Origin of the sequence: Bifidobacterium tibiigranuli (assembly GCF_009371885.1) — a bacterium.
Classification (GTDB): domain Bacteria; phylum Actinomycetota; class Actinomycetes; order Actinomycetales; family Bifidobacteriaceae; genus Bifidobacterium; species Bifidobacterium tibiigranuli.
Genome location: NZ_QLZA01000005.1, coordinates 173015 through 223813 on the forward strand (window position 1 = coordinate 173015; position 50799 = coordinate 223813).

41 protein-coding genes (1 of these 41 running past the window's edge) are annotated in these 50799 nt (G+C 62.6%); 30 read left to right on the forward strand and 11 right to left on the reverse strand.

The features are described 5' to 3' along the window. The 3 genes in view from DDF78_RS05815 to DDF78_RS05825 are tightly spaced (at most 25 nt apart) and all read left to right on the forward strand, a layout consistent with a single transcriptional unit that may run on beyond the window. Positions 1–1057, forward strand: partial view of a DivIVA domain-containing protein gene (locus tag DDF78_RS05815; RefSeq protein WP_152580707.1) — the 3' portion only. It extends 461 nt beyond the left edge of the window; only the last 1057 of its 1518 coding nucleotides appear in the window; its start codon lies beyond the left edge, outside the window; the stop codon is at positions 1055–1057. A 25-nt stretch (positions 1058–1082) separates the two neighbouring features. Continuing rightward, on the forward strand, positions 1083–1736 hold the full coding sequence (locus tag DDF78_RS05820; protein ID WP_415481583.1) for a signal peptidase II: 654 nt from the start codon (positions 1083–1085) through the stop codon (positions 1734–1736). Further along, the gene (locus tag DDF78_RS05825) at positions 1733–2731 is read left to right on the forward strand and encodes an RluA family pseudouridine synthase (RefSeq protein ID WP_152580705.1); all 999 of its coding nucleotides are present in this window, start codon (positions 1733–1735) and stop codon (positions 2729–2731) included. The genes DDF78_RS05820 and DDF78_RS05825 overlap by 4 nt, the downstream gene beginning before the upstream one ends. 57 nt (positions 2732–2788) lie before the next feature. Here the strand turns inward: DDF78_RS05825 and DDF78_RS05830 are convergent, their stop codons facing one another. Further along, positions 2789–3283 (reverse strand): hypothetical protein, encoded by a 495-nt coding sequence (locus DDF78_RS05830; RefSeq protein ID WP_152580704.1) that lies wholly within the window; start codon positions 3281–3283, stop codon positions 2789–2791. 527 nt (positions 3284–3810) lie between these two features. Between DDF78_RS05830 and dnaE the strand changes: the two genes are divergently transcribed. The 8 genes from dnaE (at position 3811) to glnA (ending at position 14620) form a co-directional block, all read left to right on the forward strand. Then, entirely contained in the window at positions 3811–7368 is a 3558-nt protein-coding gene (gene dnaE / locus DDF78_RS05835; protein ID WP_152580703.1) for a DNA polymerase III subunit alpha, read from the forward strand. Positions 7369–7474: 106 nt separating this feature from the next. Then, entirely contained in the window at positions 7475–8872 is a 1398-nt protein-coding gene (gene hisD / locus DDF78_RS05840) for a histidinol dehydrogenase (protein ID WP_162000708.1), read from the forward strand. Beyond that, positions 8869–10053 carry a histidinol-phosphate transaminase gene (locus DDF78_RS05845; protein WP_152580702.1) on the forward strand — a complete coding sequence of 395 codons (1185 nt, stop codon included), beginning with the start codon at positions 8869–8871 and terminating at the stop codon, positions 10051–10053. Before hisD ends, DDF78_RS05845 begins: the two co-directional genes overlap by 4 nt. Before the next feature lie 198 nt (positions 10054–10251). Continuing rightward, positions 10252–10851, forward strand: coding sequence for an imidazoleglycerol-phosphate dehydratase HisB (gene hisB / locus DDF78_RS05850; protein WP_152580701.1), 600 nt, complete (start codon positions 10252–10254; stop codon positions 10849–10851). Continuing rightward, positions 10851–11657: a hypothetical protein gene (locus DDF78_RS05855; RefSeq protein ID WP_152580700.1), complete on the forward strand. Its 807-nt coding sequence runs from the start codon at positions 10851–10853 to the stop codon at positions 11655–11657. Before hisB ends, DDF78_RS05855 begins: the two co-directional genes overlap by 1 nt. 130 nt (positions 11658–11787) lie before the next feature. Beyond that, positions 11788–12435 (forward strand): imidazole glycerol phosphate synthase subunit HisH, encoded by a 648-nt coding sequence (hisH, locus tag DDF78_RS05860; protein ID WP_152580699.1) that lies wholly within the window; start codon positions 11788–11790, stop codon positions 12433–12435. A 23-nt stretch (positions 12436–12458) separates the two neighbouring features. Further along, positions 12459–13184 carry a bifunctional 1-(5-phosphoribosyl)-5-((5-phosphoribosylamino)methylideneamino)imidazole-4-carboxamide isomerase/phosphoribosylanthranilate isomerase PriA gene (gene priA / locus DDF78_RS05865; protein WP_152580835.1) on the forward strand — a complete coding sequence of 242 codons (726 nt, stop codon included), beginning with the start codon at positions 12459–12461 and terminating at the stop codon, positions 13182–13184. A 98-nt stretch (positions 13185–13282) separates the two neighbouring features. Further along, positions 13283–14620, forward strand: a complete 1338-nt coding sequence (glnA, locus tag DDF78_RS05870) for a type I glutamate--ammonia ligase (RefSeq protein WP_152580698.1) — start codon at positions 13283–13285, stop codon at positions 14618–14620. A 54-nt stretch (positions 14621–14674) separates the two neighbouring features. On the opposite strand, the gene DDF78_RS05875 is transcribed toward glnA, so the two are convergent. The 3 genes from DDF78_RS05875 to DDF78_RS05885 form a co-directional block, all read right to left on the reverse strand. Continuing rightward, on the reverse strand, positions 14675–15433 hold the full coding sequence (locus DDF78_RS05875; protein ID WP_152580834.1) for a LasA N-terminal domain-containing protein: 759 nt from the start codon (positions 15431–15433) through the stop codon (positions 14675–14677). A 140-nt stretch (positions 15434–15573) separates the two neighbouring features. Further along, positions 15574–19668, reverse strand: a complete 4095-nt coding sequence (gene hrpA / locus DDF78_RS05880; RefSeq protein ID WP_152580697.1) for an ATP-dependent RNA helicase HrpA — start codon at positions 19666–19668, stop codon at positions 15574–15576. Continuing rightward, positions 19665–20297: a class I SAM-dependent methyltransferase gene (locus DDF78_RS05885; protein ID WP_152580696.1), complete on the reverse strand. Its 633-nt coding sequence runs from the start codon at positions 20295–20297 to the stop codon at positions 19665–19667. The genes hrpA and DDF78_RS05885 overlap by 4 nt, the downstream gene beginning before the upstream one ends. Before the next feature lie 126 nt (positions 20298–20423). Here DDF78_RS05885 and hflX point away from each other — a divergent pair, with 126 nt between their 5' ends. The 3 genes from hflX (at position 20424) to DDF78_RS05900 (ending at position 24341) form a co-directional block, all read left to right on the forward strand. Then, positions 20424–21923 carry a GTPase HflX gene (gene hflX / locus DDF78_RS05890; protein ID WP_152580695.1) on the forward strand — a complete coding sequence of 500 codons (1500 nt, stop codon included), beginning with the start codon at positions 20424–20426 and terminating at the stop codon, positions 21921–21923. 368 nt (positions 21924–22291) lie between these two features. Further along, positions 22292–23254: an L-lactate dehydrogenase gene (locus tag DDF78_RS05895; protein ID WP_152580694.1), complete on the forward strand. Its 963-nt coding sequence runs from the start codon at positions 22292–22294 to the stop codon at positions 23252–23254. 214 nt (positions 23255–23468) lie between these two features. Then, entirely contained in the window at positions 23469–24341 is an 873-nt protein-coding gene (locus tag DDF78_RS05900) for a cation diffusion facilitator family transporter (protein ID WP_237564574.1), read from the forward strand. A 136-nt stretch (positions 24342–24477) separates the two neighbouring features. Here the strand turns inward: DDF78_RS05900 and lexA are convergent, their stop codons facing one another. Beyond that, a complete protein-coding gene (lexA, locus tag DDF78_RS05905; protein ID WP_152580692.1) occupies positions 24478–25191 on the reverse strand; it encodes a transcriptional repressor LexA in 714 nt (237 codons plus the stop codon). Positions 25192–25549: 358 nt separating this feature from the next. Between lexA and DDF78_RS05910 the strand changes: the two genes are divergently transcribed. Both DDF78_RS05910 and nrdR read left to right on the forward strand, forming a co-directional pair. After that, on the forward strand, positions 25550–25849 hold the full coding sequence (locus DDF78_RS05910) for a LysM peptidoglycan-binding domain-containing protein (protein WP_237564564.1): 300 nt from the start codon (positions 25550–25552) through the stop codon (positions 25847–25849). Positions 25850–26110: 261 nt separating this feature from the next. After that, positions 26111–26566 carry a transcriptional regulator NrdR gene (nrdR, locus tag DDF78_RS05915; RefSeq protein ID WP_152580691.1) on the forward strand — a complete coding sequence of 152 codons (456 nt, stop codon included), beginning with the start codon at positions 26111–26113 and terminating at the stop codon, positions 26564–26566. Positions 26567–26701: 135 nt separating this feature from the next. On the opposite strand, the gene serA is transcribed toward nrdR, so the two are convergent. Then, a complete protein-coding gene (gene serA / locus DDF78_RS05920) occupies positions 26702–27901 on the reverse strand; it encodes a phosphoglycerate dehydrogenase (protein ID WP_152580690.1) in 1200 nt (399 codons plus the stop codon). 10 nt (positions 27902–27911) lie between these two features. Further along, entirely contained in the window at positions 27912–30191 is a 2280-nt protein-coding gene (locus DDF78_RS05925; protein ID WP_152580689.1) for a HelD family protein, read from the reverse strand. 334 nt (positions 30192–30525) lie between these two features. Here DDF78_RS05925 and mraZ point away from each other — a divergent pair, with 334 nt between their 5' ends. From mraZ to DDF78_RS05985, 12 genes are all read left to right on the forward strand, one after another. After that, complete coding sequence (mraZ, locus tag DDF78_RS05930) at positions 30526–31047, forward strand: division/cell wall cluster transcriptional repressor MraZ (protein ID WP_162000725.1); 522 nt, start codon at positions 30526–30528, stop codon at positions 31045–31047. Next, positions 31047–32120, forward strand: a complete 1074-nt coding sequence (gene rsmH, locus DDF78_RS05935; protein ID WP_152580687.1) for a 16S rRNA (cytosine(1402)-N(4))-methyltransferase RsmH — start codon at positions 31047–31049, stop codon at positions 32118–32120. The genes mraZ and rsmH overlap by 1 nt, the downstream gene beginning before the upstream one ends. Beyond that, entirely contained in the window at positions 32120–32596 is a 477-nt protein-coding gene (gene ftsL, locus DDF78_RS05940; protein ID WP_152580686.1) for a cell division protein FtsL, read from the forward strand. Before rsmH ends, ftsL begins: the two co-directional genes overlap by 1 nt. After that, entirely contained in the window at positions 32593–34380 is a 1788-nt protein-coding gene (locus DDF78_RS05945) for a peptidoglycan D,D-transpeptidase FtsI family protein (RefSeq protein ID WP_152580685.1), read from the forward strand. Before ftsL ends, DDF78_RS05945 begins: the two co-directional genes overlap by 4 nt. 34 nt (positions 34381–34414) lie before the next feature. Beyond that, the gene (locus DDF78_RS05950) at positions 34415–35296 is read left to right on the forward strand and encodes a UDP-N-acetylmuramyl peptide synthase (RefSeq protein ID WP_152580684.1); all 882 of its coding nucleotides are present in this window, start codon (positions 34415–34417) and stop codon (positions 35294–35296) included. A 34-nt stretch (positions 35297–35330) separates the two neighbouring features. Beyond that, complete coding sequence (locus DDF78_RS05955; protein ID WP_152580683.1) at positions 35331–36917, forward strand: UDP-N-acetylmuramoyl-tripeptide--D-alanyl-D-alanine ligase; 1587 nt, start codon at positions 35331–35333, stop codon at positions 36915–36917. A 70-nt stretch (positions 36918–36987) separates the two neighbouring features. Next, the gene (gene mraY, locus DDF78_RS05960; RefSeq protein ID WP_152580682.1) at positions 36988–38091 is read left to right on the forward strand and encodes a phospho-N-acetylmuramoyl-pentapeptide-transferase; all 1104 of its coding nucleotides are present in this window, start codon (positions 36988–36990) and stop codon (positions 38089–38091) included. Between the two features lie 103 nt (positions 38092–38194). Next, positions 38195–39679 (forward strand): UDP-N-acetylmuramoyl-L-alanine--D-glutamate ligase, encoded by a 1485-nt coding sequence (murD, locus tag DDF78_RS05965; protein WP_202613225.1) that lies wholly within the window; start codon positions 38195–38197, stop codon positions 39677–39679. Between the two features lie 178 nt (positions 39680–39857). Continuing rightward, on the forward strand, positions 39858–41051 hold the full coding sequence (gene ftsW, locus DDF78_RS05970) for a putative lipid II flippase FtsW (RefSeq protein WP_152580832.1): 1194 nt from the start codon (positions 39858–39860) through the stop codon (positions 41049–41051). A gap of 31 nt (positions 41052–41082) precedes the next feature. Further along, the gene (locus DDF78_RS05975; protein WP_152580680.1) at positions 41083–42264 is read left to right on the forward strand and encodes a UDP-N-acetylglucosamine--N-acetylmuramyl-(pentapeptide) pyrophosphoryl-undecaprenol N-acetylglucosamine transferase; all 1182 of its coding nucleotides are present in this window, start codon (positions 41083–41085) and stop codon (positions 42262–42264) included. A 190-nt stretch (positions 42265–42454) separates the two neighbouring features. Beyond that, entirely contained in the window at positions 42455–44011 is a 1557-nt protein-coding gene (murC, locus tag DDF78_RS05980) for a UDP-N-acetylmuramate--L-alanine ligase (protein ID WP_202613226.1), read from the forward strand. After that, on the forward strand, positions 44011–45126 hold the full coding sequence (locus tag DDF78_RS05985; RefSeq protein WP_152580679.1) for a cell division protein FtsQ/DivIB: 1116 nt from the start codon (positions 44011–44013) through the stop codon (positions 45124–45126). Before murC ends, DDF78_RS05985 begins: the two co-directional genes overlap by 1 nt. 47 nt (positions 45127–45173) lie before the next feature. Here the strand turns inward: DDF78_RS05985 and DDF78_RS05990 are convergent, their stop codons facing one another. The 3 genes from DDF78_RS05990 to DDF78_RS06000 form a co-directional block, all read right to left on the reverse strand. Further along, positions 45174–45446 (reverse strand): type II toxin-antitoxin system RelB/DinJ family antitoxin, encoded by a 273-nt coding sequence (locus tag DDF78_RS05990; protein ID WP_152580678.1) that lies wholly within the window; start codon positions 45444–45446, stop codon positions 45174–45176. Positions 45447–45469: 23 nt separating this feature from the next. Further along, positions 45470–46117: a LysE family translocator gene (locus DDF78_RS05995; protein ID WP_152580677.1), complete on the reverse strand. Its 648-nt coding sequence runs from the start codon at positions 46115–46117 to the stop codon at positions 45470–45472. Positions 46118–46474: 357 nt separating this feature from the next. Next, positions 46475–46864, reverse strand: coding sequence for a hypothetical protein (locus DDF78_RS06000; RefSeq protein WP_152580676.1), 390 nt, complete (start codon positions 46862–46864; stop codon positions 46475–46477). 334 nt (positions 46865–47198) lie between these two features. On the opposite strand from DDF78_RS06000, the gene mutM reads away from it, so the two are divergent. Further along, on the forward strand, positions 47199–48260 hold the full coding sequence (mutM, locus tag DDF78_RS06005) for a bifunctional DNA-formamidopyrimidine glycosylase/DNA-(apurinic or apyrimidinic site) lyase (protein ID WP_152580675.1): 1062 nt from the start codon (positions 47199–47201) through the stop codon (positions 48258–48260). Positions 48261–48286: 26 nt separating this feature from the next. Here the strand turns inward: mutM and DDF78_RS06010 are convergent, their stop codons facing one another. Beyond that, positions 48287–49573 (reverse strand): MFS transporter, encoded by a 1287-nt coding sequence (locus DDF78_RS06010; protein ID WP_152580674.1) that lies wholly within the window; start codon positions 49571–49573, stop codon positions 48287–48289. 70 nt (positions 49574–49643) lie between these two features. On the opposite strand from DDF78_RS06010, the gene DDF78_RS06015 reads away from it, so the two are divergent. Next, on the forward strand, positions 49644–50564 hold the full coding sequence (locus DDF78_RS06015; RefSeq protein ID WP_152580673.1) for a LysR family transcriptional regulator: 921 nt from the start codon (positions 49644–49646) through the stop codon (positions 50562–50564). Positions 50565–50799 lie beyond the last annotated feature (235 nt).

Here is a 50799-nt window from a genome sequence, read left to right on the forward strand (position 1 = left end):
GATACAGCATGAACGCGATGAGATCCGGGCGAACAATGATTCGCTCAGCCATGAAGTCGCGACCTATCAGGAGCAGCTCGCCGCCTGCAAGCAGGATCTCGCCGCCACGCAGAACAAGGTTTCCGCGTATGAGCAGCAGATTCCCCAGCTGCAGCAGCAGGCTTCTCAGCTGCAGGACATCTCCCGTCAGCTCGAAGAGTCCAAGCAGCGCGAAGAGCAGCTGCGCACCCAGGTCTCGAAGATCGAGCCGAATACTGAAACCGGAAGCCTGCAGAAGATCGCCGGAGCCGCTTCAGGCGCTACGAGCGAACCCGAGCGGGCCACCGCTATGCTGACGCTCGCCATGCAGCTGCATGACCAGTACGTGGACAAGGGCAAGGCTCAGGCTCGTGAAATCACCGAAGCCAGCCAGGCCAAGTACGAGGAGCTCGTCTCCCAGGCCAACAGCTATTCCAGCAGGACTCGCGACGAGGCGGATGAGTACGGACGACAGACTCGCGCAGACGCTGAGGCTTACTCCGATCAGACTCATGCGCAGGCTGATGACTACTCGAACAAGACTCGTGCCCAGGCCGATGAATATTCGAATCAGACTCGCGCCCAGGCCGACGAGTACTCCGACAAGACGCATGCCGATGCGGACGCATATGCGCAGGAGACGCATCGCGTCGCCGACGAATATTCGGACAAGACCCGTGCGGACGCGGACAACTATTCGGCGCAGACGCATCAGGCCGCCGATGAGTATGCCGACAAGGCCCGTGCCGATGCTGAGGGCTATGTCAAGGACAAGCACGTTGAGGCGGACAACTACGAGGCCGAAGTGCAGCGCCGTTCCGCGGAATACGATTCGAAGACCCGTGCTGCCGCCGAGGACTATGCAAAGCAGGTGCGTGGGAACCTCGAAGCCCAGTCGAAGGTCATCGAAGGCAATATCCAGGGACTCAAGCAGTTCGAAACCGAATACCGCACCCGGCTCACCGACTTCCTCGGCCAGCTGGTTTCGCAGGTCTCGGATACGGACAACTACGGTCATCTGGATCAGTCCAAGGACTGACCGGTAGTTTTGCAAGATGACTGATATGCATCACGGACGGCTGCGCATTCGCGTAGCCGTCTTTGCATGTGTCGCACTCGTGGCACTTGCTCTTGACCAAGGCACCAAGGCCTGGGCGCAAAGCAATCTTGGCGATGGACGCAGCATCGAGGTGATTCCCCATGTGCTGTCGCTGACGTTGATTCATAATCCCGGTGCCTCCCTAGGGCTTGGCTCCTCGCGGACCTGGCTGATTTCGTTGCTCGCTGCGGCCGCCTGCATCATGCTGGTGGTGCTGGCGATCAGAACCGATTCCATGCGCTGGACCGTCGCATTCGCGCTGGCCTTCGCCGGCGCGGCGGGCAATCTCTATGACCGCATCGCCTATGCTGACGGATTCCTGAACGGCAAAGTCGTGGACTTCCTCAATTACGGATGGTCCATAGGCAATGTCGCCGACATTGTGCTGATGGTGGCTGGCGTGTTTATAGTCGTGCTCATTCTGCGCGGCGTGCCGTTTGGCAAGCATGCGCTGAACGGGCGGGTTCCCGTCGGCGCAGACCCTGCTGCTGCCCAAGGCATTCAGGGGTCTGGGAAAGTGCAGGACCTCCGGGAGTCTCAGAGTTCTCAGGTGTCTCAGGGGAGCGAGCACAGTCAGCAGGTCGACGCGGAGCATGATGGGGGAGCCCTCGAAGCATGAGTTCGTTGGTTCCTGCTCCCGATGGACTCGTCGGCGGGCGTTTCGATGTTGCCGCGGCGAAAATGCTGGGAGTTTCGCGTGCGAAGGCCGCAGAGCTTATCGAGGCTCAGCAGGTGCGCCTTCTCGGGCGCACGGTGCATAAGTCCAGTGCGCTGCTGGCCGGTGATGTCGTCGAATTCGACATTGCCGAGGAACAGCATGAGACTGAGCCAATCGCCGACGATATGGCCATCGCTTACGAGGATGAGGATGTCGTCGTTGTGGACAAGCCGGTCGGCGTGGCTGCGCATGCTTCGGTGGGCTGGGCTGGGCCTACCGTGCTCGGCAGTCTTATCGGGCGTGGTGTGCATATCACCTCCTATGGTGCGCCGGGGCGGCAGGGCATCGTGAGTCGGCTGGATGTGGGGACGAGCGGGCTGATGCTCGTGTGCAAGTCTGAACTGGCCTATAAGGAGATGCGTCGGCAGTTCGCGCAGCATGAAGTGGTGAAGATCTATCATGCGCTGGTCCAAGGCAACCTCACCGAGGACCGGGCCACCGTCGACGCCCCCATAGGGCGGGCGAAAGTCAGCGATTTCCGCTTCACCATCACGCCTGCGGGCAAGCCGGCTATAACCCACTGGGATGTGCTCGAGCGCTTCGGCAAAGCCACTCTCGCCTCGGTAAATCTGGAAACAGGGCGAACCCATCAGATTCGCGTGCATTTCTCCTCGATCGGGCATCCGCTGGTAGGGGACGCGATGTACGGGGCCAATCCGGTCCTCGGAAGCAAGCTGGGACTGGACCGCCAGTGGCTGCATGCGATGCGGCTCGAATTCCGCCATCCGCGCACGCATGTCTGGACGACGGTCGACTCCCATTACCCGCCCGACCTGCAGCATGCGCTTGATGTTCTGGGTGCCGAGCGTGCCGATCATGACAGTGCTGATCGTGACCATGCAGATCGTAATCGCGCAGATTCGGACACAGCGGAGTCTCACGCGCAAACCGTGTGACAGGCCTGTGCGCTCGATGCAATGGATGCGTGGGCATAACGCGTGCGATATGTACGCCTACCAGGGTCCGAGCATGATAATTCCAAAGGCAACCAGCGGCAGCAACGCCAGCACTATAGCGATGGCCGTCATATTCCGATCGTGCCCTGCCTGCGCTATGGCTTCCGTTTGGTCTCGGATGGAGGGCCGCTGTTTCCTTGCTATTACAACAAAGATCAGCGCTGTGACTGCGCAGGTTATGCACGCAGGAATAGCCAGAGCAAAGCCCAGCAGTACGATCACATCGGCCGGATCATAGCTTCCCCGATGCAAATAGGCGAGTCCGCCCCATACCGCGAAGGCAAGCAGCGATGCCGCTGCGCCCAGCGCCAAGGAGACGATGGCAGTCGGCGAGTAGCGCGAGGGGCGCTTTGGTTTTGGCTGCCCGTAGGGGTGGTTCAAGCCATCCACGTGCGATTGCTTATACACAGTGTTTCCTGCTTGCCTGTTGTTGCCAGCAGGTGTTGTCTGCGCAGGATCAGGGCGGATTCGCTGGGTGTCGTCGGGTCTCATAGCCACTCCTTCATACGGGTTCGTCATGCACGTTGTCTCAGGTCTGCCTAAGAACCGTCGCTGCTGTGCTGCAAATCCTGTGCTGCAACAGACCTGATACCAGTGTCACAGAGCAGCAGCGTCATGCGCCACCCCAATCGACCAATGTGGTCGAACGCTTCGAGTTATCCACATTTCGGCGTGTCGAGCCGTTAAACAGGCAGCCCTGTGGGCTGCCTGTAGGCGAGACTGAGCGGCCACTAAGGCCGCGAGGCTGAACCGTTAAGCAAATAGTCCAGTGCTGAGCCGTTAAGCGCATAGTCCAGTGGACTATGCGTAGGCGAAGTGAGGTTCCGCCAAGGAACCGAAGGACGGGGCCGAAGGCTCCGTCAGGCCGCTGAAGGCCGAGCTACGGTCAGAGTGCTAAACGACCAGTCCTACGGACTTGGCCTATGAAGTCGCCGTCGGCCCGTTAAACAAATAGCGCAGTGCCAAGCCCTGAGCCAACCACCCACCGCGAAGTCACATTCCATAGCTATCGTGGAGGCATGGCAAATTCCGGAAACTTCGTGCAGCTGCACAATCACACGCATTATTCGTTGCTTGACGGCGCTTCGAAGATTCCCGACCTTGTGGCGCGCGCCAAGGAGCTGGATATGCCGGCGGTGGCGATTACCGATCACGGCAATATGCACGGTGCCTACGAGATGTGGAGCACCTGCGTCAAAGCCGGTATCAAGCCGATTATCGGTATTGAAGCCTATGTGACTCCGGAGACCGCGCGTCAGGACAAGACGCGCGTGCACTGGGGCAACGAGTCGCAGCGTTCGGATGACGTCTCCGGCGGCGGCCTGATCACCCATATGACGATGTGGGCGCAGGATGACGAGGGGCTGGTCAATCTGCTGCGCGCGTCCTCGGTGGCGAATCTGGAAGGTCGTGTCGCACGCTATCCGCGTATGGACTACGAGGTGCTGGCGCAATATTCCAAAGGCGTCATCGCATCCTCGGGCTGCCCGTCGGGCATCATTCAGACGAGGCTGCGCCTGGGGCAGTTCGATGAGGCGCTACGCGCCGCCGGGCAGCTGCAGGATATCTACGGTCGCGAGAACTTCTACATCGAGCTCATGGATCACGGGCTGGGCATCGAGAAGCGGGTCACCAATGATCTGCTGAAAATAGCCAAGCTGATCAACGCGCCGTTATTGGCCACCAACGACTCGCATTACGTGCATGAGGAGGATCGCAGCTCGCAGGACGCCATGCTGTGCATCAACTCCGGCTCGCGGCTCGACGACCCGAACCGCTTCAAATTCGACGGTTCCGGCTATTACCTCAAATCCGCCGAGGAGATGCGCGAGCTGTTCAAGGACCACCCTGAGGCATGCGACAACACGCTCGAAATCGCCGAACGCTGCAACGTGATGTTCGACGACAGCGAGGACGGCGCGTTCATGCCGGAATTCGACTGCCCCGACGGCTGGGACGAGACTTCGCTCTTCCTCAAGGATGTGCAGGAGGGCTTGGAGCGTCGCTACGAGGGCAATGTGCCCGAGCATGTGCTCAAGCAGGCCGACTACGAATGCGGCGTCATCTGCCAGATGCAGTTCTGCGGCTACTTCCTCGTCGTCGCCGACTATATCAACTGGGCCAAAACGCACGGCGTGATGGTGGGGCCGGGCCGAGGCTCCGCGGCAGGCTCGATGGTCTCCTACGCCATGGGCATCACCGAACTCGACCCACTCAAGCACGGCCTGATCTTCGAACGCTTCCTCAACCCCGAACGCGTCTCGCTGCCGGATATCGATGTGGACTTCGACCCCGACGGCCGCGCGAAGGTGCTGGATTACGTCGGCGAGAAGTACGGGCGCGACAAAGTAGCCCAATGCGTGATCTACGGCACCATCAAAACCAAGCAGGCGCTCAAGGATTCCGCCCGCATCATGGGCTACGAGTTCTCCGTGGGCGAGCACATCACCAAGGCGCTGCCGCCGAGCAAGAACGGCAAGGACGCGAGCCTCAAAGACATCTTCGACCCGACCTCGAAGCGTTTCGCTGAGGCGCGCGAATTCCGCGAGCTCTACGAATCCGACCCGGACACGAAGCGCATCACCGAACAGGCCAAGGGCATCGAGGGCCTGATCCGGCAGACCGGAGTGCATGCCTGTGCCACGATCATGGGTTCGGAGCCCATCACCGACACCTCGCCGCTGCTGGAACGCACCGATGGCACGGTCACCACGACCTTCGAATACCACACCTGCGAAACGCTCGGCCTGGTCAAGATGGACTTTCTCGGGCTTTCCAACCTCACGGTCATCCGCGACACGCTGCTCAACATCGAGCGCAACGGCAAGGACAAGATCGACTACACGAAGATTCCGCTGGATGACAAGGAGACCTACCAGCTGCTCTCGCGCGGCGACACGCTGGGCGTCTTCCAGCTCGATTCCGACGGCATGCGCTCGCTGCTGCGCCAGCTCAAGCCCGATAACTTCAACGACATCTCGGCACTGATCGCCCTGTATCGCCCCGGTCCGATGGATATGGACTCGCATACCAACTACGCCAAGCGCAAGAACGGTTTGCAGCGCATCACCCCGATTCACCCCGAGGTGGCCGAGCCGCTGGCCGCCGTGCTTGACGAGACCTACGGCCTGATCGTCTACCAGGAGCAGGTGCAGTCGGCGGCGCGTATTCTGGCCGGCTATTCGCTGGGCCGAGCCGACGTGCTGCGCCGCGCGATGGGCAAGAAGAAGCCCGAGGTGCTGGCCAAGGAGCAGGTGCCGTTCTTCGAGGGCATGAAGGAGCATGGCTACTCGGAGGAGGCCGCGCAGGCGGTGTGGGACATCCTCGTGCCGTTCTCCGGCTATGCGTTCAACAAGGCGCATTCCGCCGCCTACGGTCTGATCTCGTACTGGACCGCCTACTTGAAGACGCACTACCCGGTCGAGTTCATGGCCGCGCTGCTGCAGAACGAGCGCACGAACAAGGACAAGACCGCGCTGTATCTCGGCGAGGCGCGGCGCATGGGCATCCAGGTGCTGCCGCCGGACGTCAACGAGTCGATTCTCGAATACTCCGCAGTCGGCGACGTCGTGCGTTTCGGCCTAGGCGCTATCCGCAACGTCGGTGACAAGGCAGTAGCCGACATCATCGCCGAACGCGAGACCGGGCGCGGCCGCTACGTCAACTTCATGGACTTCGTCCGGCGCGTGTCGCTGACGGCCCTGAACCGGCGTTTGGTGGAATCGCTTATCAAGGCAGGTGCCTTCGACTCCATCGACCCGAACCGCAGAGCGCTTTTCCAGATTCACGAGGCGGCGCTCGATTCGGTGATCAGCCTCAAACGTAAGCAGGCCGAGGGCCAGTTCGACCTGTTCGCCGACATGGATGGCGACGGCGACGCGGAGGCGATGGGCGATGCTTCGGTCATCGTGCCTGACATCGAGGAATGGGACAAGAAGACCAAGCTGAACTTCGAGCGCGAGATGCTGGGTCTGTACGTCTCCGACCATCCGCTGAGCGGCATGACGGCGGTGCTGGGGGGGCTGCGCGAAATGTCGATCGCGCATCTCATCGACCGCGCGAAAACCATGGACGATCGCCAGCAGGTCACGCTCGCCGGGCTGATCACGAGCGTCGACCGGCGCGTCTCGCGCAAGGGCAACCCGTGGGCCATCGTCACCATCGAAGACATGGAGAGTTCGATTCAATGCATGTTCTTCGGCAAGGTCTACGAGGCAGCCTCGCAGGATCTGGCCGTTGACGAGATCGTGCAGATACGCGGCCAGGTCGAGGTGCGCGACGAGTCCACGCCAAGCCTGCGCGCCACCGAGCTGCAGGTGCCGACGCTGGAGGCAGCCGACGAGCGCCCGGTGATGATAACCTTGCCGACCGTGGCATTGGACCGCAGCCGCATCGGCCAGCTCGGACAAGTGCTCCACGAGCATCCGGGCTACTGCGAGGTCAAGCTGGCGGTGCTCGATGAGCGAGGCAACGCCCGCGTGCTGACCTTCGGCGACCGCTTCCGCGTCAAGCGCGACACTTCGCTCTTCGCCGAGATCAAGATCCTCTTCGGCCCCAGCTGCCTGCCTGCTGCGTGAGGGTGGCGGGCGCAGTTTTCACAGCAGGCATAGCGAATAGCCATAATCAGCGTCGAAAAGACACAGCGCGTGTGCTGTGTACGGGGTGTGGCTACCATAGGTGGGTATGAGCGATAACACCATGCGAATCATCGACCTGCGCGGCAAGCGCCTGACCCGTGCCGAGATGCTTGAGGCGATGCCTCGGGCCGAAATGGGGACCAACGAGGCGAGTGAACTCGTCCGCCCGATCCTCGACGACGTCAAAGCCAGAGGCGCTGCAGCCCTGCGCGATTTCGGCGAGAAATTCGACCATATTCGTACCAAGAATCTCCGCGTGCCGGACGAAGCCATGCAACAGGCTCTTGACGAGCTGGACCCCGAGGTGCGTGCGGCAATCGAGGAATCGGTGCGCCGTTCTCGCGCGGTCGCTGCCTCGCAGGTGCCCAAGGACTTCCACACCGATCTGGCCGAGGGCGCGCGCGTGAGCGAACGCTGGATTCCTATCGATCGCGTCGGCCTGTACGTGCCGGGAGGCAAGGCCGTCTACCCGAGTTCGGTGATCATGAACGTGGTGCCGGCACAGACCGCCGGCGTGCGCTCCCTGGCGATTGCGACGCCGCCGAGCAGGGATGGCGATGATGGGCTGCCGAGCAAGACGATTCTCGCCACCTGCGCGATTCTCGGCGTCACGGAAGTCTATGCGGTCGGCGGGGCACAGGCCATCGCCATGTTCGCCTATGGCGCGCGCGGATCAGAACCTCAGGACGGCGAGATCCTGTGCGATCCGGTTGACAAGATTACCGGCCCGGGCAACATCTTCGTCGCCACGGCCAAAAGCATGGTCTCCGGCATGGTCGGCATCGACGCCGTAGCCGGGCCCACTGAAATCGCGATTCTCGCGGATAAGGACGCCGACCCCAGCTGGGTGGCCGCCGACCTGATCGGCCAGGCCGAGCATGACGAGCTCGCCGGTTCCGTGCTCATCACCGACAGCGAAGAGCTTGCCGCCGCAGTGCAGAAAGACCTCGACTACCGCGTGCCGCGCACCGAACACGCCGAGCGCGTGGCGACCTCGCTGACCGGTCGCCAGTCCGGCATCATCCTCACCGACGATCTTGACCAGTCCGTGGCGGCGGCAAACTCCTACGCCGCTGAGCACTTGGAAATCCAGACCGCCGACCCGGACGCCGTGGTGCCGCGCATCATGAACGCCGGAGCCATCTTCCGCGGACCGTATTCGCCGGTGCCGCTGGGCGACTACATGTCCGGTTCGAACCACGTGCTGCCCACCGGCGGCACGGCGCGCTTCAACTCCGGGCTCGGCGTGCATACCTTCCTCAAGCCCGTGGAAGTCATCGAATACGACGAGCAGGGTCTCAAAGCCCTCGCCTCCCGCATCAACGCATTCGCGGTCTCCGAGGATCTGCCGGGGCACGGCGAATGCGTGCTCAGCCGCTTCGTCGATGACCCGTACGACAAGGCGACGCTGCAGGAGCAGGAACGAAAGGCAGGACTGCGATGAGCGCACCCGACCAACCAGGCAGCACCATACCGGCCACGCTGCCGCTGCGCAACGATCTGATCGGGGAGGAGCCGTACGGCGCCCCGCAGCTCGACGTGCCGGTGTGCCTGAACGTCAACGAGAACCCGTACCCACCAGATCCCAAGGTGGTCGCGGCCATCGCCGAGCGTGTCGCGGCCATCGCGCCGACGCTCAACCGCTATCCTGACCGCGAGCATATCGAGCTGCGCCAGGCATTCAGCGACTATCTGGCCCGCGAATCGGGCGTGCGGCTGAAGGTCGAGCAGCTGTGGGGCGCGAACGGCTCCAACGAGATCATGCTGCAGCTCTTCCAAGCCTTCGGCGGCCCCGGTCGGATTGCCCTGGGCGCGGATCCCACGTACTCCATGTACCCCGAGTACGCGCGCGACACCTTCACCACATGGCAGCTCGTGCACCGCAACGAGGACTTCACGCTTGACGCCGACGCGACGATCGAGGCGATTCAAGACGTCAAGCCCGCGATGGTGGTGGTCACCAGCCCGAACAATCCTACTGGAACCAGCCTGCCGATAGGTGACTTGGAGCGGATTCTCGCGGTCTGCGAGCAGGTTCCGGTCACCGGCGCGAACGAGGGCGTGCATCCTGTCGTCGTCGTGGACGAGGCCTACATCGAATTCCGCGATCCGGACGTGCCCACGGCGCTCCCGTTGATTGACGGCCATGCGAACCTCGCGGTCAGCCGCACCATGAGCAAGGCCTTTGCCTTCGCGGGCGCGCGCGTCGGGTATGTGGCGGCTTCGCAAGGCATCATCGACTGCCTGCGCATCGTGCGCATGCCATATCATCTTTCGGCCATTACGCAGGCGGCGGCGCTCGCCGCATTCGACCATACCGACGAGCAACTGGCGCGCGTGGCGCATCTGCGCGAAACCCGCCAGCAGACTGTGCAGTGGCTTGAGACCCTGAGCTATAAGGGCGAGAGCATCAAGGTCGCGCCCTCGGCATCGAACTTCCTGCTTTTCGGCGGCTGCTTCGACAACCGCCAGCGCATCTTCGACGAGCTGCTGAACCGAGGCGTGCTCATCCGCGTGGTCGGTCCGGACGGCTGGCTGCGCGTATGCATGGGCACCGACGATGAGATGGCGCGCTTCCGCGAGGCGTTGACCGAAGTCCTGCCTATAGTGGAACAAGCAGAGTAGTACAACAAGCACAGTGTTGAAACAAGCACAGTAGCTACAACAAGTTACAACAGACAGAGCGGTTGCAATACGTACCAGCAAGTACAGCAACAGCAGCGAAACAGGCACGATAGCAGGCATGTTTCCCTCATCTGGATGCGCCACAGATGGCATGTGGGTGAGGGGAAGCATACGACTGCGAACGGGGGAGAGGTATCCATGGCACGTACGGCCACGATCACACGAGCAACCAGCGAATCCAATATCGAGCTCAGTCTCGATCTCGACGGCACCGGCGCGACCGACATCGATACCTCCGTGCCATTCTTCAACCATATGATGACGGCCTTGGGCAAGCATTCGCTTATCGATCTGCATATCAAAGCCTCGGGAGACACCGACATCGACGTGCACCACACCGTCGAAGACACCGCCATCGTATTCGGCGAGGCGCTCAAGCAGGCGTTAGGAGACAAGCGCGGCATTCGCCGCTTCGCCGATGCCACCGTGCCGCTGGATGAGGCGCTGGCCAAGGCCGTCATTGATATTTCGGGCCGCCCGTATGCCGTGTGCACGGGGGAGCCGGAAGGATTCGAGTTCGCCATGATCGGCGGGCACTTCACTGGGTCGCTGGTGCGCCATGTCATGGAATCGATTGCTTTCCACTCCGGCATATGCCTGCATATGCAGCTGCTTGCCGGGCGTGATCCGCACCATATCGCCGAAGCGGAATTCAAGGCCCTCGCCAGGGCGCTGCGCTTCGCTGTTGAGCCAGATCCGCGCGTCACTGGCATTCCCAGCACCAAGGGCGCGCTGTGATGGCTGACGGCAGCGAGAACGGCGAGGACTTCGATTCCCGAGATGAGCGGCCCGACGACCTCCATTTCAGCGATGCGGAGCTTGAGGCGGCGCTCGAAGGCTTCGAACAGGAATTTGAGGGTGATGACAGCGCACATCCAGCGTCATCCGAACCGGGGAACGACGGCGTAGCGTCTGCGACGCCCGATGCGTCTGCTGCGTTCGGCGCAACGGCTGAGAGTGACGCAGCTAACGCAGCCGAAGGGTCGAATGCGCCTGCATCAGAGTCTCCGTCAGTGCCGCAATCGCCGTCGGATGCGGCTGCTTCCGCACTCGACTTCGATGAGGAACTGCGCGGACTGGTCGGCGACAAGGCGAAAAGCGCCGCGCTCATCACCCGGCTCGCTTCGGCCCGTCTGCTCGCCGCGTTCTGCCAGATCTCCGACATCTCCGCCGACTGCATAGGCTCCGACCAAGGAGCGGTGGCCGTGCTGCGCAATCTGGACGGCGACGCTCCCGAGGCCGCAGCCAAGGATCTCACCACCGTAGTTTCCGGCATGGCCGCCGTGCTGGCGGTGAATCGCGCCGACAAGCTTGATTCGACGCTGTATTTGCACGGCGAGGCCGGGCAGACCTTCGCGCCGCCAATTCTCTTCGCCTCGGCTCCGGATTTCGTAGAGGACCTGATGCTGGGCATTGCGACGCTGGCTGATCTGCGTAAGCAGGGGCTGCATATCATCGATTCGGCGAGTCTCGACCACGATGCGGCCATGGCCATCATCGCCGAGCATACGCGCTTCGGCCGCGGCGCCTCGCATATCCGATGACGGTGCCGTGCCCGCCAGCCATCGTGCCGCAGCATCGCATATGCTGCCCGACGTCAGCAATACATACGGCATATATACTTTCGCATAGATTCACCATCCAGACAGGCAGTGCACACCAAGGAGCTTCCCTATGACCTCAGCCGTGGTATTCGATTACGGATTCGGCAACGTGCGTTCGATGCTGCGCGCGCTCGCCAACATCGGGCTTGACGCGACCCTGACCTCCGACTATCGGCAGGCGCTTGAAGCCGACGGCCTGGTGGTGCCTGGCGTCGGCGCATTCGCCGCCTGCATGCAGGGGCTCAAACGAGTCGGCGGTGACCGCGTCGTCTATGACCGGCTGCGCGCGGGCCGGCCGGTGCTCGGCGTGTGCGTAGGACAGCAGATTCTCTTTCAAAGCGGTGACGAGAACGGCGTGGAGGCGCAAGGGCTGGGATTGATCGGCGGCTCCATCGACAAGATCGACGCCGACGTGACGCCGCATATGGGATGGAACACAATCGAGGCTTCGCAGGGCACGGTGCTGCTCAAGGGCGTCGAGGAGGAGCGCTTCTACTTCGTGCATTCCTACGCAGCCACCCGCGCCGAACCGGCCGATTGCTCGGCGCTGCATATCGACTTCGGGCCGACACAGCAGCAGGTCACCTGGTGCCAGTACGATCGCACGCGCTTCGTGGCGGCCTACGAGCGCGGGGCCTTGTCTGCTACCCAATTCCATCCGGAAAAGTCCGCCAAGGCCGGCGAACAACTGCTGCGCAACTGGGTTGCGACATTTTAACGAACCTGCAAGAAAGGACATCCATCATGCTGATACTTCTTCCCGCTGTCGATGTGCGCGACGGCAAGGCCGTACGACTGCGACAGGGCGAATCAGGCTCCGAAACCGATTATGGCAGCCCACTTGAGGCCGCGCGTACCTGGGTCGAGTCCGGTGCCTCGTGGATTCACTTGGTCGATCTGGACGCGGCCTTCGGCACCGGCGACAATCGCGCCCAGCTGCGTGAAATCGTTGCCGAGCTCGGTGATATGGTCAGCATCGAGATGAGCGGCGGTGTGCGTGACGACGAAAGTCTCAAAGCTGCGCTCGATGCCGGCGCGGCGCGCGTCAATATCGGCACCGCAGCGCTCGAAAACCCCGAGTGGACCAAGCGCGTCATCGGCGAGTACGGCGAGCAGGTGGCCGTCGGATTGGACGTGCGCGGGCATACCTTGGCAGCTCGTGGCTGGGTCAAGGAGGGCGGCGATCTCTTCGAAACCATGGATATGCTCAATGCGGCCGGCTGCTCGCGCTACGTGGTCACCGACGTGACGCGCGACGGCATGATGAGCGGGCCGAATCTCGAACTGCTGCGCGAGGTCGCGCAGCGCACCGATGCCAAGGTCACCGCCTCGGGCGGCATATCGTCGCTGGACGACCTGCGCGCGATAGCCGAACTCGCATCCTTCGGCGTCGACAGCGCGATTCTGGGCAAGTCGCTCTACGCCCGCGCGTTTACGCTTGAACAGGCCCTTCGCGTGGCTGACTGAGCCGTTTCTCGTCGGGACCTTAACGGACAATCGTGGGCGGACGACACGCCTGTAGCGTGGTTAAGCAGACGTAATAATCGCATGGGAGCATGTGGCATATGGATAAGCAGCAAGAGTTTGCGTTGCGCACGGTCGAGGAACGCGACGTGCGCTTTATTCGGTTATGGTTCACCGATGTGCTGGGGACATTGAAGTCCGTCGCCATCGCACCTGCCGAGTTGGAGGCGGCATTCGAGGAGGGGCTGGGCTTCGACGGCTCGGCCATCGAAGGCATGACGCGCGTATCCGAGGACGATATGATCGTGAGCCCGGATCCCTCGACCTTCCAGATTCTGCCGTGGCGCGACGGTCCGCAAGGCACCGCCCGCATGTTCTGCGACATTCTCACGCCCGAAGGTGAGCCTTCGCTCGGCGACCCGCGTCATGTGCTGAAAACCACACTGGCCAAGGCCAAGGAGAAGGGCTTCACCTTCTACGTGCACCCTGAGATCGAATTCTACCTCTTCGAGCACCAGGAGGACTGGTCCAAGGACCCCACCCCGATCGACGAGGGCGGATACTTCGACCATGTGCCGCGCAGCCCGGGGATGGACTTCCGCCGCGCCGCCGTCAACATGCTCGAGCAGATGGGCATTTCGGTCGAGTATTCGCACCATGAGGGCGGGCCCGGCCAGAACGAGATCGACCTGCGGTACGCCGACGCGCTGACCACGGCCGACAACATCATGACCTTCCGCACGGTGATCAAGGAGATCGGCCTTGAGCGCGGCATCCACGCCAGCTTCATGCCCAAGCCGCTCACCGACCAGCCCGGATCGGGCATGCATACCCACCTGAGCCTGTTCGAAGGCGACGCCAACGCCTTCTACGAGGCTGGTCAGGAGTTCAATATGTCGCTGATCGCCCGGCAGTTCGCAGCGGGCATTCTGTATCATGCCTCCGAGATCAGCGCGGTGACCGATCAGTACGTCAACTCCTACAAGCGGCTGTGGGGCGGTGCCGAGGCGCCGAGCTACATCTGCTGGGGGCACAACAACCGCTCCGCGCTGCTGCGCGTGCCGCAGTACAAGCCCGGCAAGGGCAATTCCTCGCGCATGGAATTCCGCGCCCTCGACGCGGTCGCCAACCCGTATCTCGCTTATTCCGTGCTGCTCGCAGCCGGACTTGACGGTATCGAGCAGCAGATGCAGCTCGGCGACCCGACCAGCGACGACGTCTGGGAGCTCACCGATGCCGAGCGCAAGGCCATGGGCATCCAGCCGTTGCCGCAATCCTTGGACGAGGCGCTGAAGGTCATGGAGAAGTCCGATTTCGTGGCCGGAGTGCTGGGGGAACATGCCTTCGAATACTTCCTGCGCAACAAGCGCCGCGAATGGGAGGATTACCGCCGCCAGGTCACGACCTACGAGCTCAAGAAGTTCCTGCCGAGACTGTAAGGGTTTTACCTACTTAGGGTCCAAGCTCTAAAGTTTTCAGGCGCTAATCAGACCCTAAGACTTATTGCCGAACCAGCCACGGTAGATAATGGAGAAATTGCGGTTGCCGTAGCTTGAGCAGGCGTCGCCTTCGCCATCCCCTGCCTGCAGCGCGGCCGCGTTCGGCTGATAGGGCGTGTAGATGTACAGCAGCGCCGTGGCTTCGTTCTCGATGTAGACCGGGCTGCCGCCGCAGGATGCATTCGGATGATAGGCCACGTAGTTCAACGCCTTGGCGTGGTAATGGTAGTCGGCTTCATGGGCGCGGTAGTACTGGTAGCGTTTCGCCGCGCCGTACACCTGATTGAAGAATCCTGCATACGCTGGGTCGCAGCTGGCATCGTCGGGGCAGTTCAGCCCCATCGCCGCCTTGTACTGAAAAGCGGTGGGATTGCTTGCCGACACGAGCTGCTGCTCCTTCTGCAGCATCGTCAGCAGCACTTTCTGACTCAGGCCGCAAGCGCGCGCAGATTTGTCGATTATCGCGGCCGCAGACTCGCCTTTGACTCCCGCATACGCCGAGCACAGGCCGTCGGCGGGCCGGTTCGCAGTATCGAAGGTCATGGATTTAAGGCAACGAGTGCCCGAGCAGGATGCGCCCTGCTCATCGATGAAGGACTGGACCTCCGCCTGGCTCATCGCATTGCTGTTGAAGAACTGGCCGTCGGAGATGATATCGCCGGGGTTGAAGCCGTATTGGCGGGCTGCTGCGGCCTGCTCGTTCTGAACCGTGCTGATCTCATGCTGCCACTGCACGAACCGCACCAGCCCCATGATGAGCACCAATGCGCAGAACGCCGCGACGATGCTGACAATAATCTGCGCTACGCTGAGCTTTCTGCGTTTGCCGCCATGTGGTCGATTGCCATGCGGTCGTCGTGTTGTCTGCGGTCGCTTTGAAGAAATGCGTGCCATCAGGCCTCAAGCGCCTTCCTGATGCGCTGCAGGCTGACGGGCTTCGCGGTGCCGAGTTCCTGCGCCCACAGGGAGACGTAGAACTCCTCGAGCATCCAGCGGGCGACGGTGTAGCGCTTGCCTAGCGACTCATGCCGTGGTCCGGCCGGCTCGGCCTTCGCCTTGACGTGGAAGCGCTCGACGAGCTGACGGGCCTCGTCGGCCTCCCACGCCCAGCGCACATCGCGGTTCTTGTCGGTTTTCGCCTTATTCAGGCGCACAATGTCACTGTGCAGATAGCGTTCGATGGAAGCCAGCGCGTCCGGGGGAGCGGCGCCGATGAAGCCCTTGCATACCAGCGATGCGATATGCTCGCGCACCGATTGCAGCACGGAGAGCATCGGCAGATCGGCCGGGCCAGATACCGCCTTGTCGACTTCGGCGTAGCGTTTCAATATTGCGATTACGTCACGCGCCACCGCATAGACTGTGTCCTCGTACACCTGCTCAACGTCTGCCACAGCCTGCGCCAAAGCGGCGTCGTCATCCAACTGGTCGATGTCGGGCAGCAGCCGCTTGACGGCGGCCAACTGCAGGTCCTCGCTCAGCGCCTTGGTCGAGGCGTACGGTGCCGAGGCAAGCATGAGCGCCTCGGTTCCCAGCCAGCGCGAGGAGATGCGCTCGCTGGGAAGGCGCAGCTTGTCCAGCGCCCCCTGCCAGAGCATCGTCGCGCGCGATTGCGTGGTGGCCCCGGCCTTGTGCAGCAGATTCGCCTGCTCGACCAGCTTGCCCTGCGCCCCGGCCGACTGGGCCTTGCCGCGCACGACCTGCCGCGCCGAGGCTTCGGCCTGCGCCGCGAAATGGCGCTGCAGCTCGACCAGCGAGCGCCCGGTGCCCAGCACGGTTGCCGCGTTGTGGCTGGCATGGCCAGACCTGCTGCCGTGGCGGCCCCGTGACTTGGCAGGATTCGGCTTCTCGATGATGAAGTTCATGCGCAGATATGGCGGCAGCTTCGACCACTGGTCGCCTTCGAACACCTGCGGGTGAATCTGCGCGCCGACCACGTGGATCGCCGCCTGCGTAAACACATGCGTGAAATCAGGCCAACCGGCAACGCCGGTCTGCTCGTTCTCCGGCGGCAGATTCGGGCGCCCGCTTTCGCCCGATCCGGGCAGATCAGGATAGTGCTCGGCGATGTACGCGCGTATTGCCCGCGCCGTGTCGGGGGCGGGCACGAACTGCACGCGCAGGGCCTTGGGCAGCGATTTGATCATCGCCACGATCAGCTCGCTCAGCAAGCCAGGCACATTCCACGTGAACTGCTCGGGGCGCAGTCGGGAGAGCACGGTTATGGGGATATGCGCGCTCACCCCGTCGGCCGGGTCATGCGGATCGTAGATATAGCTCAGCTTGAGGTCCAGCGCGGTGCCATCCGTGCCCAGCGCATGCCAATGGTCGGGATAGTCGTCCAAGCTCACGCTGTCTTCGTTTTGCAGCCGTTCGACGGCCTCGGGGTCGAAATCGAGCAGCTGCGGGTGCTCACCGTGCTCGACCTTCCACCATTTCGCCAGATCGGCGAGCGAGGTGACGTCGGCGGGAAGCACCGTGTTGTAGAAGTCGTACAGGTCCTCGTCGCTTACGCTGGCCGCCGCCTGGCGGGTGCGGCTCGTGTCTTCGGCGGCGTCATGCAGCACATCGAGATTGCGCGTCACGAAGTCGTCATAGGAGAACTGCTGCTGGATATCGCCCTCGACCAGTCCTTGGCGAATTAGGAAGTCACGCGCCTCAAGCGGATTGATGCGCCCCCACTGCACGGTGCGGTCCTGCACGATGGGCAGCCCGTAGAGCAGCACCTTGGCCTTGGCGACGGCTGAGCCGCGCGAGGCCGACCAGTGCGGCTCAGCATAAGTGGTCCGCGTCAGGCTTCCGGCCAGCGGCTCGGCCCACGCGGGGTCGATGGCGGCGGAATACCGGGCCCACAGGCGCGAGGTTTCGACCAGTTCGGTGCTCATGACCCACGGCGGCGTCGTTTTGGCGACAGCCGAGGCGGGGAACAGTGCGAAGCGCGTGCCACGGGCACCCTGATAGTCGTTATGCGATTGCTTGGCGGCGCGCTTCATCGCCCGCGCCTTCGCCGCGCCCTTCAAACCTGCAAAATCCGAGGCTTTGGGCTCGCGTACCACCTGCATGCCCATCATCGAGAGCAGCCCGGCAAGCATGTCGGTGTGAATGCCCTGCGCATCCCATGAGCAGCACATGCTGTGCGCGGCCTGCTGGTTGAGCGGCAGCTGACGAATGTCCAAGGACGGCCGCGACGCAGGCTGCGGCTCGCCGACCTTGAATTTCAGCTCGTGGCACATATCACCTAGCTGCGAGACGAGATCGCGCCACTGCTTGAGACGCAGGAAGCTCAGATACTCGGTTTTGCACAAGCGCCGCAGCACGCCATTGCTGGGGCTGCCGTCCGCTTGGAACACCCGGTCCCATAAGTTCAATGCGGTCAGGAAATCGCTGGATGCGTCGGCGTAGCGGTTATGAATCCTATCGGCTTCCTCGCGCGCCTCGTCGGGACGTTCGCGCGGATCCTGCAGGCTCAGGAACGCCACGACGACCAGCACGGCGGCCAGCGTATTCGGCGTCGTGGTATGCGCAGCTTCGACGACCATACGACCCAAACGGATGTCGATGGGGATGCGTGCCAGCTGGCGACCCGTGCGCGTCAGCGCCATCTCGCCGTGCTTGCGGGCGACCGCCTGAAGCTCGGTGAGTTCGTTGAAGCCGTCGGAAACCGCCTTGACGTCCGGCGGGTCGATGAAGCCGAAATGCGTCACGTCATGGGCGTTCTTCGCCACGCCGACCGAAAGCATATGCAGCACGACGGCTCCGAGCGAAGTGCGCAGGATCTCCGGCTCGGTGAAACGCGGGCGGGTCTCGTAATCGTCGCTGTCATACAGTCGTATCGCGATGCCGTCCGCCACGCGCCCGCAGCGGCCTGAACGCTGGTCGGCGCTGGCCTGCGAAATCGGTTCGATAGGCAGCCGCTGCACCTTCGCGGATTTGGAATAGCGCGAGATCCTGGCGGTTCCGGGGTCGACCACGTATCGGATGCCGGGCACGGTGAGCGAAGTCTCGGCCACATTCGTGGCGATGACGATGCGCTGGTGCGCATGCGATTCGAAGACCTTGTGCTGCTCCTTGGACGACAGCCGCGCGAACAGCGGCATGATCTCGATGGCGTCGCCCCGGCGCATATCGTCGGCCCGAGGGCCGAAATGGCGACGCAATGCGGTTTCGAACTCGCGGATATCATGCTCGCCGGAGGCGAAGACCAGAATGTCGCGGGGCCCGCGCTCATGGCTGGCGCGGATGACCAGCTCGGCGCAGGCCCGGGCCACAGCCGTGGCCATATCCGCATCGGCGGCCCGGCCGGAGCGAGGCATGTCACCGTCCGTATTCCGCGCTGCGCTGCTTTCGAACCCGGGGACATAGCGCATCAGCGCGGGTTCGGAACCCAGCGGCTCATAGACGATCTGCACGGGATAGGTGCGCCCTGACACTTCGATGACTGGAACAGGCCGGTGCAGCGCCTGCTCGAAATGATGCTGGAACTTGACCGAATCGATGGTCGCGGAAGTGATGACGAGCTTCAGATCGCGGCGCTGCGGCAGCAGAGAGGTCAGATAGCCGAGCAGAAAATCGATATTCAGGCTGCGCTCGTGCGCTTCATCGATGATGATCGTATCGTACTGGCTCAGGCGCGGATCGCGCTGGATCTGCGCGAGCAGAATGCCGTCGGTGACCACGCGCAGACGGGTTTTGGGTGAGCTGGCGTCCGTGAAGCGTACCTGATAGCCGATTTCATCGCCCAGCCGCACGCCCATTTCCGAGGCGATGCGCTCCGCGACCGTGCGTGCGGCGATGCGGCGCGGCTGCGTATGCACAATCTGATGGCCATGCGTGCCCCGGCCCATTTCCAGCAGGATCTTCGGGATCTGCGTGGTCTTGCCCGAACCGGTCTGGCCGGAGACGATGACGACCTGCGAGGAGGCGACGGCTGCGGCGATGTCGTCATGCGCCGCGCTGACCGGCAGCTCTTGGGGATACTCGTATTTCATGCCTGACGCAGCACCTCGATCACGCGATAGCCCTTCGCGCTGGCGTATTTCGACACCGCGTAGCCTTCGCCCAGCGTCGCCGCGAGCCACGGAATCAGCGAGTCGGCGCCGAGATTGCGCTGCACCACCAAGTAGGCAGCACCATGATCCGAGAGTCGCGGCAGCCAGCGCATAAGTATGTCGTGCAGCGCCTCCTTGCCGACGCGAATCGGAGGATTGGACCAGATCGCGTCGAAGCGCACGTCGGCGGGGACATCGTCAGGTTCGGCGACGCGGATATTGTCCAGCTGCTGGCTGTGCGCGTTATCTCGCGTCAGGTCCAGCGCACGTTGGTTGACGTCCACAGCCCAGACGGTTGCCTCGGGGGCAAGCAGGCCCAAGCTCAGCGCAATCGGCCCCCAGCCGCATCCCAGATCGAGCAGATTGGCGCGTTGCGGCGGCTCAGGCGCGCGGCGCAGCAGCACGGAGGTGCCCAGATCGAGGCGATTGCCGGAGAACACGCCATGCGAGACCGCTACAGGCACCTCGCGCCCGGCCAGCTGGACGGTGATGGTGCGCCGAACGTCGGGAGAGGTCGGCGCAGACGAGAAATACTGCTCTTGGCGCGGTTGCTGGTCCTTGTCGTTCATTGCTCTGCTATCTCCCTGGCCTGCCTTGTTGCGGCCTACATATTCGCCCACGGCTCAGTTGCGTCGTCTGCCGCAGCGTTGTCTTCCAGAATGATGATAATGGAAAACCTTAGTCCAACGTGAGAGGTGTCATTGACCCAACAGTTTGAAAGCGGCAGCAACAACGACATAAGCAAGGCGGCCGACGTGCTGGCCGACCGCTCCGAGGTTCTGCTTGACAAGTCCTATGATATTCCAGATGCCGACCAGGGCGGCGAGGAGTGGGCCGAGCGCGAATCGCGCAATGCGCTGAAGCATGTGGCAGGCCTGGGCGAGCTCGAAGACATCACCGAGGTCGAATACCGCAAGGTCCGGCTTGAGCGTGTCGTGCTCGTCGGCGTATGGTCGAGCGCCATCGGCACCCAGTCGCAGGCCGAGGAATCGCTCAGAGAGCTTGCTGCATTGGCGCAGACGGCTGGAGCCGAGGTGTGCGAAGGCATGCTGCAGCACCGGCTCAAGCCGGATCCGGCGACCTATATCGGCTCCGGCAAGGCCAAGGAGCTTGCAGGCATCGTGGCCTTGCACGAGGCCGATACGATTATCGTCGACGATGATCTGGCGCCTAGCCAGCGTCGTGCGCTCGAAGACGTGGCCAAGGTCAAGGTGGTCGACAGGACGGCCGTGATTCTCGACATCTTCGCGCAGCATGCCACCAGCCGCGAAGGCAAGGCGCAGGTGGAGCTGGCGCAGCTGCAATACATGCTGCCCAGGCTGCGTGGCTGGGGCGCGGCCCTGTCCCGGCAGGCGGGCGGCCGTGCGGCAGGCGCTGACGGCGGCATCGGCTCGCGTGGCCCGGGCGAGACGCAGCTCGAAATGGACCGGCGCGTGATTCGCACCAGGATCGCGAGATTGCGCCGCCAGATCGCGCATATGGCTCCGGCGCGCGAGGTCAAGCGCGGCGCACGGCAGCGTTATGGACTGCCCACGGTCGCCGTGGTCGGCTACACGAATGCAGGCAAGTCCTCGCTGACCAATCGCCTGACCGGTTCGAGCGAACTGGTGGAGAACGCGCTGTTCGCCACGCTCGATACCGCCGTGCGCTCGACGAGAACCAAGGACGGGCGCGTGTACGCCTATGTCGACACCGTCGGATTCGTGCGGCGGCTGCCGACCCAGCTGGTCGAGGCCTTCAAATCGACGTTGGAGGAGGTCGCGCAGTCCGATCTCATCGTCCATGTGGTCGATGCCTCATACGGCGACCCGCTGGCGCAGATCGACGCGGTGAACACGGTGCTGGCGGATATCAACGGCGCGCAGGACATCCCGCGCATTCTGGTGTTCAACAAGGCCGACCACGTGGACTCAGCGACTCGTGCGCGGCTTTCGGCGCTGTATCCGCAGGCGCACATCGTGTCGTCCCTAAGCGGCGAAGGCATTGACGCGCTGCGCGGGGAGGTCGAGGCGCTGCTGCCGGTGCCCGATGTGCATGTCGAGGCGCTGCTGCCCTATGCACAAGGCTCGCTGCTGTCTCGGATTCGGGAGTACGGCAGACTTGAGACGGCGGAATACCGCAATGACGGGGTTCGCATCGAAGCGCAGGTGGACAGCCGACTGGCTTCGCAGATCGTTGACGCGTCCGTTGATTGAGATGTGAGTTTGATTGAGATGTGAGTGTGACAGGGCGATGAGTTTGGCTGAGCAGTGGGTTTGACTGAGATGTGAGTGTGCTGAGCAGTGAGTTTGCCAGGGCAGTGGGTTTGGCTGTAATGGAGGGCATTGTGGCGAAGTTCACTGTGCAAAGGTCGTCGCCCGACGCAGCTGCGTGAATCGACCATGGTGCGCTTGCTGCGGCGAATCCGTTGGGATTGCGCCATTTGCAAGGGTTCTCGCCGTATTATCGCGACGGGTTGTCGCTCGGTAAGCAAGCCGAAAACGTCAAAGTCTATGGATAAAGTAGTTACTGAAGATTGTGGCGTGATGAACAGAATCGCGCCGAATATAGAGAGGTTCAACACATGGTTGATTTCACAAATAAGCCCACGAAGCTTGCCATCATCGGTGCTGGCGCCGTCGGCTCCACATTGGCCTTCGCCGCAGCACAGCGCGGCGTCGCCCGCGAGGTCGTGCTTCAGGATATCTCCAAGGAGCGCGTCGAGGCTGAGGTGCTGGATATGCAGCACGGTTCCAGCTTCTACCCCTCCGTCACCATCGACGGGTCGGATGACGTCGAGATCTGCCGCGATGCCGATATGGTTGTGATTACAGCCGGTGCTCGCCAGAAGCCAGGGCAGAGCAGGCTCGACCTGGCCGAGGCCACGGTGAACATCATGAAGTCGATTATCCCGAATGTGGTCAAGGTGGCGCCGAACGCCGTCTACATGCTCATCAGCAACCCGGTGGACATCGTCACCCGCGTGTCGATGCAGATTTCGGGCATGCCGGCCAACCAGATGTTCGGCTCGGGCACCAACCTCGATTCCGCCCGTCTTCGTTATCTCGTCGCTCAGCAGACCGGTGTGAACGTCAAAAACGTGCACGCCTACATCGCTGGCGAACATGGCGATTCCGAAGTCCCGCTGTGGGCCTCCGCGACCATCGGCGGCGTGCCGATGTGCGATTGGAAGGCGCTGCCGGGCCATGAGCAGCTTGATGCCGTGAAGCGCGAGGAGATTCATCAGGAGGTCAAGAACGCGGCCTACCGGATCATCAACGGCAAGGGCTCCACGAATTACGCGATCGCCATGTCCGGCGTCGACATCGTCGAGGCCATTCTGAACGACACCAACCGCGTGCTGCCGGTGTCGTCGTATCTTGACGACTTCCACGGCATTTCGGGCGTGTGCATGTCGGTGCCGACGCTGCTCAACCGCTTCGGCGTTAATTCCCGCCTCAACACCCCGGTTTCGGACAAGGAGCTGGCGGCGCTGAAGCGCTCCGCCGACACGCTGCGCGAAACCGCCTCGAAATTCGGTTTCTGAGGTTTCTGATTTTCTTTTTTGCCTATGCGTCATGCGCTGTGGCGGCTCCTTGTGCGGGGCCGCCACAGCGCATGATTGTTTGCCTGACGTCTATGCTTCTTGATTTGGGTGATTGGTTATGAGTCCTGACGACTCTCATAGTGTTGCGAATGCTGTGGATCCCACGGATTACAACGATGCGGCTGAGACAGGCAGAAGCCATCAGCGCCGGCTGATGATGACCTTGGCGCTGACGGGGACGGTGCTCATAGCCGAAATCATCGGTGCCATCGTCACCTCCTCGCTGGTGCTGCTTGTCGATGCGGGCCATATGCTGACCGACGTCTTGGTGCTGATCGCCTCAAGCGTCACAGCCGCGCTGATGCGGCGCAAGCCCAATGCCCGCAGGACCTGGGGATGGGCCAGGCTTGAAGTACTCACGGCTGCGGTGGGGGCGTTCGCCCTGCTCGGCGTGGGGCTGTATGCGCTGCTGGAAGCCGGCGTGCGGCTGTTCGGCGCATCGCAGGCGCAGGTGCATGACACTGGTCTGCTCCTTGGATTCGGGCTGCTCGGCCTTGCCGCCAATGCAGGTTCTATTCTCATCCTTGCTGCGCAGTCCCATGACAATATGAATATGCGGGCGGCGTTCCTCGAGGTCATGAACGATGCGCTCGGTTCGGTGGTCGTCGTGATTTCCGCAATCGTCATGATGACCGTCGGCTGGCAGTGGTTCGACGCCGTGGCGGGTGCAATCGTCGCCGTGCTGATGATTCCCCGGGCTGCCAAGCTGCTGCACAAGGCGGCGGTCGTATTGCTTGAGGAGACTCCGCGAGGCTTGGATCTGGAACTGGTTCGCGAGCATATGCAGCGTGTGCAGCATGTGGTCGCGGTGCATGATGTGCATGCGAGCACAGTTGCTACGGGCATGCCTATTCTTACCGCGCATGTGGTCGTGGAACGAGGCTTAAGCATGGAGCAGGCTGCAGCGGTGCTCGATCAGCTGCGCCATTGCCTCATCGAGCATTTCGAGGTTTCGATACCTCATACGACCTTCCAGTTGGAGCCGGAAGGCTACGCATCCCAAGAAGAGACCGCTTTGCACGAGTAGGCGGTGCGTGGTGACCGCCGTTCCCTGACATATCCGATCTGTGTTATATCTGATTTATGTCATATCGGGTATACGCTATGCCGGGTATACCGCTAGCCGATTTCCGACTCTGTGCTAGGGCTTGTTCGCGGCTGAGTCAGAGCTTGCGCAGCACGGTGACGACTTTGCCCATGATGCTGGCGTGCGTGCCGTCGATGGGGGAGTACGCGGGATTATGCGGAATGAGCCACAGGTGCCCGTGGTCGTTTCGGTAGGTTTTGACAGTGGCCTCATCGTCAAGTAGCGCTGCGACGATGTCGCCGTTCACTGCGGTGCGCTGCTCGCGGACTACGACGAAATCACCATCGCAGATCGCGGCGTCGATCATCGAATCGCCGTGGACTTCAAGCATGAACAGATTGCCGGTGCCGGTGAGCCGCTCGGGCAGCCGCATTACATCGTCGACATGCTGCTCGGCGGTGATTGGGGCTCCGGCGGCGATGCGGCCGACCAACGGCACGTCGCGCGACTCGATGACCGCTGCGCTTTCTTCCGGATTCGGCCCGGTGAACGGCAGAATCGTCGCAGTGTTGCCCTCCTCCTCATTCGAGTCTTCGACCAGCTCTATGGCGCGGCCCTTGTTGGCATTCATGCGGATAAGACCCTTCTCTTCAAGCACCTGCAACTGATGCTTGACGGAGGAAGGGCTTTTCAGACCGGCGGATTGCCCGATCTCCCGGAATGACGGGGCAAATCCGCGCTGCGAGACATGAGTGCGTATGGCATCAAGAACCTTGCGCTGGCGGTCCGTCAGCATGGCTGAGGCATCAGCGCCCTGCGCTCGCCTGGGGGCAAAGGGAATCGTGCTCATATCCGCTCCTTCATAGGTCATTTTCTCCATCATAACGTGTATATCGTGTGAAATCAAACAGATGTTCGAAAATGAGCTTGCATTAGTCGAACGTCTGTGCGAAAATCAAACATACGTTCGATAGAACAGATGTTCGTATTTTTGTATCGGAAGACCTCAGATGTGTGAGGAGCCGAAGGTGAATGCGAGCAGCAAGAGATTTGAGAAGCAGAGCTGTTAGCAACAGAGTTGAAGGAGAGTGGTGGAGATGACTGCAGCAACGTCGTATGGGCAGACGATTCGTATTCGTGGTCGCGTTCGCGGTGATATTCGCGGTGATATGCGGAAAGCGCCCCGGAAGGCTTCAAGCGCTTCTGTGGTGGCAGCACATGGAACCAAGCCGGTGTTCACGCGCATTGCTGCGGCGATGCTCATAGCTGCCATATCGTGGCTGGGGTGGAGCATCGTTATGCCGGCCACGCAGGCGCAATCGGCAACGGGCCCGGTGGCGGTCGTGAATTACACGGTGCGCCCGGGGGACACGCTCTGGTCGTTTGCCGATCGGGTCACGCCGAAGAACGGCAATGTCGCTGAAACTGTGCAGGAGCTCAAGGAGCTGAACAATCTCGACTCCGTGTCGCTTACTCCCGGGCAGAATCTGCTTGTTCCTGAGCGCTGATTGGCTGTGTCGGGGTCGGGCGGCAATGGTGTCCGGCAACGGTGGCCGGGCCAACGGCGGGCGGGGACAATACGATGGCATGGCGCTGCGATGGCGATGACATGGCGTAATGATGGTGGAACAATGCAGCCGAGGGCGGTGTCGACGAGGACTATGCAAGGTAGTGATCTGATGCCCGGGCGTGTCGAATATGGGCAGATTGCGTTTCGGGAACCACCCGGGCCTTCCCATTATTCGCGTTGTATGGCTATCCTTGTGTGCATGCACTGTCCGTTTTGCCAGAACCCCGATACCAAGGTCGTCGACACTCGACTCAACGAGGACGGCCATTCCATACGCCGCCGCAGGGAATGCCCCAAATGCGGCAAACGCTTCACGACTGTGGAGACTTCCATGCTTTTGGTGATGAAGCGCTCCGGCAACGTCGAGCCTTTCGACCGGAGCAAAGTCATCTCCGGCGTACGAAAAGCATGCCAAGGCAGGCCCATCAACGAGGATGATCTCAAGCTGCTGGGTCAGAAGGTCGAAGAGGATCTTCGCTCACGCGGATTCGCCCAAGTCAAGTCCGATGAAGTGGGCAGGGCGATACTGCGACCCTTGCGCGACTTGGACGAGGTGGCGTACCTGCGCTTCGCCAGCGTCTACCAGAACTTCGAAGGGCTTGCAGACTTCGAAAGCGCCATCAGCGAGCTCAAACAGGGTAACCACACCGCCTGATGAGGAACCCTATCAGGCCTAGCCTTGTCGGCGGTGCCTTTGCATGTTTATGTAGCGCTGTCGTTCAGCGCTACAAAGAACAGTAGCAAGGGCACCGCTAATGGTGTGCGGCTGAGCAAGCCCGGAATGCTGAAGTCAGCTGATGACGCGCATGCGTATCGTGCCGTTGATGGTGCGCAGAGACTCAAGCGATGCGGCGTCGGGCTTGGTCGACACGTCGGTGACCACATAGCCCAGCTGGCCTTCCGTGCCGAGCGACTGCGCGGTGACATTGATGTCTGCCTTGCGCAGCACCTGATTGACATCCGCCAACACGCCGGGCAGATTGGCATGCAGATGCGTGATCCTCGCGCCGGATGCGCAGGCTTTCAGCGTTATCTGCGGCAGATTCACCGAAAGCATCGTCGAGCCGTGGAACCAGTAGTCCTGGAGCCTCTGGGTGACGAAATGCCCGATATCCTCCTGGGCTTCGAGGGTCGAACCGCCGATATGCGGGGTGAGAATCATATTGTCCTCGTCGGCAAGCGCGGTGACGAAAGGATCGCCGCTTTTCTTCGGCTCGATCGGGAAGACGTCGACGGCAGCCCCGGAGAGATGCCCGGAATCCAGATGCTGCTTCAATGCGCCGAGGTCGGCCACGAAGCCGCGCGAGATGTTGATGAAGATGGCATCCTGCTTCATCTGCGAGAACTGGTCTTCGCCGAAGAAGCCAGTGTTGGACTTGCGTCCATCGACGTGCAGCGTCACCGCATCGGATACTTCGAGCAGCGATTTGAGGTTGGGCATGCGTTGCGCGTTGCCCATCGCAAGCTTTTCCTCGATGTCGTAGAACACCACGCGCATGCCGAGCGCCTCGGCCAGCACGGAAAGCTGCGAGCCGATATGCCCGTAGCCGACGATGCCGAGCGTCTTGCCGCGCACCTCATGCGAGCCGGTGGCGGACTTGTCCCACAGGCCGTGCCGCATATGATGCGTATGCGCGGGGATGCGGCGCAGCAGACAGATGATGTCGCAGATCACCAGTTCGACCACGGATCGCGTGTTGGAGTACGGGGCGTTGAACACGCCGATGCCGCGCGAGCCGGCATGCTCCAGATCGACCTGATTCGTGCCGATGCAGAAGCAGCCGACGGCGGTCAGCTGCGGCCGCGCGTCAATCACCTTGGCGCTGACCGTCGTCTTCGAGCGGATGCCAAGCAGATCCACGCCGTCAAGCGCCTCGATCAGCTCGTCCTCGCCAAGCGCCCCCGGTTTGGTCTCGACTTCGAAGCCGTGCTCGCGAAGGGATTGCGCGGCGAAGGGATGAATGTTTTCCAGTAGCAATGCTTTAGGCATACGCCCCATCTTAGAGCGGGAGCTGGTCAGCGTCATCATGCGTCCGCACGATGACCAGCCGCTGCGTCGGGCGTGTCATCGCGACGTAGAGATCAGAGGCCGCCACGATGCGTGCGGGAGCCTCCTCCTCGATCTGCGCGGGCTGGACGACGACCACCGCATCGTACTCGAGCCCTTTCACCGTTTCCGTGTCGCATACGCTCACCTGCTCATCCCACGATTGCTGCGCCTGAAGCCGCGCGAACTCATCGAGTTCGAGTCCTTCGCACAGCCGTTCGCGTATCGACTCGCGCAGCGCGGGGATGCGGCCTTGCGGGGCGATGACGGCGACACGGCCGGTTCCGTCTGCGGACACGAATTGCGAGACGAGATCGAAGACGTGGTGCGCCACCGCCGTGGACAGCAGCTCGGCATCGTCGATTTCGATGCGGGCAAGCGAATCGGGCAGCGTGCGCACCGCATTGATCGTCGAGATGTACAGTCCTTCCCTGGCGGCGAATTCGCTGGCGGTGTTCGAGACCTCCTGGGGGTTGCGGTAGTTGATGGTCAGCTCGTCCAAGTCCCACCGGCCGGCGCCGAAAAGCGGATCCATGGTGTCGCGCCAGCGGCGCGTGCCGCCCATCGCAGCGGTCTGCGCCACGTCTCCCACGATGGTGAAGGAGCGTGAGGGGCAGCGGCGTATCAGCATGCGCCAATCCATAGCGGTGAGTTCCTGCGCCTCATCGACGACGATATGCCCATAGGTCCATTCCCGGTCGCTTCCGGCGCGCTGCGCGACGGCCTCGCCATCCATGCCGTTCATCTCATCGAGCAGCATGCGTGACGAAACGATGCCGCCGCCCACGCCGGACTGGGCGAGGGCATCCTTGGCGAACTGCTCCTCCTGCCCGCGACGGGCAGCCGCAGCCGCCTGACGGGCCATGGCCTTCGGGTCGGGGCCAAGCAGCTCCATCGCCTCATCGAGCAGGGGGATGTCGGAGCGAGTCAGCACAGAGCCTTTCGGGCGCATCAGCGCGTCGATATCCTCGTCGCTCAGCCACGGCGCGAAGCGGCGAAGCTGGGCTGGCTTACTGAAGAGCTGGTCGATCAGCCATGGCCCGGTCATCGGCAGCCAAGCGATGTTCAGGGCATGACGCACGTCATCGTTCATCCGCAGCTGCAGCATCACATCAGAGAGCTCCGGCTGCTCGGGGGTGTAATCGAGCTGCTCGACGTAGCGGTTGCGCATGGCTATGAGCGCATTGTGCACGAAGGTCTCGCGCGCCTTGTTATGCGGCTGGCGCGTGCGACGCGCATCAGTCTGCGCCTGCTCGATGTCGCCGCGCAGCATCCGCACATTGATGCCATTGATGCGCGCAGTGGGCAGCTTCGCCGGCACGCGCTCGCGGAAGGCCACGGCATTCTCGATGACCGTGCGCATGCGCCGGTCGCCCTTGAGCGTCGCGCCGCGTGGAGTGTCCAGCGCCTCGCCGCGCACGCCGGGGATGAGATCGGCTATCGTGCGGCTGACCACGCCGGTTTCGCCCAGCGAGGGCAGCACCTGATCAATGTAGTGCAGAAACGCCATGCTTGGCCCCACGACCAGCACTCCGGAGTTCCCGAGCCTGCGCCGGTGCGTGTACAGCAAGTAGGCGGCGCGATGCAGCGCGACGGCGGTCTTGCCGGTTCCCGGCCCGCCCTGGACCACGACCGGGCGCTCGAGCGGCGCCCTGATGATGCGGTCCTGCTCGGCCTGAATCGTGGCGACGATATCGGTCATCTTGCCGGTGCGCCGCGAGCTGAGCGAGGCCAGCAGCGCACCCTCGCCGGTGAGCGTACCAGCGGAGGAGGCGCGGTCCACTTGCTCGGCATGCACATCGAGCACTTCGTCCTCGATGCCTACCACGTCGCGGAAGTTGAGCGTGATATGCCGACGCATCACGATGTCGCCATGATTCGAGGGCGTGGCCTCATAGAAGGGCCGTGCCGCTTCGGCGCGCCAGTCCGTCAGAATCGGCTCATGGCGCTCGCTGGACAGCCCGATGCGCCCGATGTAGCGCCGTTCGCCCTGCACATCGTCGAGGCGCCCGAAGACCAGCCGATCCTCGACGGCGCGCAGCTGCGTGAGCCGATCCTCGTACATCGTGGCGAAGGAATCGCGCTCGGTGCGCTGGGTGGGGGAGCCGTGCGACCCGGCGGCACGCACCGTATCAAGCCTGTCGCGAGCCTGGCTGCGCAGGGCGTCCAGACGATGATATGCGCGGCTTACCGCCTCTTGTTCCTCGTGCAGCTGTGAGGAGTAACTCGACATGCTTGGCATCCTTTTCCTTCAAAACTTAGGCAATCAAATGTAGCGCACGCTCCCTACGAATCTGCATGTTCGCGAGGAATCGCGCAGCGGATGCTGCCGGGACGCGGCGAAGCAGGACGGAGCGGGGGGCGGCGCGCGAAACGAGGTGCCGGGGTCGTTTCGATGCAACGCGGAAATCGGGTTGTGGGAATTATGAGGTTATATGGCGATTGTTTTGTCATGTTGTGGAGGAAAGTGGGGGAAAGTGGGGTAGAGTGGTGAATCAACTGAGTGAATCAGCCGAAATTGTCGCACCCGCAATAGCGAAGGAGGTGGAGGAATGCCTGAAGACCCAATGCTGCAGGGCCAGACCCTTCCCTCCGCCGACTCGGCCGGTTCCGCTGCGCAGAGCGGCGAGATTGGCGGTATGCCGATGCTGCCTTTGTTGCTGGGCACCTACACGCCGAAGATCGACGTCAAAGGGCGCATGGCGCTGCCGGCGAAGCTGCGCGCTCAGCTCGGACCGGGCATGGTCATGGCGCGCGGTCAGGAACGATGCGTGTATCTGCTGCCGCAGAGCGAATTCCGTCGCATCGCGATGCGCATCCAGCGCACCTCGATGGGCAACAAGGCCGCGCGAGACTATTTGCGCGTGTTCCTCTCCGGCGCGATCGACCAGGATCCGGATAAGCAGGGGCGCGTGCTGGTGCCGCCGATGCTGCGCGACTATGCGAAGCTCGGCTCCGACATCGTGGTGATCGGCGTGGGCACGCGCGCCGAGATATGGAACCGCGAGGCCTGGGAACGCTACCTGAGCGAGCAGGAGCAGGGATATTCCGACATCTCCGATGATGTGCTGCCGGCGGTGGATTTCTGATGACTGATTACTCGATGCTTCATAAGCCCGTGCTTCTTGAGGAGTGCGTGGAGCTGGTGACCCCGGCCATACGCAGAGCCGGCGGCATCGTCGTCGACTGCACGCTGGGCTTGGCGGGCCACGCGACCGCGTTCCTTGCCGCAGCTCCCGCGGCGCATCTCATCGGCATCGACCGCGATGCCGAGGCGCTGGCGATGGCCACGCAGCGCATACGCGATGCCGGCTTCGCCGACCGTTTCACGCCGGTGCACGCCGCCTTCGATGAGCTTTCCGACGTGCTGGACGGGCTGCATATTCGTCACGTGCACGCCGTGTTCATGGATCTGGGCCTGTCGAGCCTGCAGATCGATGAAAGCGAGCGCGGCTTCTCCTACGCGCATGACGCCCCGCTGGACATGCGCATGGACGCCTCGCAGGAGCTGACCGCCGAGCGCGTGCTGGCTGAGTACGGCGAACACGATCTTGAACGCATATTCCGCGCGTATGGCGAAGAACGGTTCTCGCGGCAGATATCCCGCGAGATCGTCCGGCGGCGCGAGCGCGAACCACTTGTGACCTCACGCCAGCTCAATGCGCTGGTGGATGAAGTTGTGCCGCAGGCGCACCGGCCTGCGGGCAATCCGGCGAAGCGCGTGTTCCAGGCGCTGCGCATCGAGGTGAACGGCGAGCTGGACAAGCTTGCGCGCACGCTGCCGCAGGCCGCGCTGCATCTGGCTCCCCACGGGCGCATCGTGGTCGAGTCCTACCACTCGCTGGAGGACCGGACGGTGAAAACCTTCATGAACCAAGGGCTGCATGCTGATGTGCCAGCGGGCCTGCCGGTCATCCCCGACGATGCTCAGCCCTTCTTCTGGGCGCTTACCCGAGGGGCGCGCAAAGCGAGCGCCGAGCAGATAGCCTCCAATCCGCGCTCCGCCTCCGTGCGGCTGCGCGGCGTGGAGCTCGTCCGCCCGATTCCTACGCGGTTCAGACGGCGCTTCGACGATATGGCAGACGGCATGGCAAACGATACGGCACAAGGCAATGCGCATGGGGCGCAGCAAGGCACGAGCGCGAACGGAAGGAATCGATGATGGCGACATCGGCACGAATGGTGCGATCGAACGCGGCGCCAGCAGGGCGTGAGAACGATTCGAGGGAGGCTCCAAGGCGCCCCGAACTCACCGTGATCAAAGGACGCCGCGCGACCGGCAGCGCAGTAAGTGAAGGCTTTGAGCGGCTGCTGACATGGACAAGGGCCCGCAGCATGCCGCTGCTGCAGGTCATCGTCGCCGTGGCATTCCTCGCCGTATGCCTGCTCGGCTCGCTCGCGCTGCGCACGCAGATGGCGCAGAACTCTTTCGAACAGACGCGGGTGCAGGACAATATCTCCACGCTGACCCAGGACGTGCAGGACGATCAGGCGAAGCTTGACGCGCTCCAGGCGTCGCTGCCCCAGAAGGCGCAGGATATGGGCATGGTGCCGCAGCAGGGCTCCATATCGATCGATCTGAGCGGATACCAACCCAGCCAGCAAGCCAACCAACCCAGTAAGGGGGCCGGGCAATGAGCAACAGGCGCACATCGACGAAGGGATTCGTCTCGCGCTCGACGACGATATGCCTCATCATGACGCTGGTGGCACTGCTGTGCATCGGCCAGCTGGCTTCCATCCAGCTGCTGCATGGCAGGTCCACGGCGCAGGCGGCGACCGCGAGCCGCACCCTGCCGGTCACGATAAGCGCGCAGCGCGGCAAGATTCTCGACACCAATGGCTCGGTGCTGGCACAGAGCGTGGAGCGCTATACGATCGTAGCCGATCCGCAGGCCGCGCAAAGCTTCAAGCCGACTGCCTGCACGCCTGATACCAAGGACTACTGCCAGCAGATCGATGGCAAGCCGATCGACACGACCGGAGCGGCTGCCGTGGCGCGGATCCTGGCGCCCACGCTTGGCATGGACCCTATGGAGCTGGGAGCCAAACTCAGCGTGCCCGGGCGCTACGCCGTGCTGAAGAAGGACGTCGACCCGGAAGTCAAGCGCGCCATTGACAAGCTCGGGCTTGGCGGCATCATCTACGGCGAGCTGAGCAATGAGCGGCTGTACTCCAACGGGACGATGATCGGCGCGCTGCTCGGCGGCGTGGACGTGCAAGGCAAGGGCGTCGCGGGCATTGAGCAGATGGAGAACGCGGCGCTAACCGGCAAGAACGGCTACAAGGTGTATCAGCAGGGCAACGGCGGCGAAGAGATTCCCGGCACGTTGGCCGAATCGAAGGATGCGGTCAACGGCAGCGATGTGGCGTTGACCGTTGATTCCGACGTGGACTGGTATGTCAAGAAGGTACTCGCCGAAGGCAAGCAGAAATACCAGGCCGACTGGGCACTCGCCGTCGTCCAGGATGTGCCCACCGGGCAGATCGTCGCGCTCGACGACACCGATCAGATCGAGGCCGGAGGCGACGATGCCAAGCTCAATGTCGCCAAAGTGGTCAACCAGACCTTCGAGCCCGGGTCCATCGGCAAGGTCGTCTCGATGGCGGGCATGCTGCAAAGCGGCGGCAGCCAGCTCACCGACAAGTTCACGGTTCCCGACCAGATCAACAAGAACGGACAGGTGTTCCACGACGCCGAAAACCACGCGGCTGATCATTGGACGCTGGCGGGCATCCTGCAGCAGTCCTCCAACGTCGGCATGGTGATGGCGTCGGGCAATTACAGCAGCGAGCAGCGCTACGACTTCATGACCAAATTCGGCTTCGGACAGAACAGCGGCATGGGGCTTCCCGGCGAATCCTCGGGCACGCTGGCAAGCCCGCAGCTGTGGGACGGGCGCACCAAGGACACGGTGCTGTTCGGGCAGGGCTATACGGTGAACGCGCTGCAGCTGACCAATGCCGTCGCCACCATTGCGAACAAGGGCGTGCGGCAGCAGCAGTCGATCATCAAATCGGTGACCGACGCGAACGGCCATGTCTCGACGCCGAGAGAACCGCAGCCCACGCGCGTGGTGGACGAGCAGGTGGCCTCCCAGATGAGCGATGCGATGGAGTCGGCGGCCGCGCAATATCAGGCTTTCTCCGGAGTGGATGGATATCGGATCGCGGCCAAGAGCGGCACCGCCGAGGTGGTGGGCGCCGACGGCAGGCTCTCCTCGATCGTCAGCGACTGGTCAGGCATCATCCCGGCCGACAACCCGCGCTTCGTCATCACGGTCGTGATGAAGAACCCGCATGGCAGCTTCGGCGGCCTGACCTCCGGCCCGGTGTTCAAGCAGATCGGTGAATTCCTTATGCAGAAGTACGAAGTGCCGACCTCGGCGCCACGCAAGAATGCTATTCCGGTGACGTGGTGAAGTCGCAGCAGAACATCCAGGAAAGGTGCGTCCTATGAGCGCAGTGAGCGAATCCGTGGGCAGACGGATGACTCTGGGCTACCTTGTGGACCATTACGGTTTCGATCTCGAACCTTCATTCGCCATGGACGTGACGATCACCTCCCTGGCCGATGATGTGGATTCGGTAGGCCCGGGAAGCCTGTACATCCCCTCGCACAGCGTCGATGCGGAGCATCTCGAACGGGTCAGGGCGCGTGGCGCCTATGCCGCGCTGGTGCCGCATGCGATGCGGGAGATGGCGAGTGATGCGCAGTTTCCGCTGCTGTTCGCCGAGCCTGACGCCAGGCAGATCGGCAAGCTCGCGAGCGACATCGCAGGCAAGCCCTCGGGAATGCTCGCCATGTTCGCCATCTGCGGCGAAGACGGCGACGAGGTGGAGGCCAATGTGGTGCGGCTGGCCGATTTCCTGCATATGCTCGGCAATCCGGTCGGCGTGATCAGCGCGTCCGGATCCAGCTCGCTCGAACGCAGACTCGACCTGCGCCACCCTGTCGGCATTCTCGACGTGCAGCACACGCTGGCGGTGTGCGGTGAGGACGGAGCGGCGGCGGCCGTCATCGCGCTTAACGAGCGCACGCTGCGCCCCGACGCCTTGCAGTCGGTCGGCATCGATGTGCTGGGCAGCGTGGATGACGTCAGGCAGCAGTCGATCTCGTCGCTTCGAGCGGCCCAGGGCTATGGCTTCATTGCGGACAAGCAGCTCACCATGACCATGCGCACGGAGGAATCCGATGTGCTCGCCAGCCAGAGCGCGCTGGGTCAGGGGGATGAGTCGGAGCGGCGGTTGTCGCTTGCGATTGCCATGACGCTGGCCGCAGGCGTGCGCCGGGGCAACATCAAAAGCGCCCTGCGTGTCTCGCGAGAATTGCGCTAGACATGCAGACGAACGGTTTTTCGAGAGGACGATCATGATACCAATGTCTGTAGCTGAGGTCGCGCACGCCGTGTCCGGCCGGATTGCAGCTGCACCGGACGCTACGGCTGGCACGATTATTGCAGCTGGCACAATTATTACAGCTGCCACGGCTGGGCAAGATACAACGGTTGCCTCGCAGCCTAGCGACAGCATCGTTGCCGTCGTCACCGATTCGCGTCAGGCCACGCCAGGCTCGCTGTTCGTGGCCATCCCCGGCGAGCGCGTTGACGGGCATGATTTCCTTGATGCGGCCGCGCGCAACGGCGCCCTCGCCGCAATCGTCGATCACGAAGTGCCCGGCGCGCCGCTTGCCCAGATCATCGTAGCCGACTGCGTCACGGCGCTGGGCGAACTGGCCCGATACAACCTCGAACGGCGGCGCGCGCTGCCCGGCGATTTCTCCATCGTGGCGATCACCGGCTCGGTGGGCAAAACCACGACCAAGGATCTGCTGCATGCCCTGCTGGGCCCGCTGGCACCTACTATCGCCCCGATCGGCTCGTTCAACAACAATATCGGACTGCCGATCACCGCGCTCCAAGTGGGTGCGGACACGCGCTTTCTGATAGCGGAGATGGGTGCCAACCACGTCGGCGAAATCGCCAGGCTGACAACCATCGCTCCGCCGGACATTTCGGTGGTGCTCAAGGTCGGCACGGCCCATCTGGGCGAGTTCGGCTCGGTCGAGCGCATCGCCCAGGCGAAAAGCGAAATCGTGCGCGGTCTGCTGCCCGGCGGCGTCACCGTGCTCAATGCCGATGATTCGCGTGTGTCGGCCATGTCCCGGCTCGCCCCGGCTGATGTGCTGTGGTTCGGGCTCGGCGAAGAGCCGCACAATGTGCATCCCGGCATGCTCAGCGCCGTGGATATTGACGTCGACGAGCTCGACCACCCGCAGTTCACGCTGGTTCGCGTCGGCGGCGATGCCGAGCAGCCGCAATCGCAACAGCGGGCAGCAGTGCAGCTGGGGCTTGCCGGCAGCCATAACGTGATGAACGCCTTGGCCGCAGCCAGCGTCGCATCGTATTTCGGCATGTCGCTTGCGGACATCGCGCGCGGGCTGCAGGACGTCAGTCACATCAGCCCGCATCGCATGGCGCTGTCGCAGGTTGATGATGACGATGCTGCATTCACGCTGATCGACGATTCCTTCAACGCCAATCCCGACTCGATGAAGGCCGGCATCGAGGGCCTGCGCTCATGGAAGCGCGATGAGCTGGGAATCTATCGCGTCGCGGTGCTTGGCGCAATGCTGGAACTGGGCGACAATGAAACGGCGCTGCACGAATCGATCGGTGCCTATGCTGCAACGCACGGCGTCGATGCGGTCGTGGCAGTGGGCGGCGAGGCGCACCTCGACGCGCTGGCGGCAGCACTTGCGCGCGGCGCTTCGCAGCCAGCCTCGCAGCCGGCTGGTGTGCACATTTCGGTAGACTTGGTGCATGACGCCGAACACGCCAGATCCGTGGTCAAGGACCTGGCTCGTGCCCATCCCGGCATGGTCGTGCTGCTCAAAGGCTCTCACGTCTCTGGGCTGAGCGCCCTGGCGGAGCAGTGGGCCCCGCGCGCCGACGCCTGACAGAACTCAAGAAGCCTGACAGGACCCAAAAGAGAAGTAGGAACGCAGAAGAAGAAGTGGGGTTGCAACATTGATTTCGCTCATCCTGGGAATCGTGGTGTCGCTGATCGTCGTGATCGTCGGCACGCCGCTCCTGATACGCCTGGTGCACCGGCTGCACTATGGGCAGTACATCCGCCAGGACGGCCCGCAGTCCCATCTCGTCAAGCGCGGAACCCCCACTATGGGCGGCGTGGCGATTATCGCCGCCATCGTGCTGGGCTGGGGCAGCTCGGCGCTCTACCGCTACCTCAATAGCGGGCAGACGCCTTCGGGCTCGGCCCTGATTGTCATCTACGCCATGATCTCGATGGGTGCGCTGGGCTTCATCGATGATTTCGCCAAGGTGCGCAAAAAGCAGAACCTTGGGTTGTCCGTGGGCGCGAAATTCGTCGGGCAGTTCATCCTCGCCACGATCTACGCCGTGCTGGCGCTGGTCGTGCCTACCAAATCGGGCTTCCCCAGTGCGCAGGCGGGCATGAGCTTCATTGAGCGGCCGTTCTTCAGCTTCGCCTTCGCCGGGAATTTCCTCGCCATCGTGTTGTTCGTCATCTGGGCGAACTTCCTCATGACCGCATGGACCAACGCGGTCAATCTCACCGACGGCTTGGACGGCCTGGCTTCAGGATCTTCGATGATCGCCTTTGCCGGCTACTCGTTCATCGCCTTCTGGGAGAGCTACCATCTCAAAGGCGCCGGGCATGAGGGCTACGCCTACGCGGTCTCCGACCCGCTGGACCTGTCGATCATCGCGGCCTGCGCTGCGGTGGCCTGCTTCGGATTCCTGTGGTTCAATTCCAACCCGGCCACGATCTTCATGGGCGACACCGGCTCCCTGGCACTCGGCGGACTGTTCGCGGCGATGTCCATCGCCACGCACACCGAGTTCCTCGCGGTGATCATCGGCGGTCTGTTCGTCATCGAGACCTGCTCCGACATCATCCAGGTCGGCTGCTTCAAGCTCACCCACAGGCGCGTGTTCAAGATGGCGCCGATTCACCATCACTTCGAAATGCTCGGATGGAGTGAGACGAAGGTCGTCGTGCGCTTCTGGATGATCGAATTCATGTTCGTGCTCGTCGCGCTGATGTCGTTCTACGCGGACTGGGCCGGGCGCTCCGGCTTGCTGCTGTAGAGGCTGTACATCATTACAGGGTCGCAGACGCTGCTGTACATGCGCCGATTGTAAGGTGTTGGCTAGGCCAAGAGCAATCGTATGGAGAGGATGAATGATACGTATGGAAGATCTCAGCGAGAAAACCGTTCTGATAGCAGGCCTGGGCGTGTCCGGGCGCAGTGCCTTGGAGGTGTTGCAAGGCCGGGCCGGGCGCATCGTGACGGTGGATGAGCGCAAGCCGGAGGCCGAGCTGCATTCCTTCGACGATGTGGACTGGACGCAGGTCGATATCGTGGTCACCTCGCCCGGCTTCAACCCGCGCACGCCGTTCATTCTGGAAGCCCAGCGGCACGGCGTGGCCATCTACAGCGAAGTGGAGCTGTCCTGGCGGCTGCGGGCCGCGAACCAATGCTCCGGCGTGGAAGCGCCGTGGATCGGCATTACCGGCACCAACGGCAAGACGACCACCACGCAGATGGTTTCGGCGATGCTCGAAGCGTGCGGGCAGGAAGCCCCGGCAGTGGGCAACATCGGCAAGGCACTTTCGCATGCCGCCGTTGACCCGGGCAACGACATCCTGTGCGTCGAGCTGAGCTCCTTCCAGCTGCATTTCACCGAGTCCTTGGCGCTGGACTGCGCCGTCATCACGAATATCGCCGACGATCATCTCGACTGGCACGGCGGCATCGAGAACTATGCGGCCGACAAGGCGAAGGTGTTCCGAGGCGTCAAGCGCACGCTGGTCTTCAACGCGGACGACGAGCGGGTTTCCAAGCTCGCCGATGAGGCCGTCACTGCTCCCGGCTGTCGTAAGGTGGGCTTCACCCTGCATGAGCCGGCAGCGGGCCAGCTGGGCATCCGCAAGGGCTGGATTGTCGATAGGAGCGGGCTGAGCAGTGTTGGTGGGAACGGCGCTGATGCGGCCAGCGCCAGCGAGACCAACGCTGATGAGACAAACTCTGACGAGATCAAGATCGCGCCGGTTGCGCAGTTCACTCATCTGTGTGAGCCGGATGGCTCCCCGTACCCGCATCTGCTTGCCGACGCGCTCGCCGCGCTGGCGCTGGCGCTCGGCATCGACGCCGACTTGGCGACTGCCGTGGAGGCGCTGCAGGCCTTCTCGCCGGGGGGGCATCGAATCGAGACGGTCGCTGTGGCGAAATCCCCGGCCGGCACGATTCGCTTCGTCGACGATTCGAAGGCGACCAACGCCCATGCCGCCGAAGCTTCGCTCGCCGCATTCGCCCCGGGAAGCGTCGTATGGATCGCAGGCGGTCTGGCCAAGGGCTCGCGCTTCGAAGGGCTGATACGCGACCGGCGCGAGAAGATCAAGGCGGCGGTCGTCATCGGCGTCGATCAGCAGCCCATGCTCGACGCGCTGCGCTCGCAGGCGCCGGATATCCCGGTGAGCGTGATTGACCCGCAGGACAAGGCCACGGTTATGGACCGGGCGGTGGACGCGGCCGGTGCCTTCGCGCAGCCGGGCGACGTGGTGCTTATGGCTCCGGCCTGCGCCTCGATGGACCAGTTCGTATCGTATGCCGATCGTGGCGAGCGTTTTGCGGCTCAGGCGCGTCGTTGGGCGGGGGCTCATGGCGAACAGTAAACGCCCCGCCCAACGAACCGCATCCTCGCGCAAGTCCAATCAGGCCGGCAGCAAGGCGAATGCGCACGGCAACGCCGCAGCGCAGCGGAACAGCGCGGCGTCGCGGCGGCCTGAGAACGGCAAACGCCCGGCTGCTGGCCCACGCGCTGGCCGTGGTTCAGGCCATGACGGCTACGACATGCATGGCGGCCATGATTCCAACCACGACGATCGTGGCAGCCGCGGCATTCGCGCGCTGAGCAACCCGCTGTGGTGCTATCACGGCTTCCGCATCGCCGTCGTCGCCCTGACCTGCTTCGGCGTGATCATGGTCTTCTCAAGCTCCTCGGTCACGATGATCTCGCTTGGCGTTTCCCCGTGGAAACAGGCGATATCGCAGGGCATCTACTGCGTGATGGGCTTTGTGCTCGGCATCATCGCCGCGCATGTACCGCTTAAGACGTATCGCCGATTCAGTTTCCCGCTTATCTGCTGCGCGATTGTCCTGCAGCTGGTCACCCTGACGCCGCTGGGCGTATCGGTCAATGGCAACGCAGGGTGGATTGGGATTCCCGGCGTGTTCACCATGCAGCCGGCCGAAGTGGTGAAGCTGTCGCTGTGCGTCTGGATGCCTGCCGCCGTGGAGCGCTCGACGAGCCGGTACGAGGCGGACGGCATCAAGGCCTACGCGAAGCCTGCCGGCGTGTTCGCGCTGTGCCTGCTCTCCGTCATGGCCGGTCAGGATCTCGGCACGGCCATGATTCTCGTGTTCATCGGAGCGGTCGCGATGCTTATCGGCGGGTTCCCGCTGCGTTGGTTCTTCGGCATCGTCGTGCTCCTCGTGGTGTTCATCGTCGCCTTCGTCGTCACCAGCCCCAACCGCATGAAGCGTATCCTGGCGGCCTACAAGCCGTGCACGAGCGACGATGTGGCAGGCGTGTGCTACCAGGCCATCCACGCGAAATACGCGATGGGCTCCGGCGGGCTGCTCGGCGTGGGCATCGGCAATTCGCGCGAGAAATGGAACTACCTGCCTGAGGCCCACAACGACTTCATCTTCGCGATCATCGGCGAGGAGACCGGATTCATCGGCGCGGTCATGGTGATTGTGCTGTTCGCCATCCTGGGATGGTGCCTGGTCTGCGTGGCGCTGCAGATGAAGAACCGCTACGTTGCGATGGTGCTCGTATGCATCGCGATGTGGCTGGTGGGGCAGGCGCTCGTCAACATCATGGTGGTGATCGGCTTCCTACCGGTGATGGGCGTCCCTTTGCCCTTCGTCTCAGCCGGCGGCTCGTCGCTTATCATGTGCCTCATCGCCGCAGGAGTAGGCGTGAGCATGATGCGCGTCCATCCCCAGATCAACGCGGGCACCTCCACGCTGAACTCGTGACCAGACTCGTGAATGACTAGACTCGGAAACTATGAATAGCGCACAACGACATATCGTTCTGGCTGGCGGCGGCACCGCAGGCCATGTCAACCCTTTGCTGGCCGTGGCCGACGCCATCAGGGCCATCGACCCGCAGGCCGCAATCAGCGTGGTCGGCACCGCCGTCGGCTTGGAGCACGATCTCGTGCCGCAGGCCGGCTACGAGCTTGACACCATCGAAAAAGTGCCGTTCCCGCGCCGACCGAACCGCACCGCTGTGCAATTCCCCGGCCGCTGGCGCAATGAACGTCGCCGGGTGCGTGAGATTCTCGAACATCGCCAGGCTCAAGTGGTCGCTGGATTTGGCGGCTACGCTTCGGCACCGGTCTATGCTGCGGCACATCGCATGAACATCCCGATTGCTATCCACGAGCAGAACGCCCGGGCTGGCATGGCCAACAAGCTCGGCGCGCGCTGGGCCGATTTCATCGGCACGGCGTATGACGGCACCGGTCTTAAGGCGCGGCGCGGCGCGGCACTGCAGCGCGTCGGACTGCCGCTGCGCCCTGCCATCGCAGAGCTATGCCAGCGCATTGAAGCCGACCCGCAAGCCGCCCGAATCGAGGCGGCGCAGCAGCTCGGCGTCGACCCAAGCCGTCCGCTGATCGTCGTGACTGGTGGTTCGCTGGGCGCGGCCAGCCTCAACCGTGCCGTGGCTGCCTCAGCCGATGTGCTGCTCGCCCATGCGCAGATCATCCACCTGACGGGCAGAGACAAAATGGATTCGACGCGCCAGCTGGCCGTCTCCTGCGTGGGCGAAGGCCCGATTAATGACCTCGACCCGGCTCATGCCGGGCAGGGCGACTATCATATGGCCGCATACCTGGAACGCATCGATCTGGCCTTCGCCTGCGCCGATTTGGTGCTGTGCCGTTCCGGTGCCGGTTCCGTTTCCGAGCTTGCCGCCATCGGATTGCCTGCGGTGTATGTGCCCCTGCCAATCGGCAACGGCGAGCAGCGCTTCAACGCGCAGCCGGTGGTCGAGGCTGGCGGTGGCCTTATGGTCGCCGACAACGAATTCACCCCCGAATGGGTGGCTTCGCAGCTGCCATCGCTGCTGGCCGACGCGAAGCGTCTGCATGATATGGGTCGGGCGGCTTGGTCGTATGGCATCCGGGACGCCGCCGAAGTCATGGCGCGCCGGGTGCTCAAACTGGTTGACCGGCAGCGGTGAGCGTGTGACGCGAGCGTGCGATGGACGCGAGATGAACGTGCAGTGAACATGCGGTGAACGCGAGGTGATGCGCGATATTATGCAGCATTCAGCCGCTGGCACCTTGGCCCTTGGCATATGGGGACTGCTGCGGGCATAATGGGGTAGGTTTTTCAACAGGCAAGGCGAGGAGCATATGATGCCGGAAAGCATGACGAACGGCGGGGCCATCGATTTGGATCCGACCACTCCAGCCTTCGGGCCTGACGATGGTGCGCAGCAGCTGGGCTGCACGCATTTCATCGGCATCGGCGGGGCGGGCATGAGCGTGCTCGCTGAGATGCTGCACGAGCGCGGAGTGGAAGTAGGCGGTTCGGATCGCGAGGCCAATGCGAAAACGCAGCGGCTCGAGGCGCTGGGCATACCGGTGACCATCGGGCAGGCTACGGCTAATGTCGAAGGCGCGCGCACTGTGGTGTATTCCAGCGCGATTCGCGGCGATAATCCTGAAATCGTCGCGGCGCGCGAACAAAACTCACGTATCGTGCATCGCAGTGATATTCTCGCGCTGCTTATGCATGGCGCGCGTGCGGTGACGGTGGCCGGAGCGCACGGCAAGACTACGACCAGCTCGCTGCTGGCGCATATTCTCGTCACTGCCGGGTCTGGCGCGCTGGCTGACCCGAGCTATGCGATTGGCGGCTCGATTCAGCGGCCCGATGGCACTTCTTCGGACGGCGGCCACGCAGGATCCGGCGATGTGCTGGTGGCGGAGGCCGACGAATCCGACGGCAGCTTCCTCAAGTACCATCCTGACATTGCAATCATCACGCATGCCGAAGCCGACCATCTCGATCATTACCACGACGAGGAGCATTATCAGGCCGCGTTCGTCGAGTATGCGGGCCATGCGCGTGATCGTGTGATCATCAGCATCGACGACGACGGCGCACTAGGCATTTTGCAGGCGCTGGACCCGTCAGTGGCTGCGCGCGCCGTCGCTTATGGCACGCGCGAGCTGGCTGCAGCGGAACTCAACGGGGCCGCCTTCGCTCGCATTGAAGAGGAGCGCGAAGAGGCCGGCAGCGGCGAGGAGCGCTTCGTGCTGCATATTCCAGGCGGTACTTTCGAAGGCGTTGAGGGCGACGTGCGCGTGCCGGTGGCGCTGCGCATTCCCGGTGCGCATAACGCCCGCAATGCGGCAGCGGCCATCTTGGCTGCGGTGCAGTTGGGGCTAGAGCCGCATGCGGCTGCGGCTGCGGTGCATGACTTCGCCGGAGCAGCACGACGCTTCCAGCTTCGCGGCTGCGAAAAAGGCGTCAGCGTCATTGACGATTATGCGCATCACCCCACCGAGATCAGGGCGCTGCTTGAGGCGGCGCGTCGGCGCTACCCGCAGGCCGGCATCCATGTGCTCTTCCAGCCGCACCTGTTCTCGCGCACCAAATACTTTGCACACGAGTTCGCCGAGGCGCTCAGCTTGGCCGACGACGTGATTGTGAGCGGCGTCTACCCGGCCCGCGAACGGCAGGAGGATTTCCCCGGCATCGGGGCGTCCACTATCGTCAGCGCGGCGGCCGAGCTGCCGCACGAGCCTCCGACCGGGTGGATTCGCGCGGTCGAGGACATGCATATGGCGGCGCAGATGATTGTGATGCGCGCGCATCATGACGATGTGATTTTCACCGTCGGCGCTGGCGACATCACCGATATGGACCCGGTGCTGCTGCACGCGCTGCAGGCGCATCGCGAGGCGTGTGAGGCCTAATGAGCAGGCGGGTCACCAGTTCCTCGCATGGGCGCGACGGCGATACGCCTGGGCGCATCAGCGATGCCGCGGCGCAGGGGCAGGGGAGAGGTCGTGTCGTATCCGGCTCGGCTGCAGGGCGTGGTGCCTCTGGGGACCGTGATTCCGCCCAATCTGGAAGGTCGACCCATGCCGGTCGTGGGCATAGGCGCGAAACGGCGAAAGGTCATGCCGCAGCCCGCAGTGTCGTTTCTGAGGCTGGCGCAAGCATAGGCGTCAGCGAGCCTGACGGCTTCGTGGATGCGCGGGCATTGCCCAGCGAGGATCTGGTGGCCAAGACCTTGGAGGAGACGACCGGCACGCTCGGCATCGCTTCGCGACCCAAAGTCGTCGATTTCAGCGCGCGGCTTCGGGAGCGGCGGCGCGCCAGCATGCGCACCATCGCCGTGCGCGTGATTGCCATCGTCGGTAGCATTGTCGTAGTCTGCGGCCTGGTGTGGCTGCTTCTGTTTTCCAGCGTCTTCCGCTTGGATGCCGCGCAGATTACGGTGTCCGGCGGCAACGAGTGGGTTAGCGAGCAGCGCATCCGCGACATCGCCGACCGTCAGATCGGCAAATCGCTGTTTCTGGTCTCGGCGAACGAAGTGACCTCGCAGCTCAAGGACATCCCCGGCGTCACCGATGCCACGGCGGGCAAGCGCTTCCCCAGGGGCATGGCGGTTGTGGTGAAGGCGCAGAAGCCTGCGGCCATGCTCAAAACCAGCACAGGCATGACTGCGGTCGATGGCCAAGGCCGTGTGCTCAACTCGGTCAACGGCGCTTCCGCCGATGGCATCCCGGTTATCGAAGTCAGCGACGTCGACAAGGGACTGAGCAGCCGCGCGGTGCGGGAGTCGCTGAAAATCCTCAGTTCCCTGCCCGAGAACATGCGCAAAAGCATCACCAAGGTCAGCGCCCAGACCCAGGACTCGATCACTACGGAATTGAACGGCGGCGACCGCGTCATCATCTGGGGCGACGCCTCGCAATTGGACCTGAAGAAAGCCGTCGTAGACAAGATCATCAACGACCCCACCAAAATTGGCGACAAGCACCAGGTCGACGTCTCCGCCCCCCTGCGCCCGATCATCAAGTAAGCAGGGGAGGCTGCGCTGGGGTGGTCTTCGACTGGAGCATGGGATTCTCAGATTCCTATCGATGCGAAAAGCGCGTCAGGTGTTGAATGTCCGGGCTCGCCGTCGGATAGTGCCTTCCGCCCGTCGTTGATTGCCTGGATTGTCTCGGCGTTCGGGGTTTCGGCAAGATGGAGGTCGAGAGGGATGCCCTGTTCCCGAATGATCTGCTTATAGAACATTCGTGTCGCTGCAGAAAGGTCAGTGCCCAGTTTCTCTGCGACGGCTGAGGCGTCTCGTTTCGTTGCTTCATCCAAACGGACGGTTACTGATGTCATGCTCATGATTGCTCCTCGCATCGACGCAATCAACGCTTTGCCAGCACCCAGCCGCCGAGGCCTACGAGCACGCTTCCGGTAACCAGTCCGAGCATTTGGTTGAATTCTGGTTTGCAAAGGAGCTGCTCGATGCGTCCGAGAATGGCCAGAACTATCACATACCATGCTGCGGCCAAGAGGCAGAAACATCCGGCCAACACGACGTGCTGAATGAGCGGGCTTAAGGGATTCAGGTTGAATTGCGGGAAAAGGGATAGGTAGAATATCGCGACTTTGGGATTGAGCAGGTTCGAAAGCAGTCCTTCGCGAAAACCGTGATGCGTTGCCGTGACTTTTCGGACTTCCTGGCGTCCTTGGGACGGGTCGTTTTCGGCAGCCGCACTATGCCGCTGCATCCATACGGAACGAATCGACTGCACTCCCAGCCACACCAGATACAGGCCGCCCGCGACGCGCACGACGTGGTAGAGCGTCGTGGAAGCCATCAGAAGGACCGTCAGACCGAGAGCCGCCGCCGTACCTAATATGACGTTCCCCGTCATAATGCCAGCGACCGTATGGCGTGCCACTCGTTGCCCTCCGCGGGCAGCGTTCCTCAGCAGCAGTGCCATATCCGGCCCCGGCACGATGATGATGAGCAGGGATGCCAAAATAAAGGCGATGAGTTGCTGAAGCATTGCGGCCCCCTCTGTGCGCGTGTATTTCTGGGGGATGATGAGCCCCCGGGATGGCGAATATCCCCTGTGCTAGGGCCAGACTACACAGGGCTTGCGAACGCAAGGCATTCGAGAAGCGGCTACTGGAACGAATGCGCCGCACCCCCCCACAGTCAGCGGCCGATTCGTTCCAGTAGTCTCATGTAACTGGCAGGAATACGCCGCTGACCGCAGCTCAGCGTCTCTTTCGTGTCATTAGCCTTATGCTCACGTGCAACCTGCACAGTGGTCATGCAAAAAGTGCTTCGAGAGTGAATCTCGAAGCACTTTTTATATGGATTGAGGGGTTCCCAGATCAATCCCAATGCCTACTGGCGCTCAGCCATCCTCTTCGTCCTCGAAGTCTTCCAAGGCTGGGCGTCCGTGCCTGCGATGATGCCGCAGCAATCTGCCTGCCAGCTCCTTGTCATGCTCCTTGAGAGCTGCCTTCACGCCGGATTTGACGATGGCGCGGTAGAAGAGGAACACCACGAACAGCAGCACCGAAGCAACCCCGAAGGCAACCAGCGTGTCGCCAGTGGTCTTTTTCTCCTGCTCGGACAACGGGAACGGGTTCTTGGTTTGCGCCGTCTGCGCGGCATCGCGCAGCATGGATTTGAGATTGTCCGTCTGGGCGCTGAACTGGTTGCCGAGTTGGTCTCTGAGTTGACTGCCGAGCTGATCGCTGATGACGCCGATGTCCAGATCGTTGAGCTTTTGCAATGTCATGACTGCCTCCTTGTATGTCGTATATGTCCGATGCCGGCACCGCGGCCGCCGCTGACGCACTAATGCCGAATCCTGTATATATCATCCTATAATGCGATTGCCGTTGCTCGTGATATGCGAAGCGAGCATGCGGCGGTTTGGCTCAGGTATCGCGAGTTTCCGGTGTTTTGCGCCTCGGCAGAACGTGTGCGGCCTATGCTCGCAGCGTAGGGCGCACACGTGAGACAGCATAGGGTCAGTTTGCTTACGAGTAATTGCGCAGTCTTACAGTCTCATAGTCCCATATGGAATTCGGCTCATCGTGATGGTGCCAAAAGGCTATAGGCTAGGGATTATGCCAGAGCTACCAGAGGTCGAAACCGTGCGTCGCGGTCTGGCGTCCCACATCTCGGGCGCGACCTGCACAGGCGTTGACGTGATCGACGAACGCATCCTGAGGCGACATGGGGCTCCTGCAGCGCCGCACCTTTCGGGCAATGCATTTGCGCGCAGTCTTGAAGGACGCCGGATTGTCGCCGTGGAACGACGGGGCAAATTCCTGTGGATGCCGCTTGACGGGTTCGGTGATGGCGTGCGGCCTGCGAGACCGCTGCAGTCGCAGCCTCCATCCGAAGCGCTGACGGCGCATCTAGGCATGAGTGGCCAACTGCTGCTGCGCGAACCTGAGGCAGCGCTGCAAATTCCGGTGTTTTCTGTACCTGCTGCGCCCCCTGCTTCTTCTGCATCATCTTCTGTATCGCATGGCAAGCAGCAAGCGCTCACAGCATCCCATGATGATAAGCGCTCGCGCGTGGCGCTGGCCCTTACCGGTCCTCATGTACGCGCTCGGTTGCAGCTTGTACGGGATGATGGGCGGCCTGTCGAGCTGTCGTTCGTTGACCAGCGCATCTTCGGGCGGCTCGCAGTCGAGTCGCTCGCGGACGATGGCCGTGGCCGGTCGGTGCCCAGCAGTGTCGCCGACATCGCGCCGGATCCGTTGGAAGCCGTGTTCGACGAGGAAGCAGTCATCGCCCGTATGCGAGCATCGCGGGCGAGCGTCAAATCGTTGCTGCTCGACCAGCGACTGATCTCCGGAGTGGGAAACATCTATGCCGATGAGGCCCTGTGGCGCTCGCGCATATACTGGGCGCGAGCCGGACGCGGCATTGCGGCGCGCACGCTGCATCGGCTGCTGGCATCCGTGCGCGAGGTGTTCGCCGAGTCGCTCGCCCAAGGCGGCACCTCGTTCGACTCGCTGTACGTCAATGTCAATGGCGAATCCGGCTACTTCTCGCGCAGCCTCAACGTATACGGCCGCGCAGGCAAACCATGTCCGCGATGTGGCACTCCAATCCGGCGCGAACGCTTCGGGTCGCGGTCGTCGTACTATTGCCCGCGCTGCCAGCGGCGGCGCTGAGCGTCGGTGGGTGGCAGCCGTGTTCTCTATAACGATTCTTCGCGTTGGCGGCGATGAAAATGTGAAGCAACGATCGTGAGTGCAAAGGTGAGCAGTAGCGCTGCAATTGCTGTGACGAGGAAAACTATCGTGTAGCGGTTCGCTGCGATGGCAGGTGCGGCGAGGCTGGTGAGGACGCCGGCGCCGAGGAACACCGAGCAGGCGAAGAAGGCGACGGTGGTGGAGCGAGCTGCCGGAGCAACCTCGGTCGCCCACGATTGCAGGCCGGAATGAAGCAGGGCGTTGGACAGCCCGACCAGAACTGATGCGATGATCACGGTGGGGATTGACAGGCGCAGACCGGCGATGAAGTAGGCGGCTGCCAGGATGAGCGCTCCTGCGATCATGATGGGCAGGCGTGGCAGCTGGAGCATGAGTGCTTTGTTGAGCTGGGACCCGGCGATCACGGCGATACCATAGCCTGCGGTAAGGCTGCCGGCGAGCTGCGGGGCGACGCCAAGCGTCTCGATGGCGGGTGCCAGATAGGTCAACGTGCCCAGCAGCAGCCCGCCCTCGACGAATCCGAGGGCGTAGAGGGCGAGGGGCCGAGGCGCGAGGGCGATGCGGAAGGAGGCAAGGAAGGGGAGAGGCTGGGTGTTTTCAGTTGTGGCACGATGCGAGTCGGCAGACTTCTGACGGTAGAGCACAAGGAAGAAGCCTGTCGCTGCTAGGCAGGTGAATGCGACGACGACGCGCCAGTTGGTGGCTGTGGCGATTGCGCCGGCAACCAGGGTGGCGACGGTCGTTCCCAGCGCGGATGAGGCCTGCAGGTCGGAGATCGCCTGCCCGCGTTGGGCTGTGGACGTGGTGTCGGCGATGAGCGTGAGGAGCAGTGGGTACAGGCTTCCGACGCACAGCCTCATCGCGGTTCGCGCCGCGACCATCATGGGCAGAGTCGGGGCAAGGATGGTCGCCAGACCGGTCAGCGTGGTTCCGGACAAGGCGACGAGCAGCGCGCGTCGGCGGCCCTGGCGCTCGCCCAGTATTCCCCAGATTGGCTGGCCTAAGCCGTAGGCGATTCCGTAGGCGGCGATCATGGTCGCGATCGCGGAGAGGGATGTGCCTTCCTGAACGCTCATGAGGACCAGCATGGGGGAGGCCGCGAATCGGTCGAAGAAGGACAGAAAAGCGATGCCGTAGAGCAGCCCGCGGCGGGCGGGCTTTGTATCGTCGTGCGGCTGCTGGCCGGAATGCGATTGCTGGGCATGTGAGTGTTGCTCAGGGTGTGAAGATTGCAAAGACTTCGATTTTCGAGGTATGGGTTTCAGTGTCATAGTGCCATCGTTGCCGCTCGGATTCTATGTGTCAAAGACCTAGAAGTATCCTCTGTTATGCTTTTGAGATATGGATATTCGTGTACTTGGATATTTTCTTGCGGTAGGCGAGGAACGATCGTTCAGCGCGGCTGCCGTGCGATGCCGGGTGGCCCAGCCCTCATTGAGCAGGCAGATTGCCGGATTGGAACGCGAACTGGGCGAACGCCTGTTTGTCCGCAGCCGGGATGGTGCCGCGTTAACGGAGGCGGGGGAGACGCTCGTCCCCTATGCGCGCGCGGCGCTTTCCGCGATTGAGCATGCCCATGACGCATTCGCCGAACGAACCGGATTGCTGACGGGAACCTTGCGCATCGGCGTCGTCAATGGCACCGCCAATACTCGAATTCCGGCCTGCGCGGCGGCGTTGCATCGCGCCCATCCCGGGGTGCGCATCACGATGGTCGACGGAACCAGCCGTACGCTGATCGAGTCCGTGCATGCTCGGGAGCTTGATCTGGCAGTCGCCGTAAGCGAAGTGGCGCCATTGCCAGGAGAGCTCGACAGCATCACCGTGATGATGGATGAGGTGGTGGCAGTGGCTGTTTCGGGCGGTTTCCCCCATGCGTCCGGGGTATCATGGCCGGACCTCGCGGGGCGCCCCATCATCAGCTACACGCACGAATCAGCATTGGCCGAACTCATCGATGCCGCACGCGCAGACCATCAGATCGACCTGATGTGCGTGACCAACGACCCGCTCCTGCACGTGGCGATGGCCCGGCAGGGCGCGGGAATCGCACTGACTGCGGCCTCCATGCTCCCTGCTACTGCTCCCGCCGCTTCCGATAAAGACGACCGACCTGACGGGTGCAGGGACCCTGACGAACTTGATGTCAGACACTTCAATCCGCCCCTAACCCTGCGCAAACGCCTGATATGGAGACGAGATGCCGACTCCAGCCCAGCGGTACGTGCCTTCCTCAATCAGGTGTCCAAGTCTGACGCCTGAGACACGGGCATAGAAACATCCAACTGCTCACATACTTGGCAGAATTCGGCCGCTTACCGCGAGTCAGCGGCATATTTCTGCTAGTAAGCCTTGTGGACGGGGGAAGCCGGGTTATAGGAACAAACGTGTTGGTTGTGTTTGGGGTTTGGCTTTGCGTCTGTAGGCGTGTCGGGGTGCTGTTTTTTCGCGGGGAGAATAGGGGGCCTGCCGGGTACTGCTGAGTTGGGTGAGAACT

Bases quoted from the DNA above. Each gene is read 5' to 3' on its own strand.
- DDF78_RS05820 (WP_415481583.1), top strand. From the start codon at position 1,083: ATGCATCACGGACGGCTGCGCATTCGCGTAGCCGTCTTTGCATGTGTC.
- DDF78_RS05825 (WP_152580705.1), top strand. From the start codon at position 1,733: ATGAGTTCGTTGGTTCCTGCTCCCGATGGACTCGTCGGCGGGCGTTTC.
- DDF78_RS05830 (WP_152580704.1), bottom strand. From the start codon at position 3,283: ATGAGACCCGACGACACCCAGCGAATCCGCCCTGATCCTGCGCAGACA.
- dnaE (WP_152580703.1), top strand. From the start codon at position 3,811: ATGGCAAATTCCGGAAACTTCGTGCAGCTGCACAATCACACGCATTAT.
- hisD (WP_162000708.1), top strand. From the start codon at position 7,475: ATGAGCGATAACACCATGCGAATCATCGACCTGCGCGGCAAGCGCCTG.
- DDF78_RS05845 (WP_152580702.1), top strand. From the start codon at position 8,869: ATGAGCGCACCCGACCAACCAGGCAGCACCATACCGGCCACGCTGCCG.
- hisB (WP_152580701.1), top strand. From the start codon at position 10,252: ATGGCACGTACGGCCACGATCACACGAGCAACCAGCGAATCCAATATC.
- DDF78_RS05855 (WP_152580700.1), top strand. From the start codon at position 10,851: ATGGCTGACGGCAGCGAGAACGGCGAGGACTTCGATTCCCGAGATGAG.
- hisH (WP_152580699.1), top strand. From the start codon at position 11,788: ATGACCTCAGCCGTGGTATTCGATTACGGATTCGGCAACGTGCGTTCG.
- glnA (WP_152580698.1), top strand. From the start codon at position 13,283: ATGGATAAGCAGCAAGAGTTTGCGTTGCGCACGGTCGAGGAACGCGAC.
- DDF78_RS05875 (WP_152580834.1), bottom strand. From the start codon at position 15,433: ATGGGGCTGGTGCGGTTCGTGCAGTGGCAGCATGAGATCAGCACGGTT.
- hrpA (WP_152580697.1), bottom strand. From the start codon at position 19,668: ATGAAATACGAGTATCCCCAAGAGCTGCCGGTCAGCGCGGCGCATGAC.
- DDF78_RS05885 (WP_152580696.1), bottom strand. From the start codon at position 20,297: ATGAACGACAAGGACCAGCAACCGCGCCAAGAGCAGTATTTCTCGTCT.
- DDF78_RS05895 (WP_152580694.1), top strand. From the start codon at position 22,292: ATGGTTGATTTCACAAATAAGCCCACGAAGCTTGCCATCATCGGTGCT.
- DDF78_RS05900 (WP_237564574.1), top strand. From the start codon at position 23,469: ATGATGACCTTGGCGCTGACGGGGACGGTGCTCATAGCCGAAATCATC.
- lexA (WP_152580692.1), bottom strand. From the start codon at position 25,191: ATGAGCACGATTCCCTTTGCCCCCAGGCGAGCGCAGGGCGCTGATGCC.
- nrdR (WP_152580691.1), top strand. From the start codon at position 26,111: ATGCACTGTCCGTTTTGCCAGAACCCCGATACCAAGGTCGTCGACACT.
- serA (WP_152580690.1), bottom strand. From the start codon at position 27,901: ATGCCTAAAGCATTGCTACTGGAAAACATTCATCCCTTCGCCGCGCAA.
- DDF78_RS05925 (WP_152580689.1), bottom strand. From the start codon at position 30,191: ATGTCGAGTTACTCCTCACAGCTGCACGAGGAACAAGAGGCGGTAAGC.
- mraZ (WP_162000725.1), top strand. From the start codon at position 30,526: ATGCTGCAGGGCCAGACCCTTCCCTCCGCCGACTCGGCCGGTTCCGCT.
- rsmH (WP_152580687.1), top strand. From the start codon at position 31,047: ATGACTGATTACTCGATGCTTCATAAGCCCGTGCTTCTTGAGGAGTGC.
- ftsL (WP_152580686.1), top strand. From the start codon at position 32,120: ATGGCGACATCGGCACGAATGGTGCGATCGAACGCGGCGCCAGCAGGG.
- DDF78_RS05945 (WP_152580685.1), top strand. From the start codon at position 32,593: ATGAGCAACAGGCGCACATCGACGAAGGGATTCGTCTCGCGCTCGACG.
- DDF78_RS05950 (WP_152580684.1), top strand. From the start codon at position 34,415: ATGAGCGCAGTGAGCGAATCCGTGGGCAGACGGATGACTCTGGGCTAC.
- DDF78_RS05955 (WP_152580683.1), top strand. From the start codon at position 35,331: ATGATACCAATGTCTGTAGCTGAGGTCGCGCACGCCGTGTCCGGCCGG.
- murD (WP_202613225.1), top strand. From the start codon at position 38,195: ATGGAAGATCTCAGCGAGAAAACCGTTCTGATAGCAGGCCTGGGCGTG.
- ftsW (WP_152580832.1), top strand. From the start codon at position 39,858: ATGCATGGCGGCCATGATTCCAACCACGACGATCGTGGCAGCCGCGGC.
- DDF78_RS05975 (WP_152580680.1), top strand. From the start codon at position 41,083: ATGAATAGCGCACAACGACATATCGTTCTGGCTGGCGGCGGCACCGCA.
- murC (WP_202613226.1), top strand. From the start codon at position 42,455: ATGACGAACGGCGGGGCCATCGATTTGGATCCGACCACTCCAGCCTTC.
- DDF78_RS05985 (WP_152580679.1), top strand. From the start codon at position 44,011: ATGAGCAGGCGGGTCACCAGTTCCTCGCATGGGCGCGACGGCGATACG.
- DDF78_RS05990 (WP_152580678.1), bottom strand. From the start codon at position 45,446: ATGAGCATGACATCAGTAACCGTCCGTTTGGATGAAGCAACGAAACGA.
- DDF78_RS05995 (WP_152580677.1), bottom strand. From the start codon at position 46,117: ATGCTTCAGCAACTCATCGCCTTTATTTTGGCATCCCTGCTCATCATC.
- DDF78_RS06000 (WP_152580676.1), bottom strand. From the start codon at position 46,864: ATGACATTGCAAAAGCTCAACGATCTGGACATCGGCGTCATCAGCGAT.
- mutM (WP_152580675.1), top strand. From the start codon at position 47,199: ATGCCAGAGCTACCAGAGGTCGAAACCGTGCGTCGCGGTCTGGCGTCC.
- DDF78_RS06010 (WP_152580674.1), bottom strand. From the start codon at position 49,573: ATGACACTGAAACCCATACCTCGAAAATCGAAGTCTTTGCAATCTTCA.
- DDF78_RS06015 (WP_152580673.1), top strand. From the start codon at position 49,644: ATGGATATTCGTGTACTTGGATATTTTCTTGCGGTAGGCGAGGAACGA.